Source organism: Delftia sp. PX-1 (assembly GCF_055797465.1).
The window spans coordinates 4,347,994-4,403,917 of sequence record NZ_CP184763.1; the positions used below are offsets into that span (position 1 = coordinate 4,347,994).

The window sequence follows — 55,924 nt, forward strand, 5'->3', positions numbered from 1 at the left end:
GCTGGAGCTTCGGCTCCACGCGCGTGGACTACATCGTTCCCGACGTGATCGTGCGCAGGGGACCGAGCGGCTGGAATGTGCAACTGAACCCCGCCGTCGTGCCGCGCGTGCGACTGAACAGCGTCTACGAGCAGCTGTTCCAGCGCCACCGCTGCACGGGCCAGGCCCAGCTGGCCGACCATCTGCAGGACGCGCGCTGGACCGTGCGCAATGTGGAGCAGCGCTTTTCCACCATCCTGGACGTGGCCCGGGCCATCGTGCGAAAGCAGGAGCTGTTCCTGGAGTTCGGCGCCATGGCCATGAAGCCGCTGGTGCTGCGCGAAATTGCCGAGGAAGTGGGTGTGCACGAATCCACCGTCTCGCGCGTGACCAACAACAAGTACATGGCCACGCCCACGGGCGTGTTCGAGCTCAAGCACTTCTTCTCGCGCCCCATGCTCAGTGCCAGCGGCAGCGCCTGCTCGGCCACGGCCATCCGCGAGCTGATCGGCGACATCATCGCGGCCGAATCCGATGCCCGGCCCCTGTCCGACGTCGATATCGCACGCCAGCTGGGCGCCCAGGGCCTGGTCGTGGCCCGCCGCACCGTCACCAAGTACCGCCAGCTGCTGCGCATAGCGCCGGCCGACCGGCGCAGGCGCCACGGCTGACACGGCACCTGCCGTCGCGGCCGCGGCCTTGCGATGGACCTTGGCGCCGCTGCCCGTGGCGGTGTGTCCTGCCAAGCCCCACTGCCGTGCAGCGGCTTGTCGCTCCCCCAGGTCCTGCCTTGTCCGACAGTTGCAGGCCGCCGTCCGGCCTAAGGTGAAGGCTCATGGATTGAAGGAGACCGCCATGGACACCCCTCCCCGCAGAGTGCACGCCCCCCTCGAACGCCAGCGCAGCGAGAACAACCACATCCGCGATGGCCGCTGGCCGCTGCGCATCGCCGCCCTCACGGCCGCCGTCGCACTGATCCTGGTGCTGATGTTCAACTTCATGGCACCCAGGGGGCGGCTGGATGCGCCCAGCGCCACCGGAACGCCAGCGACAGAACCCACCTCCTCTGCCTCGCCGGCCGCACCTGCCGCACCTGCCGCACCTGCCGCACCTGCCGCGCCGTCCATGACGCCGCCGCAGGCCGATCCGGCCACCGCACCCGCCACCACCGCGCCACGCTGAGCCCGCCTGCGCACTTGTATCAACCCTTCCCCTCAGGACAGCAGCAGCCATGAACCACCCCCTGCCCCACGCACCCAATATTCCCCAGGTGCCGACCACGCCCAACGACCCCGTGGCACCCGACGATCCCAACCGCCAGCCCGGCCGCCCGCGCGGACCCGAGCCGATAGATCCGCCCACCACGGCGCCCCCCATAGAATTGCCGCCCGCGCCCGAGCAGGAACAGACCCGCAAGGGAGAGTGACATGCCCCGAGGAGACCAATCCACCGATACCCATGAGCGAAAACGCCAGGCCCGGCACATAGTGCACAGCCACGAATCGCGCGGCGCAGGCCATGAAGAGGCCGAAAGGCGCCTGTGGGCCACCGTGGACAAGGACAGCGGCGGCGGCAGGCAATCGGGCTGCGGCCGGGGCCGGCAAGCAGCGCATTGCGCTGCCCGCAAGAGCGCCCGCAGGCGAGGCGCCGCACCTGCAGCGCAATCCGCCTCGCGATAGCTGCGCCGCCCCCGCGGCCCCGGCGCCTGGATCAACGACACAGGCCGGCCCGCGAAGTCGGCAATCCCGTGGGAGAACCCGTGAATTCAGAAGACAGTTTTGGATTCCTGCCGCAGCGCGGCGAAATGGCGGCGCGCGTGCGCGCCCACGACTGGGAGGGCACGCCCCTGGGCTCGCCGCAGAGCTGGCCGCAAAGCCTGCGCAACGCCGCCAGCCTGATGCTGGGCTCGCGCTTTCCCATCATCATCTGGTGGGGCGATGACTTCCGGCTGATCTACAACGACGCCTACATTCCCTTCCTGGGCACCAGCAAGCACCCCAAGGCGCTGGGACAGGCCGGCGCGCAATGCTGGAGCGAGATCTGGGACGACATCGGCCCCATGCTGGAGGGCGTGCTGCGCACGGGCCAGGCCACCTGGTCCACCGATGCGCGCTACTTCTTCGACCGCGAGCTGCCGCAGGAAGAGGTCTTCGTCACCTTCACCTACGGCCCCATCCTGGCCGATGACGGCATCACCGTGCAGGGCGTGTTCTGTCCCTGCACCGACACCACCGAGAAAATCGTCAGCCGGCGGCGCCTGGAGACGCTGCACCGCCTGGGCATCCGCACGCTGGACATGCGCAGTGCCAAGGACGCGGGCGAAAAGGTCTGCGCCGTGCTGGATGAAAACCCCTACGACGTGCCCTTCGCCATCATCTACGAATGCCAGGCCGCCCCGGATGCAGGCAGCGCAGACACCGCTCCCCCGGCCTTCCAGCTGCTGTGCTCCACCGGCATGGACACCGACCTGGCGGCCGACCCCGCGCCCTGGCCGCTGGCCCAGGCCGTGCAATCGGGCCAGCCGGCCAACGTGGACCTGGCGCAGTTGGGCCTGACCCTGCCTGGCGGCCCCTGGCCCGAACCCTCGCGCCTGGCGCGCATCGTGCCCGTTCGCTGGTCGGGCGACGGCCAGGCCTCGGGCGTGCTGGTGCTGGGCGTCAGCCCGCGCCGCCCGCTGGATGCGGAGTACTGCGCCTTCCTCGATATGGTGGCAAGCCACACGGGCGGCGTTGTCGCGCACGCCGTGGCCTATGAGCAGGAAGCGCGGCGCGCCCGGGCCCTGGCCGAGGTGGACCGTGCCAAGACCGTGTTCTTCTCCAACGTCAGCCACGAGCTGCGCACGCCGCTGACGCTGATCCTGGGGCCGCTGGACGACGCCCTGCGCGAGCACGGCGGCCACCTGCCGCCCGATCAGGCGCAGATGGTCCACCGCAACGCGCTGCGCCTGCAAAAGCTGGTCAACGCCCTGCTGGACTTCGCGCGCATCGAGGCCGGGCGCATGCAGGCCAGCTACGAGCCCACGGACCTGGCCCGCGCCACGGCCGAGCTGGCCAGCGTGTTCCGCTCGGCCATGGAGCAGGCGGGCCTGCGGGTGCGCGTGGACTGCCCGCCACTGCAAGGGCCGGTCTACGTGGACCAGGACATGTACGAAAAGATCGTGCTCAACCTGCTGTCCAACGCCTTCAAGTTCACCTTGCAGGGCGAGATCGCCGTGGCGCTGCACGACGCGGGCCCTGCGGTGGAGCTGTCCGTCAGCGACACCGGCTCGGGGATCGCACCCCAGCACCTGCCCCATCTTTTCCAGCGCTTTCACCGCATTCCGGGCAAGCCCGCCCGCACGCACGAGGGCACGGGCATCGGCCTGGCCCTGGTGCAGGAACTGGTGCGGCTGCATGGCGGCACCATCACGGTCACCAGCACGGAGGGCGAGGGCAGCCGCTTCACCGTGCGGCTGCCCAAGGGCAGCGCGCACCTGCCGGCCGAACAGGTGAACCCCATCGCGGCACCGTCAACCCCGCCGCCGCCGCCGGGGCACGGCGCGGGCGCCCCGGCCGCACGCCAGCTCGTGGACGAGACGCGGCAGTGGGTGCCGGGCGAATCGCCCACGCACGCCCCGCACGCCCCGCACGGCGTGCCGGCTGGGGCCGAACCGCAAGGCCCCCGGCCGCGCATCGTCTGCGCCGACGACAACGCCGACATGCGCGGCTACATCGGCCAGTTGCTGCGTCCGCTGTACGAGGTGGAGGTGGCCGGCGACGGCCGGGCCGCGCTGGACTGCATCCGGCGCCAGCGGCCCGATCTCGTGATTGCCGACGTGATGATGCCCGTGCTCGACGGCTTCGAGCTGCTGCATGCGCTGCGCAGCGACGAGGCCACGCGCTCCATCCCCGTCATCATGCTGTCCGCGCGTGCAGGCCAGGAGGCCCAGGTCGAAGGCCTGCGCGCAGGCGCGGACGACTACCTAGTCAAGCCCTTTTCGGCGCGCGAGCTGCTGGCGCGCGTCGCCTCGCTGCTGCAGCTCGAGCGCGTGCGCGAGCAGGCCCATGCCGCCCTGCGCGCCAACGAGAAAAGGCTGCGCGCCATCATCGACCAGATGCCGGCGGGCGTGGGCGTGTCCGACATGGGCGGCACCATGGTGCTCAGCAATGCGCTCATGGACCGATTCGTCCCGCGCGCCATCCCGTCCACCCTTGCCGACCGCGTGCAGCGCTGGCGCGGCTGGGACGACAAGGGCCGGCCCATACCGCCCGAGAACTGGCCCGGCAGGCGCGCGCTGCGCGGCGAGGTGGTCATGCCGGGGCTGGAGATGCTGCACACCGACGACGAGGGCCGCGAATGGTGGATGCGCGTCAGCGCCGCTCCGCTGCGCGATGACGGCGGGCAGCTCGTGGGCACCTGCTCCGTCATCCAGGACATCACCGAACTCAAACGCGCCGAGCAGCACCTCAGGGAGGCCGACCGGCGCAAGGACGAGTTCCTGGCAACCCTGGCCCACGAGCTGCGCAATCCGCTGGCACCCATCAGCCACGGCCTGCAAATCCTCAAGCGCACCGTCCATGGCGACGACAGCGCGCGCCGCAGCCAGGAGATGCTGGAGCGCCAGGTCAACCACATGGTGCGCATGGTGGACGACCTGCTGGAGGTCTCGCGCATCACCACGGGCAAGGTCCAGCTGCGCAAGGAGGTGGTGGACCTGAACAACGTGCTGCAAGGCGTGGCGGCGGCCAGCCATGCGGTCATGGAATCCGGCGGCCACCAGCTTCGGCTGGAGCTGCCCGCCGAGACCCTGCTGCTGCCGGCCGACCCCGTGCGGCTGGCGCAAATGGTCACCAACCTTCTCAACAATGCCGCCAAGTACACCGATCCCGGCGGCCACATCGTGCTGGCGGCCTGGGCAGAGGGTGCGCAGGCCGTGATCTCCGTGCGTGACGACGGCATAGGCATCCCCGCCGCGCTGCTGGACAGGATCTTCGACATGTTCATGCAGGTGGACCGCGGCGGCCGCCGGGGCCAGGGGGGCCTGGGCATCGGCCTGACCCTGGTGCGCAGCCTGGTGGAGATGCACGGCGGCAGCGTGCAGGCGCTCAGCGAAGGTCCGGGCCAGGGCAGCGAATTGCGGCTGCGCCTGCCCTTGCCGGCCCATGCACCTGCCGATGCATCCGCCCATGCACCCGCCGATGTGCCCTCCCTGCCCGGACCGGCCGCAGGCGCGCAGTCCGGGGACGCGCCAGCCTTCGGCCGCATCCTGGTGGTCGATGACAACGCGGACGCGGCCGACACCCTGTCCATGCTGCTAGGGCTGCTGGGAGCCGAGGTCGAGATCGCCCGCGACGGCCCCGGCGCGCTGGCCATGCACGACGCCTTCAGGCCCGACGTCGTGCTGCTGGACATCGGCCTGCCCGGCATGGACGGCCTGGAAGTTGCGCGCCGCATCCGCGCCCGGCAGGGCCGCGACCAGGTCCTGCTGATCGCCCTCACGGGCTGGGGGCAGGAGGATGACCTGAGACGATCGCGCGAGGCCGGCATGGACCACCACCTGGTCAAGCCCGTGAGCTTCGACACGCTGGAGCGGTTGCTCAGGAGCCTGCGCACGTCTGCATGAGCACCGCCTTTGCGCGCGACAATCCCCGCTTCGCCCAGCCTGCCTGCGCGGCTCGCGCGCCTGCCGCAGAACTCACCGAGACCCATGACCGCCCTGCCCCCCATCAATGCCGAGCGCCTTTGGCGCCGTGTCCAGACCCTGTCCACCTTCACCCTGCCCGACCGGCCCTGGACCCGCCGCGCCTTCTCGCCCGAGTTCGACCAGGCCCGCGCCTGGCTGCGCGCCGAGTTCGCGGCCGCGGGCATGCAGGTGCATCTGGATGAAGGCGGCAATCTGGTCGGCCGCCTGCCGGCTGCCCAGGCCGCTGCGGGCGGCGCAGAACGCGCCCCCATCTCCACCGGCTCGCACTGCGACACCGTGATGATGGGCGGGCGCTTCGACGGCATCATCGGCGTGCTGGCCGGCATCGAGGTGGCGCACTGCCTGCATGAAAACGGCATCGCCCTGCAGCACCCGTTCGAGGTGATCGACTTCCTGTCCGAGGAGCCCAGCGACTACGGCATCTCCTGCATAGGCAGCCGCGCGCTGTCGGGCAAGCTGGACGCCACCATGCTGGCGGCACGCAACCCGCAAGGCGAAACCCTGGCCGAAGGCATGCGGCGCATCGGCGCACGGCCCGAGGCGCTGCACCGCCCGCTGCGCAGCGCCGGCGGCACGGCCGCCTTCGTGGAGCTGCACATAGAGCAGGGCCCGGTGCTGGAGCAGCGCGGCCTGCCCATTGGCGTTGTGACGAACATCGTGGGCATACGCCGCGTGGGCTTCACCGTGCACGGCCAGGCCGACCACGCAGGCACCACGCCCATGGACATCCGACAGGACGCGCTGGTGGGCGCGGCGCGCATCATCGATGCGGCCAACCGCAAGGCCGCTGCGCTCAATGGCCAGCCCCACTATGTGGTGGCCACCGTGGGCCGGCTCTCGCTCACGCCCAATGCCTCCAATGCCGTGCCCGGCCTGGTCGAGATGATGATGGAAGTGCGCAGCGACCACGCCGGCGTGCTGGAGAGCTTCCCCGAGGAACTGCTGGCCGAAGTCCTGCCCGGCCTGGCCGCCCTGCGCGTGCGTGCCGAGATGGCCGACGTGAGCCGCTCCCAGCCCACGGACTGCGCTGGCCTGGTCATGCAGGGCGTGGAGCAGGCCTGCGACAACCTGGGCTACGCCCACATGCGCATGCCCAGCGGCGCCGGCCATGACGCCGTCTACATGGCGCCCACCGGCCCCATGGGCATGATCTTCATCCCCTGCCTCCACGGCCGCAGCCACGCGCCCGAGGAATGGATAGAGCCGTCCCAGCTGCTGGACGGCACCCGGGTTCTGTACGAGACGGTGCGCGTGCTGGACAGGCAGTTGGCGCAGGGCTGAGCGCCTGGCCTGCGGCCAGGCACCAAGGCGGCATAAAATAGCCCGCTTCCCTCTGGAGCAGGCACAAGCTGCTCCTTGGTGGAAGCCCCTGTGGCACAGATTGCGGAAATCCGCCCAAATAGCGGGTTTCCCAATGCAAGATGGCGGAACCACCCTCCCCGATCATCGACAACCCACCGCATGGGCGGCCCGGCACTGCCGGTCCGCTGCGAGAAGGTTGCACCGCCCCATCAGACCCTGGAGTTTCTTCTTTCATGTTCCGCCAACTGATCACCTGCACCGCCGTGGCCGCCGCCATGGGCCTGAGCTTTTCCGCAGCCGCCCAAGGTGCGGCTGCCGACTATCCGAACAAGCCCGTGCGCATGATCGTGCCCTTCCCGCCCGGCGGCGGCACCGACATCCTCGCGCGCGTGGTGTCCAACAAGCTCACCGAAGTCAGCAAGTGGACCGTGGTGCCCGACAACCGCGCGGGCGCAGGCGGCACCATCGGCATCACCGAGGCCGCCAAGGCAGCGCCCACGGGCTACGACATGGTCATGGGCCAGAAGGACAACGTGGTCCTGGGCCCCTACCTCTACAAGAACCTGCCCTGGAACCCCGTCAAGGACCTGGCGCCCGTGGCCCACGTGGCCTACACGCCCATCGTGATCGCCACCAGCGTGAACTCGCCCTACAAGACCCTGGCCGACATCGTGGCCGCTGCCAAGCAGCACCCGGGCAAGGTGACCTACGGCTCGCCGGGCAATGGCACCAGCATCCACCTCTCGGGCGTGCTGCTGGAGAAGGCGGCGGGCATCCAGCTGGTGCACGTGCCCTACAAGGGCTCCAATCCGGCCCTGATGGATGCGCTGGCCGGCAACGTGGACCTGCTGGTGTCCTCCGTGCCCTCGGCCATCGGCCAGATCAAGGCCGGCAAGCTGCGCGCCATCGCCGTGACCTCGGCCAAGCGCTCGTCCTCGCTGCCCGACACGCCCACGCTGGCCGAATCGGGCCTCAAGGGCTTTGACGTGAGCACCTGGTACGGCCTGTTCATGCCCAAGGGCACGCCCACGGCCATCGTGACCAAGGTCAACGCCGAAGTGAACAAGCTGCTGGCCATGCCCGAAGTGCGCGACGCCATCCAGACCCAGGGCGCCGAGCCCCAGTCCATGACCGTGGCCGACTTCGACAAGATGTTCCAGGCCGACTTCAGGCAGTCCAAGCAGATCGTCGAGTCCTCGGGCGCCAAGATCGAGTGACGCCGCGTCTCCTTGATGCAGATCAGACTGATCTGCATCAAGGGGCGATGTGACAGTCCCGTGAATACTTCTCCGGAAATCACCGAATTCCTGGAGAACGCCATGGCATTGCTGGTCTGGGTCCCCGAGCTGGACACCGGAATTGCAGAGATCGACAGGCAGCACCGCCGCATCGTCGACTACATCAACAAGCTCTACGAGCTGCGCTCCTCGCCCGACCGCGAGGCCCTGGGCGATGTCATCGGCGAGATGATCGACTACACCGTCTCGCACTTCGTGTTCGAGGAAAGCCTGATCGAGAGCGCCGGCTACATGTTCGCCGGCCCGCACAAGAAGGTGCACGAGCTGTTCACCCGCCGCGTGATCGAGATGCAGACCCGCTTCGATGCCGGCGAGGACGTGGCCGCCGAGCTGCACGGCATGCTCTCGCGCTGGCTGTTCAACCACATCCGCAACGAAGACACCGGCTACGTGGACTCGGCCAAGGCCTATCTGCGCATGGCGCGCGAGTCCAGTCCTGCCGCCGAGAAGGAAATGCTCAAGAACGAAGTGCTGCAGGAGCTGGAACTTCAGCGCAAGAAAAAGGGCTGGCTGGCACGGCTGCTCAATCGCTGATCGCCCTCTCCCCCTGCAGCGCACCAATAAAAACGGCTCCCGAAGGAGCCGTTGACGTTTCACCCGGCGAAGGGCCGAGCGGTCCGGTGATTACTCGCGCACCACCAGCACCGGCACGCGCACGGCGCCCAGCACGCGCTGGGTCACGCTGCCCAGCATCAGCTTTTCCAGGCCACGGCGGCCTTGCGAGCCCATGATGATCAGGTCGGCGCCCGTGCTCTCGAGCACGCGCACGATGCCTTCGTGCACCGCATGGCCTTCGCCCACCACGGTGGTGGCGGTGATGCCGGCCTCGTCGGTGATCTTCTTGACGGCGTCCAGCGTGGTGTTGGCCTCGGCCGTGGCCGCGCTCAGGTACTGCGACTGGCCGTAGGCGAAGTCGGCGCCCACGCCCGTGAACGGATAGGGGTCCACCACGTAGACCGCCGTCAGCGTGCTGCCAAAGACCTTGGCCAGCTCCACGCCCTTGTGGACCGCCAGCATCGAGCTGTTGGAGCCGTCCACGGGAACCAGGATGTGCTTGAACATGCGTTTTCTCCTTTGTGCTTGGCCGCCCTCAGGAATCGGGGGCGGCCGGGTCGATGAACCAAAGTGTGCGCCCATCATGCGCCAGCGTCTTGAGCTGCATCAATCCTTGCGGCGACGCGTCAGCTCCGAGCCCTGGAACCCCTGGCGGCGATAGGTCAGCACCAGGGTATCGCGCACACCGCCCGGCTGCTCGGGCTGTATGGGCGTGGTCTCGTGGATCATGCGGGCATCGTCCAGCAGCATCACCGACCAGGGCTCGGTCAGCGTGAAGCGCTGGCCGCTGGGGCCCGTGGCCTCGAAGATGCGCGTCTCGCCGCCCTTCACGCCCTCGCGCCCGACCAGGATCACGGCCACCAGGTCCACGCCGTCGCGATGCGCGCCTTCGGGCGTGGGCCGGCCAATGCCGTCCGTGGTGTCGATGCGGAACTGGTGGGACTCGATGAACCAGCGCTCGTGCTGCACATCATCGCCCTGGGCGCAGAACACCTGGTCGGACAGGCCGGCCAGCGCCAGCAGCAGCCGGCTCCAGGTGGCGCTTTGCGCCGTGGCGTCGCGCATGGGATCGAACATGCGCAGCATGCCGCCATGCAGGGCGTTGTACTCCACCGGCTGCCAGTGCGCGCGGTGCTCCACCTGCTGCAGCCCGTCCTGCCCCGCGATGAAGCAGGAATGGCGGCGGCGCCGGTAGCGGCCCCCGTCCTTGAGAAAGGCATCGGGCGGCAGCTGGGCCCAGTCGGCATCGAGCGCATGCAGCTCGGTCAAGGACACGCTCGCCCAGGCCGCGAATTCATCGGGGCGCAGCACCGCATAGCCTGCGTCGCGCAGCGACTGCGCTGCATTCTGGGGAGCGATATAGGGAGGGGGAAACGTGATGTGCGCCATAACCTGCCAAGCTTACTCCTCGCCCGTGCCCGTCCGGGCGAGGCGGCCTGCAAATTTGCGCAATGCTGTGGCGACAGGCGCGCATCAATGCGGGCGCAGCCTCGGCGGCGCCCGGGGCCTCACGCCGGCCCTCACACCAACGGCAACCCCACATAGTTCTCCGCCAGCGAGGTCGAGCCTGCCCGGGAGTTGACGATGTAGTCCAGCTCCGCCTCCTGCACCTTGGTGTCGAAGCCGCCCGCGTCGGGGAAGCGGTGCATGAGCGAGGTCATCCACCACGAAAAGCGCTCGGCCTTCCAGACGCGGCGCAGGCATTGCTCGGAGTAGCCGTCGATGCCTTCGGGCGCCTTGTCGCGGTAGTACTGCGCGAAGGCGCTGGACAGGTAGCCCACGTCCGAGGCGGCCAGGTTCAGGCCCTTGGCGCCCGTGGGCGGCACGATGTGGGCCGCGTCGCCGGCCAGGAACAGGCGGCCGAAGCGCATGGGCTCGGTCACGAAGCTGCGCAGCGGGGCAATGCTCTTTTCCAGCGAGGGGCCGGTCACCAGGCGCTCGCGTGCCTCGGGGTCCAGGCGCAGGCGCAGTTCGTTCCAGAAGGCCTCGTCGCTCCAGTCCTCGACCTTTTCGGTCAGCGGCACCTGCAGGTAGTAGCGGCTGCGCGTGGCGCTGCGCTGGCTGCACAGTGCGAAGCCGCGCTCGGTCTGGGCGTAGATCAGTTCGTGCGAGACGGGCGGCGTGTCCGACAGCAGGCCCAGCCAGCCGAAGGGGTAGACCTTCTCGAAGGTGCGCACCTTGTCCTGGGGCACGCTGGCGCGGCAGATGCCGTGAAAGCCGTCGCAGCCGGCGATGAAGTCGCATTGCAGCTCATGGACCTGGCCGTCCTTCTCATAGCGCACGACGGGGCTGTCGCCATCGAAGCCCACGGGCTGCACGTTGCTGGCCTCGTAGACCGTGGTCAGGCCCTCGGCGGCGCGCACTTCCATCAGGTCGCGCGTGACCTCGGTCTGGCCGTAGACCATGACGCGCTTGCCGCCGGTCAGGCCGTGCAGGTCGATGCGGTGACGCTGGCCGCCGAACAGCAGCTCGATGCCGTCGTGCGGCAGGCCTTCGGCGCGCATGCGGGCATCGGCGCCGGCCTGCTCCAGCAGGTCCACGGTGACCTGTTCCAGCACGCCGGCGCGGATGCGTCCCAGCACGTAGTCGGCGCTGCGCTGCTCGATGATGACGTTGTCTATGCCCGCGCGGTACAGCAGCTGGCCGAGAAGCAGGCCGGCAGGGCCTGCGCCGATGATGGCGACTTGGGTACGCATTGATCTGTCTCCGTTGCGTTGTTCGATGTCATGGCCGGTTCATGCCATGGCCTGGTCCCAAGACTAGTTTTGAGGCAGCGCAAAGACGAGGGGCTGACATATGAGTTGCGCGGTGATCGCGCAATCTGCGCGACAATCGCGCACTACCTGCATGCCCGCCCTCCCCGCCCATGAACCAGCCCTTTCCCATCGACCCCGATGACTTCATCGCCGGACTGGCCAAGGGCCTGGCCGTGCTGGAGAGCTTCGACACCGAGCGCCAGCGCCTGAACGCCACCATGGCGGCCGAGCGCTCGGGCATCACGCGCACGGCCGCGCGCCGCCATCTGCTGACGCTGGCGCACCTGGGCTACCTGGAGACGGACGGCAGCCATTTCTGGCTGGCGCCCAAGGTGCTGCGGCTGTCGGGCAGCTACCTGGCCTCGGCGCGGCTGCCGCGCATCGTCCAGCCCGTGCTGTACCGGCTGGCGGCGCAGACCCAGCTGTCGTTTTCCTGCGTGGTGCGCGATGGCCACGAGGTGGTCATCGTGGCGCGCAGCGCCCTGCACGAGCGCGGCCAGCGCCTCATGGCCCACGGCCTGCACCTGGGCAGCCGCCTGCCCGCCCACGCCACCTCCACCGGCCGCGTGCTGCTGGCCGCCCTGCCTGCGGCCGAGCTCAGGCAATGGCTGGCCTCGCACGATCTGCGGCGCCTGACCGCCCACACGGTCACCGACAGCGCAGCGCTCGAAGGCGTGCTGGACGAAGTGCGCCGACAGGACTTCTGCCTGGCCCTGGAAGAGCATGAGCTGGCCGTGCAGGCCCTGGCCGTGCCGCTGCGCAACATGGAGGGGCGCACGGTGGCCGCGCTCAACATCGTGACCTCGCCCCAGCGCATGGCGCCGGCCGACATGGTGGCCGAGCTGCTGCCGCTGCTGCAGGAGGCGGCGCGGGAGCTGCGGCCGTTGCTCTGAGGCCTGGCTGAACTGCCGCCGTCGCTGCAACCGCTCAGAGCGGCGCGCACACCTGCTGGCTCAGTTCGCGCAGGGCCAGAGAAGTCTTGCGGATCAGCGGCGTGGCCTTTTTCTTGGCCGACTGCGCCAGGCACAGCGTGCTCACCACATGGGGCGACTCGATGGGAATGCCCACCAGCTCGGCATCGGTCAGGTGGCTGCGCATGGCGCTGTCGGTCAACGCGGCGTAGCCGTAGCCGCCGCGCACCAGGTCCAGGATGGCCGGCACGCTGGACACTTCCCAGACCACGTTGAGCTTGACCTGGGACAGCGTGGCCTGGGCCTCCATCAGCTTGCGGAAGATCTGGCCGTGCTGCGGCATGATCAACGGAAACTGCGACAGCTCTTCAAAGCGCACGCTGCTGCGCCCGCCCAGCGTGCGCGTCGGGCCGATCAGGCACAGGCGCTCTTCCAGCACGGGCGTGACCTCGATGTGCGGATGCGGCTCGGGCGTATAGACCAGGCCCAGGTCCATGCGGCCCGAGGTCAGCCATTCGGCGATATTCATGGAAAAGCCCTCGACCACGGCCAGCCGGGCCTTGGGCATGTCCTTGCTGAACAGATCGATCAGCGGCAGCGTCAGGCGCCGCGCCAGGCTGGGCGGCAGGCCCACCACGATGCGGCCCACGGGCTCGTCGCGCTGGCTGCCCAGATCCTCCTTGGCCAGCGCCACGCGCTGCATGATGGCGTGGCCGTGCTCCAGCAGGCGGCGGCCGGCGTCGGTCAGGGTCACGCCGCGGCCGGTGCGGATCAGCAGGGTTTCGCGCAGCTCGGTCTCCAGCGCCCGCACCTGGCGGCTCAGTGCGGGCTGGGCCGTCTCCAGCAGCACGGCCGCCTTGCTGAAGCTGCCGGTCTCGGCCACATGCACGAACGTCTCTATCTGCTGCAAATTCATGTTCTCTCGCCTCCTCACTTATGCCATTTTGCTATAGCTGCTAGCGCCAGCCACGGCTAGGTGCTTTGCAACGAACTGACACAATGCGGCGACTGGATGATCCAGCCGCTCCCGCAAGAGAGCGTAAAAACAAGAGCAGCCTGTGCCTTGCCGGCATAGGACCAAGCCCCCCAGCAAGCCCAACAGCGACTCGGAGACAAACCATGAAAGACAGCGCCTTCCGCATCAATCGCCGCCAGGCGGGCCTCGCCCTTGGCGCCCTGGCCATGGGCGCCCTGGCACCCGCGCGCGCCCAGTCGGGTGCCGCCGCCAACTGGCCCACCAAGCAGGTGCGCATCATCAACCCCTTCCCCGTGGGCGGCGGGCCGGACGGCACCTCGCGCCTGGTGACCGACAAGCTGGCGCGCCTGTGGAACCAGCCCGTCATCGTGGAAAACCGCCCGGGGGGCAACGGCTTCATCGCCATCGAGGCCTTCAAGCGGGGCGCCACCGACGGCACGGACATCATCCAGCTGGACAACGTCCACCTGGCCGCCTATCCCCACCTGTTCAAGAAACTGCCCTACAGCATCGACAAGGACTTCGAGGTCGTCCTGCCGCTGTTTCGCACCTTCTTCTTCGTCTGCGTGCCGGTCAACAGCCCCTACAAGACCGTGGCCGACCTGATTGCCGACGCCAAGGCGCGCCCCGGCAAGCTCAACTACGGCTCGTGGTCCGTGGGCAACCCGGTGCACCTGGGCTCGGCCCTGCTGGAGTCGCTGACGGGCACCAAGATGGAACACGTCATCTACAAGGAAACCAGCCAGCTGTACACCAGCGTGGCCACGGGCGAGCTGGCCTTTGCGCTGGGCTCCTCGGGCACGGCCGGCCCGCTGATGCGCTCGGGCAAGCTGCGCTTTCTGGCCGTGCTGGCGCCCCACCGCCTCAAGGGCTATGAAGACGTGCCCACCGTGGCCGAGTCCGGCGGCCCGGCCGATGCCGTGGTCACCGGCTGGAATGCCTTTGCCGTCTCCAAGTCCACGCCGCCCGCCGTGGTCGAGAAGATCCGCCAGGACACCATGAAAGTCCTGCGCGAGCCCGACATCCAGCCCAAGTTCCAGACCTTCGGCTACGAGAACTACTTCCCCACGCCCGAAGAGTTCAAGGCCTTCATCGTCGAAGAGAACAAGCGCTTTGGCGACGTGATCCGCCGCGCCAAGATCGAGCTGTAAGCCACAGGCCACAGCAGGCGCAGACGCAAAAAAGCCGCCGCGCCGCAAGGCCGGCGGCTTCTTTCATGCCGTCTTCAGCGCGACATCCCGCGCGCCGCAATCGGCCACAGCGCGTGCACCGTGCCGCCCTGCAGCACCACCAGCTCGTCGTGCAGGTTGAATGTCGGGTCCACGTGCGAGGGCAGCAGCTGCAGCACGCTGCCCAGGGCGGGCGCCTGGGCGCCAGGCTCCACGCATACCACGCTGTGCTCGTCATTGATGGCCACGCAGCGCAGACCCGGCGTGCCGTAGACGGCGGGCGGGCCGCATTCGGCCGAGGTGGATTTCAGGCCCACGTCCAGGATGACGCGGTCCGGCGCGGGCGTGCTCATCACCGTGGACAGCAGGAACAGGCTGCGGCGAAAGGCCAGCGCCCCGCCCCATTCGTTGGCGCCGTAGTCGCCATCCATGAAGGCATAGGAGCCCGGCTGCAGCTCGGTGTAGACGCCGCTGGCCGCATCGAACTCCACGCTGCCCGTGCCGCCGCCCGTGATGGTGTGGCACGCCAGGCCGTTGTCGCGCAGCAGCTGCGCGCAGGCCGCCGCCCGGCTCGCAGCCTCCTGGCAGGCCTGCGCACGCTCTTCGCGGCTGCGCCGGTGCTGCACCGCGCCGTGGTAGGCCTGCAGGCCCGCGAAATTCAGGCCCGGCAGATCACGCGCCTGCCGCGCCAGGGCCAGCACGGCCTCGGGGCCCGTGACGCCGCAGCGGCCCTGACCCACGTCCACCTCGACCAGCACGTCGATCTCCACGCCCGCCTGCGCCATGGCCTCGGACAACTGCACCAGGTTGGCCGCGTTGTCCACGCACACGGCCATGCGCGCACTGCGCGCCAGCCGGGCCAGCAGCGCGTGCTTGGCCGGCCCCACGACCTCGTTGCTGATCAGGATGTCGCGCACGCCGGCCGCCACAAAGGGCAGCGCTTCGCTCACCTTCTGGCAGCAGATGCCACGTGCGCCCAGCGCCAGCTGGCGCAGCGCGATCTGGGGGCACTTGTGCGCCTTGGCATGCGGGCGCAGCGCCACGCCATGGCGGTCGGCCCAGTCCTGCATGGTGCGCAGGTTGGCATCGAAGGCCGTCAGGTCCAGCGCCAGGCTGGGTGTGTCGATGCGATCGAGCGGATCGCCGGGCCGTGCGGCAGGCTCCAGTGCCAGGCCGCTGGCGTCATCGTGCAAGGGCATGGTGCTGTGCCTCATTCCTGCGGGGGCGCGTACTGGGCGATGACCTCGGCCTCGGTCATGGTCGGCGTCTGGTTGGCGAAGTCGTAGTAGCCGGGCTTTCTGTCGATGTAGATCTGCGTGGCCAGCTCGAAGTCCTGCGACTCGAAGGCGCCGGCCGGCACAAAGTACTCGCCCGTGGCGTGCAGCCGGTAGTACAGGTGCGTGCCGCACTGCCTGCAGAAGGCGCGCTCGGCCCATTCGGAGGAGGCATAGGTGCCTATGTGCTCGCCGCCCTCGAACTTCACATTGGGCCCGCAATGCACCGCCAGCATGGGGCCACCGCCCCAGCGCCGGCAGTACCCACAGTGGCAGGCCCCGATTTCCCGGGCCTGGGGAGAGAAAAAGCTGACAGCGCCGCAAAGACAGTGACCGTTCATGGTGCGTGGACCTTTCCGTGGGTTGCGAGTACCTGGGATTATTCACAGGTGTCGCGCATCATAGGGGATGGCGGGCCGCCTGCAAATCGCCGCGCCCTACACTGCGCGCCATGCGACTTTTTCATTTCAGCGAAGACGGGGACATCCGGCAGTTCCAACCCCGCCCGGTCCTGAAGGCGGCCCCCCGCCGCCAGGGACAGGAGTGGCTCAACGGCCCCCTGGTGTGGGCCATCGCACAGACGCATCAGCGGCTGTACCTGTTTCCGCGCGAATGCCCGCGCATCGTCATATGGCCGCACGAGCACAGCACCAGCGAAGACAGGGCGCAATGGCTGAACGACCTGCCCGCCGCAGCACAGGCCGTGGCCTATGTGGAGACCGCCTGGGCCGCGCGCCTGCATGCAGCCCGGATACACCGGTATGAGCTTCCAGTCGAGCCGTTCGAAAGCCTGGAGGATGCCGGCATGTACGTGAGCCGGCAGACCGTGCAGCCCCTGCGCCGGGACCTGCTGGTCGATCTGCCGCAAGCAATAGCGGAATGCGGCACCGAGCTGCGCATCGTCGATTCCCTGCAGCCGCTGCGCGGCGTCTGGGACAGCTCGCTGCATGCCAGCGGCATACGGCTGCGCAATGCGGCCAGCTGGGCCTGAGCACCGGACGCCACAGCGATGGCGGCGGCGACGGCAACCATGGGCAAGCACGTAGGCAAAAACAGGCAATTGCATTCGGACGTACGCTATAGTAACGAACGGTATCAAAAGCACGGTCTGCCGTATGACAAATGGACGACTGGATACCCTCCAGGAGGATACCCAACCGAGGCTGAAATGCACGATGCCATCACCAACCCCACGCAAGCTGCGGTGACCCCGGTGGCGCCAGCCCCCCTGGAAATACCCGATTACGAACTGCTGGAAACCTTGGGATCGGGTGGCTACGGCACCGTCTACCGTGCGCGACACCGGCGCACGGGTGCATCGGTGGCCATCAAGGTCGTCAGGCTGCAGGAAGGCGGCCGCCAGGTGGAGCGCTTCCACCGCGAGACCATGCTGTGCGCGTCCCTGCACCATCCGCACATCGTCCAGTTGCTGGACAAGGGCGAGCAAGGCGACTGCGTCTACGGCGTCTTCGAATATGTGCCCGGCGAGACCCTCAAGAGCCTGATCCGCCGCCAGGGCGTGCTGACTGCCGCCGAGGCCGGCCGCCTCATGGCCGAGGTGCTCGATGCGCTGGACTGCGCGCATGCCGCCGGTATCGTGCACCGCGACCTCAAGCCCGACAACGTGATGGTCACCTCCACGGGCGCCGTGCGGCACGCCATGGTGCTGGACTTCGGCATCGGCACCGTCATTCCGCAGTTTGCCGGCCCGCAGGTCTCGCAGCTCACCATGGGCGACGAATGCCTGGGCACGCCGGCCTACAGCGCCCCCGAGCAGCTGCGCGGCGAGCCGCCCAGCGCCCGCACCGACCTGTATGCCTGGGGACTGATGTTCCTCGAATGCCTGACGGGCACGCCCGCCGTGCAGGGCGCCTCGGTGGCCGAGATCGTGCACCGCCAGCTCAGCCCGCAGGAAGTGCAGCTGCCGCCGGCCATCTCCACCCACCCCATCGCCACCTTGCTGCGCAAGGCGCTCAAGAAGAGGCCCGCGGAGCGCAGCGACTCGGCGGCGGCCCTGCTCAGGGACCTCATGCGCGTGCGGCTGGACGATCTGGTGGGCCAGTTGCCCGCCGCCGCCCAGGTGCAGCAGGCGGACCTGACACGCACCGTGGCCACCACGCGCGTTTTCTCGGAAGTGCGGCAGCTGACCGTGCTGTGCTGCAGCGTGTCGCTGTGGCCCGGCAGCGATGCCGACGTCATGGACAGCGCGGCACGCACCGTAGGCCAGCCCTCGCAGGCCCTGAACATCGAGGACATCGAGCTGCTGCAGCGCGAGGAACTCACGCTGTTCTCCGACGTTGCCACCCGGCGCGGAGGCATGCTGGCGGGCACGCTGGGCGACCGCATGCTGGTGCTCTTCGGCTACCCGCACACCAGCGACACCGATGCCCGCCAGGCCGGCATGACGGCGCAGGAGCTGCTGACGCTCAGCCGCAGCCGCGCGGCCGCCATCGAGCAGGTCCACGGACTGCACCTGGGAATCCGCATGGGCCTGCACACCGGCATGGCCGTGGTGGTCGGCGGCGAAGCGCCCTCGGGCCATGCCGTCAACGTGGCCATGCGGCTGGAGGCCATCGCCGATGCGGGCACCCTGCTGGCCAGCGAAAGCAGCCACCGCCTGCTGTCGCGTCATGCGCGCTTCGAGAAGGCCGGCAGCCTGCGCCTGCCCGGCCAGCCTGCGGGCATGCAGACCTATCGCCTGGAGCTGGAGCAGCCAGCCGAGCTACTGCAGGGACCTGTGTCCGATGCAGCCTTGCAGTGCATAGGCCGCGAACCCGAACTGCAGCGCCTGCACGACGCATGGGCGCGGGCCCGCGAAGCCGGGGGCAATGCGCTGTGGATTCGCGGCGAGCCGGGCATCGGCAAATCCTGCCTGGCCGACATGCTGCTCGTCCACGCCAGGACACAGGGCGCGAACACCGTGGTGCTGCAATGCCAGCCCGAGCACCGCAACACCGCGCTGACCCCTTTCCTGGGCCTGATACGGCAGCGGCTGGAGGCGGCCGATCCCCCGCAGGACCACCGCGAGCAGATGCGCGAAGCCCTGCGCGCCGCAGGCTGCGATGCCGAGGCCGCCCTGCCCATTCTGTGCGCCTGGCTCTCGCTGCCCCTGGGCGACTGCGAGCCCAGCCGCATCTCGGCCGTCATGCAAAGGGCGCTGCTGCTGCAGTCCACCGCGCAATGGCTGCTGCACATGTCCGAAGCCGAGCCCTTGCTGCTGGTCGTCGAGGACGTGCACTGGGCCGATCCCACCAGCATCGAACTGCTGGAGCAACTGGTAGCGCGCCTGCCCGGGCGGCGCGTGCTGCTGGTGCTCACGGCGCGTCCGCAGTGGCAACCGCCCGAAGGCCTGCAGGCCGACTGCGTGGACGTGCGGCGCCTGGAAGACGCCCAGGCCACCGAACTGGCCCGCCAGACGCTGGCACCGCGCCGGCTCAGCCCTGCCGTGATCCGCCACGTGGTGGAACGCACGGACGGCGTGCCGCTGTTCATCCAGGAAATGGCGCGCATGCTGCTGGATGCCCACCTGGTGGAGGAAGACGGCGTCTGGGACTTTCGCCATGCCGAGCTGCCGGCCGCCATTCCGCTCACGCTGCGCGACTCGCTGGTCAGCCGCTTTGACCGCATCGGCCCGCTCAAGCCCCTGCTGCAGCTGGCCGCCACCATGGGCCGGCACTTCGACTTCGACCTGCTGTGCGCCTGCCTGGAACGCCCGCAGGGCGAAGTCGGCCAGGAACTGGCCGCCCTGGGCCAGGCCGGCCTGGTGATTACCGACGAACGCGCGGGCCCGGGCGCCTACATGTTCCGCCACGCGCTGATCCGCGACACGGCCTACGAATGCATGCTGGTATCGCAGCGCCGGCTGCTGCACCGCGACGTGGCCCTGGCCCTGATGCAGCACCAGCCCCAGCGCGTTGCCGCAGAACCCGCAGGCGTGGCCCAGCACTGGGCAGACGCGGGCGACCATGCGCAGGCCGTGGCGCTTGCGGTGCGGCAGTTGCGCATCACCCAGCTGCGCTCGCTCAACGATGAAACCATTGCCTACGCGCGCCACATCGACGACTGGCTGCAACAGCTCCAGGGCGTGGCCCAGCGCGAGGCGCGGCTGGATGTCAACAGCTACGTGACCCAGGCGCTGATGAACAAGCACGGCTGGGCCCATGCCCAGGTGGTGGAACGCATCGCGCTGTCGCAGGAGCTGCTGGCCGGCCCGGGCGCCAACGCCGTGGCCGACTACAAGCAGGTGCAGCACCTGTGGATGCTGATCACCTACCACCACGTGGCCAGCAACCGCGAGGAAGTGCGCCAGCTCAGCCACCGGCTGCTGGAGCAGGCCGTGCGCCAGCAGGACACGGGCGTGCTGGTGGCCGCCCAGACCTACCTGGGACTGGCCCACTACTCCGACGGCCGATTCGAGCAGGCCGAAGAAGCGCTGACCGACGCCATCACCCGCTACGACCCCGTGGCCCATGCCCACCATGCGGCCGAGTTCGGCTTCGACACCCGTGTCTGGGCCACCTGCGGGCGCGCCCTGGTGCGCTGGTTCGCCGGCTTCGACCAGGCCGCGCTGGCCGATGCGAACGACGCCGTGCGCCTGGCGCACGAGGTCTCGCACATCCCATCCCTGAGCATGGCCCTGCTCTACCAGGGCCTGGTCCACCAGGCGCGCGGCGACCGGGCCAGCGCGCTGGCCACCACGGGCGAGCTGCTGGACATCACGGCCCGCTACGGCCTGCCCGCGTTCTCGGGCTATGCGGACATCATCCGCTGCTGGGCCCTGGGCGAGGGCACGGCAAGCGAAGACAGCGAAGGCATAGCGCGCGCCAGCGCAACGGCGCAGGTGCTCTGGGACATGGGCTGCCGCTACTGCCAGACCTACTACCGCTCCTTCGTCGCCGAAATGCTGGCGGCCAGTGGGCGCTGGACCGAGGCCCTGGACAAGATCGACGAATGCCTGCGCCTGGCCGACGTGCTGGACGAACGGCTGCACAGCAGCGAGCTGCACCTGAAGAAGGCCCGCTTCCTGCTGGCCATGGGCGCCGACCACGCGGCCGTGCAGGACAGCCTGGCCCAGGCCGCCGGGACTGCGCGCACTGCCGGCAAGTACCGCACCGAAACCGAGGCACTGGCCCTGTCGCAGGCCCTGGCACCCGCCAGGCCGGACGTGGCCGCGCGCCTGAGTGAGCTGGCCGCGCTGCGGCCTGAACTGTCCGTGCACCTGTCCGGGCCCCTGCCCGGCCAGGCGCATTTTTCTTGAACCGAGGATGAAGTCACATGACCACCCAGCTGCAGAATACTGAACCGTTGCTCGCATTCCGCCTTGCCTACCTGCGGGCCATCGCCCGCTCCTGGCAGGATGACGCCTACCGCCGTGACCTGCTGGGGCAGCGCGACATCCAGCCCATGCTGCACCGCGACTTCAACCTGCCGACCCAGTGGCCCCAGGTCGATGTGTCGCTGCGCCTGAGCGACGACCCCACCCAGCGCGCCGAATGGAAGCCCGTGCTCACGGCCGGCTGGATCGGTCCCGACGATGAATTCGTCATCGTCCTGCCCCAGGCGCCCCAGACCCATGCCTCCGAGGCCCTGGCCGCCTACTACCAGCTGTTCCCCAACTTCATGGGCGTGAGCACCTCGTTCGAGGAGCCGAACAACGGCATGCTCAGGGCTGCCCTGCCCACGGGCCTGGGCATCCCCGGCGGCGGCCCCGACTCGCTGCTGGCCTTCGGCGGCGTGGTGCTGCGCGCCATCGCCCTGGCCTGGCAGTCGCCCGAGTTCCACGCGGAGCTGACGCGCGACGACGGCAAGGACAAGGCCCCCGTGCTGAGCCAATGGCTGGGCTACAACAACCCGTTCAACTTCCAGGTCCGCTTCGAGACCGAACAGGCCTTCACCTGGGACGCCGCGCGCGGCGAGTGGAACCTGCAGCGCGCAGACGGCACGGCCATCAAGAACGGCATCGTGCTGAACTACCCGGTGGCACCCGCCGAGCAGGACCTGTGGGCCATCGCCCTCACCTCCTACAACAACACCGGTGACGCCTATCCCTTCACCTGCTGATACGGCCCCGGCGCAGCTGCAAGGGGCCACGGCCACCTTGCTGCTGACGCTGGCGGCACGTGCCCGCGCTGCAGGTGCGGCAGCTCCCCCGGAGCTGCACGACCTGCCGCCCTTTGCCGACCCCGAGGCGTGCCGCATCGCGGCGGCGCTGCCCCAGGCCAGCGAGGCGCACGCCGCCGACCCCGCCTTTGTGCGCAGCGTGGTGCTGCGCACGCAGCTGTTCGACCGGCTCACCACGCAATTCCTGAGCGCGCATCCGTCCGGCCTGTGCATTGCGCTGGGCGCGGGCCTGTGCACGCGGCGCAGCCGCCTGGCGGCCCTGGCCGGCACCGCACGCTGGCTGAACGTGGACCTGCCCGACGCCATTGCGCTGCGCGATCAATACATGGACGGCGACGAAACCCGCCTTGCCTGCTCCATCCTCGACACCTCCTGGCTGGACGCCGCCGCCCTGCCCGGCAACCAGCCCGTTCTGGTGCTGCTCGAAGGCGTCTGCCCCTACCTTCCCCAGGCGCCGCTGGAGGCCATGCTGCAGCAGCTGGCCCAGCGTTTTGCCGCGCCCGGCAGCCCGCCGTGTACCGTGGTGCTCGACCATGTGCACCCGGCCCTTGCACGGCTGCCCATGCAGGTGGGCGGCATGCGGCTGCCCGTCGTCTCCGGCTTTGCGGACGGCGCCCAGATGGAGCGCATCCACCCCGCCATCCGCATCAGCCTGCAGGAGCACCTGTATGCCCGGTTCTCGCAGCAGCACCAGCTGTTCGAGACCGCCTTCCACGCCACCACCGGCCAGCACCCGTATGCCGTCGTCCGCCTTGAACTGGGAGCCCCGTCCCTTGCCTGAGCCTGCGGCCCCGGACCTGTTTGCCGACGCCTTCCGCTGGCACGAGAAATTCCTGCCCCCCGTGCAGCAGGGCGACCGCCTTTTGCTGGCCAGCGAACGCGACACCCTGGCCCTGGGCTCCGCCGCCGTGCTGGCGCTCAACGCCCCGCTGCAGGCCGGCACCAGCCTCATGCAGCACTGCGCCACAGCGCCCGATGCACCGCTTGCGCAGATGCTGCACGCCCTGGGCGCCCTGCTGCGCCAGGGCCTGGTCCAGCCGGTGCTGCACAGCGACTTGAACGGCCACGGTTATCTGCAACCGGATTTCTCGGCCCCGCCCGTGCGCCTGCAGGCATCGGAGCAGATCGACATCGTCCTGCTGACTGCAGCGCTGGACAGCACAGCCGCCTGCCACTGGGCTGCGGCCGTGGCCACGCAGGCACCCGCCCCCGCCCCCCTCACCATCGTTTTCTGCGACGACTACCTGGACCCGCGCCTGGGCGCCATCGACGCCGGCCAGCGTGCCGCAGGCCGGCCCTGGCTGCTGGTCCGGCCCGCGGGCGAGCAGGCCATGGCCGGGCCCTTGTTCACGCCCCATGCCGGCACCGCATCGGCCTGCTGGCATTGCCTGGCGCACCGCTGGCAACGCAACCATCCCGCACGCGCCGCGCAAGGCGGCCCGCCGCACGACAGCGGCCGCTGCCCGCCCGTGCGCGCCGGCGCCGACCTCATCGCCACGCGGCTGCAGGCCCTGCTGCCCATGGTGCAGCGCCTGCTGGCGCACACCGATGCGGCGCAAAACGTGTGGACGCTGGAGCCCCTCCAGGCCCACCCCGTGGCCGCCCGCCCGCAATGCCCGCACTGCGGCACACCGGGGCTGATGGCACTGCGCCAACGCGAACCCATTGCGCCAGTTCCCGGCACGCATGCCGCGCGCGCCGACGGCGGCTGGCGCAGCGTTCCGGCCGAGACCACGGTGCAGCGCCTGTCCCGGCACGTCAGCCCGCTGACCGGCGTGATTGCCCGGGTCACGCCGCTGACGGCCGAGACCGACGAAGCGCTCACCGTCTACCGCAGCGAAATCTTCAGAACGCCCGCGCCTGGCAGCGGCTTCCTGGCAGCCCCCCCGACACAGCTGTGCCTGGGCAAGGGCCTGTCGGCCATGCAGGCCCGCGCCAGCGCCATGTGCGAAGCCGTGGAGCGCTACGCCGCCTTCCACCAGGGCGATGAAGCCGTGGTCGTCGCCCCCGCCGCCGAGCTGGATGCGCCCTGCATTCCTCCCACAGCGCTGGCCCGCTTCAGCGACCGGCAGACCGCCCGCTTTGCCGCCGACAGGCCACCGCATGCCGTGGCCCCCGGCGCCGGCCAGGGCGAACCCCTGTGGTGGGCGCCCGCCTGGTCCCTGACCGCCGATGCGCGCCGCTACCTGCCGCTGGGCTTTTGCCTGGCCCATGCGCCCGCGCAAAGCCAGCACCACGTGGGCTGGACCTCCAACGGCTGCGCCGCAGGCAACACACGGGAAGAGGCCATCCTCCAAGGCTTCATGGAACTGGTGGAACGCGACGCCGCCGCCATCTGGTGGTACGGCCAGATCCGCAGGCCCGCCATCGCGCTGGACGGCATCGCCGCAGCCACGCGCCAGCGCCTGGCGCGCAGCTGCGGCCCGCAATGGTCGTACTGGCTGCTGGACATCACCCATGACTTCGGCATACCGGTCGTGGTCTGCGTGGGCCGCCACGCGGATACCGGCCATTGGGCCGTGGGCTTTGGCTGCAGCCTGGACCGCGCCCTGGCCTGCGAACGCGCCCTCACCGAAATCAGCCAGCTGATCGCGGCGGGCAAGGGCTTTGCCGTGCCGCAGCAGGTGCAGGCCTTTCTGCATCCGCTGGACGGCACCGATGCGCCGCCGCAACAGCCTGCGCAGCAGGCGGACACCGCGCCGCCGGACATTGCCCGGGCCATTGCGCGCTGCGTGGACATCGCACGGGGCCTGGGCCTGGAAACCATCGTCTACGACCACTCGCGCCCCGACATCCCTCTGTACACCGTCAAGGTCGTGGTTCCGGGCCTGTGCCATATCTGGCCGGAACTGGGCAATCCACGGCTGCGCGACGTGCCCGTGGCCCTGGGCTGGCGCAGCCGGCCGCTGCAGGAATCCGAGTTCAATCCGCAGGCGCTGTACGTTTGACAAACTGAAACGCGCAGCGGGCATGTACTCTCTCGGCTTGGCAACAGGCTGCCGGCTCCGGGCCAATGCGCCCCCAGCCTACCCCCTGTTCACACAAGCCCCAAGGAGAATTCGAGGCGATGGCCCTCTTTCGTAACCAACTCGACGGCAGCATCGTCGTGCTGCGGCCCCTGCATACCTTCGGCCGCCACCCCTCGGTCTGCCAGACCGTCATGAAGGCGCCCGACGTCTCCCAGGTCCACGCCCTGTCCCGCTGGAACCGGCAGACCTGGGAAATCGTGGACCAGAGCCGCAACGGCACCATGCTCAACGGCGTGCGCCTGGTCGCCGGCCGCTGGACCGTACTGACCGTGGGCGCCAGGCTCAGCATGGGCGAAGGCGCAGAAGCGGCCTGGACCGTGCAAGACCTGGGACCGCCCGTCACCTGCCTGAGCCCCGGCCCGGGCCTGCCCCAGGACGCCCCCCTGGCCCTGAACCCGCGCGGCACCCTGCTGCCCGACGCCCAGGAGCCCGAAGCCAACGTCTTCTTCGAAGACGGCCGCTGGCTGCTGGAGTCCGGCGACGGCACCGAGCCCCTGGTGGACGGCGCCATGGTCCACACCTCCGCAGGCAGCTGGGAATTCGTGCAATGCGACGACCTGGAATCCACGCGGGAAAGCAGCTTCGACCCGCATGCGCCCAAGCCGCCGGACGTGTCCTTTCGCTTCCACGTCAGCCAGAACGAGGAGCACGCCAGCCTGACCGTCATGAGCGACGGCAAGCCCATCGCGCTGGGTGAACGCATACACCACTACACCCTGGTCACCCTGGCCCGCGTGCGCCAGCAGGACGCCCACAAGGGCCTGGCCCCCGCAAGCCAGGGCTGGATAGAGCTCGACGCGCTCTCGCGCATGCTGGGCGTGGATTCGTCGTACGTGAACATCCAGATCTTCCGAGCCAAGCACCAGATCCTCAGCGCCCTGCCCGAATGCGCGGCCTTGCCGGCCCTGGTGGAGCGACGGCGCGGCAGCCTGCGCTTCGGGGACTTTGCGTTCGAGATCGAGGGCGGGGCGCGCAGCGCCTGAACGGCGAACTGCAACGGAGAACGGCAGGCACACGGCGCATCGCTCGCCGTATGTAATCAGCTGTAATTTTCTTGTTGTGCACACGTCAATAAAGTGGGAACCGGTTCCTGCCGCCTGCGGCAAGGACCTCTCACCCTCCTCCCGGACCGGGTTGCCCGAGTCCACTGGCGCACCTGGAAACCGCAAATGAGCATGGACATGCGACGTGTACTGTTGATCCCCGCCAGCGCGCGGCCCGTTGACCCTGGCCTGGCCAGCCTTTCCATGGACGCACAGGTCTGGGAAAACGGCTATCCCCTGGTCGTCGGCAAGGCCCGCCACGGCCTGCTGCAGGACTTCTGGCGGCACTACTACGGCGAATCCGCCGCCATGTTCGTGGCCTCGGACCAGTTGCTGGAACTGCACAACGACATCATGGCCGCCATCCCCGCCTGCGTGGGCGAGATGCCGGTGCTGCGTTTTCTCAACGACCTCGGAAGAATGTGCCTGCAGGCGCATGGGGACGGCAGCGGGCTGCAGGTCATCGGCGACTGACGAAACGGATGACTCCTGGGGTTGCCGCGCATCCCTGTCGCGGCATTGGGGCGCATGCACAATGGCATGCGCCTTTTTTCGTGCCCGCCCGACCATGAGCAACGCCCCGAATAGCCCCCCTCTTGCCCTGACCGGCAGCTGCCTGTGCGGCGCCATCGCCTATGCACTGCGCTCCACGCCCCAGGCCGTCTCGCACTGCCACTGCCGCATCTGCCAGAAGGCTCACGGTGCCGCATTCGCCACCTACGGCAGCGTGCCGGCAAAGGACCTTGTCTTCACCCGGGGCCAGGAGCAATTGCGCTCCTTTGCCTCATCGCCCGGCATCACGCGCTGCTTTTGCCAGCAATGCGGCTCATCGCTGTCATGGCACAGCCAGCATTACGAAGAAGGCGCATGGATCTCCGTCGCACTGGCCACGCTGGATTCGGAGTTTGTCGTGGGCAGGCAGCGGCATGTGAACCGGGGGGCGGGGATGGCGTGGGTGGATGGTGGGACAAGGTGATCGGGCGGATGGGGTCGGCCAAAAGCGGCCGGATGCCAAGGCCTGCCCGGCCGGTCGGCCGGTGGACGACTTGTCCAGTGGCGGCCCTGGGGCGGCACCTATGATGCAGGGCGCGCCAGACGAGCCTGTGCTGGTGGTCTTCTCGGACAAGCAGAACCAGGGCAATCCGGACCGGCCCTTCCAGTACTTATGAACGACAACCCAAGCCAGGCACTCGCAGAGCAGCTGCAGAGCTCCACAAAAAACGTCGATGTGTTCTTGGCGCTGCAAGCGCTGTCCTGCGCTGCCCCCGCAGTGGCTTTCGAGGCCATCACGACATTCATGAGGTCCGCGCCGGCAAATCAGCTGCCCCTGGCCCGAAATGCACTGCTGGAGCTGGCGGACCGCGCTCCCGCGCTCCTGGTGAGCGCGACGCTGGACGAAGACGCAAAGGTGGCTGACGCGGCCAGGCAGGCCTTGTTGATCCGTCCCTCCAATGAGGGCCTGCCCCTGTACCTGCGCATGGCCAAGTCCAAGAGCGTTGACGAAGCCTGCTCGGGCTGCATGTACCTGGGCCGTATCTCCTCGCCACAGGCCCGGGCGCCTTTGTTCAAGGCCTTGGGCCACCGCAGCGCAGCGGTGCGCGAGTATGCGGCGACATCCATTCACAGCCACGCCGACGAACACTGGATTGCCGACCTGCTGGAGGCCATCCGCACGCTGCGGCGTGAGGAGACCGACAAAAAGAAAGACTTTGGCGAGGTGATCAGCACGCTGTGCAGCGCGGTGGTCCAGAAATCCACACACGCCTGCCTGGACCTGCTGATGGAAGGACTCCACGATACGGACGCCAGAGTCCGCGGGACCTGCATCAGCGCACTGGGGCGCCTGGGCGATACGGCAGCCGTGGTCCCGCTGATCGAGACGTTTGAACACCCGCGCCGCGGGATGCCGCGGGAGCTGAGGACGGCACTGGTCAAGGTGCTTGGCGAGTTGGGCGACGCGCGTGCGATCGCGCCACTGCTGCGTGCCGGAGTGACCGTTGCAGCACCGGCGCTGGGCCCGCTGAAGGCGCAGGAAGCCGTGCCTGAACTGATGGCCGCGCTGGAGCAGGCAAGGACACCGCGCGATGCCGACGAGCTGGCCGAGGTGTTGGCCCAGCTGCAAGGGCCTGGCGAGTCGCAGTGGCCCCGTGCAGGGTTGCGCACGGCGTCGCTGCAGGTACGGCGAGCCGCCGCGCTGCAGCTGGCGCGCACCGCGCCCCAGGAAGCGGCCCAGCATCTGCGCGCCATGCTGCCCCAGCTGTGCGGCGGCGACGCCGTGGGCGTGGCCGAAGCGCTGGCCTTGATGGGCTCAGCAGAGGGTTTCGAAGGCTTCGCGAAGGCATTGGCGGACGACCCCCACCACTGGAATGCCAGCGCCGTGGCGTACGCCTGCCAGAATCTTCGCGGCCCCCAGGTGCAGGCCCTGCTCCTGGGGCTGATACCCGGCATCCGCAACGAATACGTCCACCACGTCTGCAAAGCGCTGGCAGCGCAAGGGGCTGACGTATTGCCTGCGCTGATCGCTGCAGCCCAGGCAGCCGGCGACAGCTTGCGACACCGCTACGTGATGGCGCTTGCCGAGTTCCGCGACCCCCAGGGGGCCGGTTTGCTGGCGCCTCTGATGGTCCGCCGCAACCCGTTGCGGGACGCCGCCATGCTGTCGCTGTCAGCCACGCCCAGCGCCGAGGCCAGCGCGGCGCTGGCTGCGGCATTGCTGCAAGCCGAATCGCCGGCTGATGCCCGGCTGATCACCGAAACGCTGGCGAAGGCAGCCACGCGCGAGGCGATTCCCGACCTGATACGGGCGCTGCAGGCCGACCTCGCCACCGAAGAGATATTGGAAGCCTTGGGCCGTCTGGGCAGACTGGGCGACCGGACGGTTGTGCCTGCACTGATCGATCAACTGAGCAGCCCCAACGCGCGCCGCCGCCAGGCAGCAGCCATGGCGCTGGGGCAGATCGCAGACCCTGCGGCGGGGGCACCGCTTGTCCGCCTGCTGCTGAAAGAGTTTCATCTGGAGGTGGCGCAGGCCGCAATGCAAGCCTGGCTGGCCATGGGCGCGCAAGATGGTGGCGCACTCGATGGGCTGGGCGCGCCGGGCACGCGCGCATTCCTGTTGGCCAGTGCCAGACAGCTGCGCAGGGAACGCTGACACGCACATCCCCGCACGGATTGCGGTGCGCCCGGTCAGGATCTGCCATCGCTGTAGAGCCGGCATTTGGTGCGGCTGCTTGAGGCTGAGAGCTGCCCGGCCCCTTGACGAAGATTCACCGTGCCTTCAGGCAAAATCCAGACGATCGGGAAAGCTTGGCGTCAGGTCTGCCGGGAAGCCGAACTTGAAGAAGGGAACAGTATCAATGGCACTGACGAAGAAGGGCGAGTTCTGGTACGGGACAACGTCCGGCGACACCCAAGCCGAGCTGCGCAGCTACAGCGTTGCGAATCGCCATGAGGCCGTCCGGTTTGCCTCGTCCAAATGCGATTGCGGCTGCCGGACTTTTGCGCTGCAGACGGATGAAGAAGCCGGCGTGGCCATCCGCACCTGCACCGACTGCGGGCAGGAACACCTGATGGGCGACAGCGCGGAACATGTTGAAGAGGCCGCCCCCGAGGCACACGAGTGCGTGTGCGAGAACGAGACGTTCGAACTGATGTCCGGCGTCTCCGTGTACGAAGGCACACACGACGTGCGCTGGTACTACATCGCTTGCCGCTGCGTGGAGTGCAATCTGGTTGGGGTCTTCGCAGACTGGAAGTGTGAAGCGGGTGATGCAGCGGCCTTCCTCGCCAAGGTATGAGCGCGCGGGATCAAGACGCGCTGCTCAAAGATCTGGTCAAGCGGGTTTGCCGGGTGCATGCAGGCGATAGCGCAAAAAGCGAGTCCCCTCGATATCCAGTGCGCCATCTGGCCGAAATCCCAGCTTGAGAATCCCTTTTATTCTGGTTCTTGAAGGTGGCAGCAAAATTGTGATGGAGCTCAGCCCCAAGCCAGTGAATGCACGTTTCACTATCTCTTGATAGATGGCTTTGCCACTTCCCCAGAATTTGGGGTGAAGCACCAAAGCGAGGTCGGCATCACCTTCCTCGTACTGCAAACCGCCCCAGCCGGCAAATTGCTGATCAATTTCAAACGCCCATGGCCCATAGCCGTATTGCTGCCACTGGGCATCCTTTTGCCGAGCCCATTCATTTGCTTTCGCCAGGTCGAAATTCGCACTTCCAAGCGGCATTTGTCGCAGCACATCTGGATTGTTGTTCAGCGAAACAATGTGAGCCGGATCAACTTCAGTGAGTCGCTTAAATTTCAAATTCATGCCTGTATCTGGTTGTCTATCCATCAAATTCAAAGCCTACCAAAACGGTGGTTGCCGACCGTCTATCTGAGCGTCAACCAAGGGGCAGCAGTCCACAGTGCGGGGTTGCTGCCGCTGCAAGCCAAGGCTTCACTTTCTGATCGGCGGTGCGCAACCACTGCTCGACGCTCGGCAACGCACCGCCACCAGACCCGCTGCCAGCAGCGAAAGCAACGCCAGCGCCCAGGGGCCGAGCGCGGGTATGGCCTGCGGGGCCAGCAGCACGGGCAGGCCGGGGTCGGTGATCTGGTTGGGCACGGAATCGCTGTCACCCACGCCGCCATCGGCCAGGGTGAAGGTCACGCTCAGGCCGTCGGGCGCAAACTGCGCGCCGGGCAGCGCATACCAGTGCGGCTGCGCGCAGGCAGCGCCGGTGCAGCCCAGCCCGTCGGGGCTGGGGCCGTATTTGTAATAAACGGCCCCCTGCGGCACTGGTGTGGTGAAGTGCACGGTCACCTGTGCATCTGCATTGCCAGCGACACGCCCCAGCACCAGGCCCAGCGGCGCGTGCACCGCACGCACATGGGACGGCAAGGGCGCGGGCAAGGTGGAGGCAAAGGCGGCGCTGCTGATCTCCCAGCCGTTCGCTCCATCCACCTCCACCGCCCCCAGATTGCCGTTGCCGCCCGCACCCTGCCACGGTGCGCTGCACTGCTGCGCTGCGCCGCCATATTCACCGCTGCACTGCCATTTGTATTGGCCGCCAGCGGATAGCACGGTCCCTGGCGTGCCCGTGGCGCACAGATTCGCGCTGGGCTTGAAGGCCACAGCGCCGTTGGCCGCTGAGCCGCAGGTGGCATCAACCGGGTCGTGGGTGAACGTGGCCGAAACGCTGCGCGGACTGGTCACGTTGGTGAGCTGGCATGCTCCCGTGCCCGCGCAATCGCCCGACCAACTGGTGAAGTGATAGCCCGTACCAGGCGTGGCAGTGCAGCTTGCGTCCTGGCCGTGGGTGACGGGGTTGGGCGTGCAGGTGACTGTGCCGTTGGTGGTCGCGGGGGTGATGCTGATGGGGTATGTGTGCAGCGCGAAGGTGGCACTCACGCTGCGCGGGCTGGTCACGTTGGTGAGCTGGCATGCACCCGCCCCTGCGCAATCGCCCGACCAACTGGTGAAGTGGTAACCCGCATCGGGCATGGCGGTGCAGCTTGCGTCCTGGCCGTGGGTGACGGGGTTGGGCGTGCAGGTGACCGTGCCGTTGGCCGGGGCGGGGACGATGCCGATGGAATAGGTGTTGAGCGCGAAGGTGGCACCCACGCTGCGCGGGCTGGTCACGTTGGTGAGCTGGCATGCACCCGCCCCCGCGCAATCGCCTGACCAACTGGTGAAGTGATAGCCCGTATCGGGCGTAGCGGTGCAGCTTGCGTCCTGGCCGTGGGTCACGGGGTTGGGCGTGCAGGTGACCGTGCCGTTGGTGGTGGCGGGGGCGATGCTGATGGAATAGGTGTTCAGCGCGAAGGTGGCACCCACGCTGCGCGGGCTGGTCACGTTGGTGAGCTGGCATGCCCCCGTGCCCGTGCAATCGCCTGACCAACTGGTGAAGTGATAGCCCGCATTGGGCGTGGCGGTGCAGCTTGCGTCCTGGCCGTGGGTGACGGGGTTGGGCGTGCAGGTGACCGTGCCGTTGACGGCGGCGGGGGTGGCGATGGAGTGGGTGTTGGGCGTGAAGGTGGCCGAGACGGTGCGCGACGCGGTCACGCTGGTGAACTGGCATGCACCCGTGCCCGTGCAATCGCCCGACCAACTGGTGAAGTGGTAGCCTGCATCGGGCGTGGCGGTGCAGCTTGCATCCTGGCCGTGGGTGACGGGGTTGGGCGTGCAGGTGACCGTGCCGTTGGCCGGGGCGGGGACGATGCCGATGGAATAGGTGTTGAGTACAAAAGTGGCACCCACGCTGCGCGGGCTGGTCACGTTGTAGAGAATGCACGCGCTGGCAGTGCCCGCGCAATCGCCCGACCAATGGGTGAAGTGGTAGCCCATCGCGGGCGAGGCGACGCAGATGGTGTCTTGCCCATGGGGCACGGGGTTGGCCGTGCAGTTCACGCTGCCGCCGGTGACGGCAGGGGTGGCGATGGCGTAGGTAATCGGCGCGAAGGTGGCTCCCACGCTGTGCGCGCTGGTCACGTTGGTGAACTGGCATGCACCCGTGCCCGCGCAATCGCCCGTCCAGCCGGTAAACTGAAAGCCCGTTTGCGGCGTGGCAGTGCAGCCAGCGGCCTGGCCGTGGGGCACGGGGTTGGGCGTGCAAGACATGCTCCCGCCCGTGGTGGCAGTGGTAGTGATGGCGTAGGTGATGAGCGTCGTGTTGGCAGAGACGGTGGTAGCCCCGAGAACCACGGGCTGGCAAGCCCCCGTGCCGCTGCAGGCGCCGCCCCAGCCGCTGAAGGGGCGGGCGACAGGGTCGTGCACCGTGGCCGTGCAGCTGGCGCTGGAGCCATGGGTCACGGGGTTCGGGGTGCACTGTGCGCTGGCAATGCCCGCATCCGTGTTGACTGTCACCATGTACTGGCGCGGTGCCAGGCAAGCGGCCGTGGTGCCGCCGCTGATGCCCGAGCAATTCCAGCGGAAGGCATCGGACGCGGCAGACTGGTTGGTGGCCGAACCGGCGCTGCACAAGAGGGTTGGCAAGGTGAGCGAAGGCGCAGTGCTGCCACACGCGCCATTGGTGGGCGGCGGGGCGAAGGTGGCGCTGATGGTGCAATTGCCGGTAATGGTCGCAGTGGTGTAGGTGTTGCCCGCAAGCGATCCGCCGCAGCCGCTGACCTGCACCGTATAGCCCGGTGGCGTGGTGAGCGTGAAGCTGGCCTGCTCCCCCGCCGCTACATCGCGCCCCGCCTCGATGCTGCCGCCGCCCGTGGCCTGGGAGGTAACGAGGTAGGCGCGAGGCACGGAGCATTGCGGCGAAGGGTTGCCGCCGTAGCTGCTCTGGCACACCCAGGAGAAGGAGTAGGTTTCACCCATCACGCCGCTGGTCGTGCCCACGCTGCACAGCAAGGCGTCTGGCGGATAACGGCGAGGCGTGGTGCTGCTGGCACTGCCGCACACGCCATCGAGCTGCACGGAGCCGGCCTCGACCGTCATGCCGATGGAGGTCTGCGGCTCGGCCACCCAGGCCGGGTTGTGGCTCGCGCCTGAATACCAGGTCAGCCCGTCGTTGGTGGCCGTGGTGATCTGGCGGCGGATCATGGTCTGGCCGATGCTGCGCACCACCACCCAGGCAAAGTCGCCCGCCGCCACGATGCGGTCGCCCGTGAACACGCGCAAGCCCGGCGTGGCCGCATCGGCGGTGAAGGGGGCACAGGCCGTCATGTCCACGAACGGCGTGGCGGCGCTGGCGTCGGTTGCGCACACTTGCAGCTCGAACTGGTCGATCTGGGTGAGATTCATCTTCACCTGCGTGATGCGCAGCGACTGGCTGCCAATCGGGATGCGGTTGGCCACCCACAGTTTGGTGTGGTAGCTGGAGTTGTGCTGGATGAGCCACGGGTCATTGGCGGCTGCCAGGTTGTCGAATACCGTGACTGCACCAGCAGACACTGAAGCCGCCACCGTCAGCAGCAGCATGGCAATTCGAAGGGCAAGGGTTTTCATGGCGATGGGGTGGGTGGGTGGAGCGGTGTTCCACCCAGCCGCGATCAGCCATGAAAAATGCTTTCAGCGCTTATGTATCAAGCGCTGAAAGCCATGTTGATGCAAGCATGTGGCACGGGTGGATGCGCACTGCCGGCCATCTTGCGGGCGCGCAGCCCTGGCGGCTTGACTGTGCGTTCGTACCGCGCTTGACTGGACGTTTCGCAAGCCTCACCCCCCCAAAAAAAGGGGCGTTCCCCTCCCCTCCCGCGCTATCATCCGCCCCGGCCCCCTGTCCCGGGGCTGATGCTTCAAAACATCCGTCGTATAGCGGCACAGCCTCTCCGAAAGCGAGGCTTGGTACACCGAATCCATCAGTCAATGCAGATGCAATGGCCTGTGGATTCGATCCGCAATGGAGCACGGAACAATGAACGCCGTTTCTCTCGCCTGCGCGCCGTCTTTTGGCGCAGCCCCTCTCTCATGCCAGCCCTTTGTGCTTGGCCAACTGCGGAGGGACATGGCATGAACCCCGCCCAGCCCTCCCCCACCACGGACAGCCACAGCACCCGGCAGCTGTCCAACGCCCTCACCCAGGTGGACCATCTCGTGCAGCAAGGCTGTGCAGAAATCTCCGCCATCGCCCAGCTCGCCCTGGCATGGCTGGAGACCCCCAAGGGCCATCGCCACCTGGACGTGGTGGCCCGTGCCCTGCAAAGCATCCGCGACAGCGCCGACACGCTGGCCGACTACGCCGGTACCGAGGCCCAGACCATGGGCTGCGGATCTGCCATGGCGCGCACTTCATGGCCCGGCCTGTGTTGATGGTCCGGCCACGGGCTGCGGCGGTCATCCAGGCTCAGGCGCCCTGCGGCAGATAGCTTGGCCGGGCCGCCGTCATGCCGCGCTTGACCTGCTGGGTGAGCTCGTCGGCCAGCACTTCATCGAGCCCGGCCTCCAGTCCGTCCAGCGCGCGGCTGACGATGTCCTCGGGGCTGGACTTCGGTGCGTCAAGCCCGCGTGTGAGGTCGGTATCGACATAGGCCATGTGCAGGCCCAGCACCTGTGTCTTCTGCCCTGCAAGCTCGCTGCGCAGGGCGTTAGTGAGCGACCAGGCGGCCGACTTGCTGGCCGAGTAGGCGGCCAGTTCGCCGCCATTGACCCAAGAGGCCACCGACAGCACATTGAGCAAGGCCCCGCCGCCGTTGGCCTTGAGAACCGGCGCAAAGGCCTGGCTCATGCGCAGCACGGCGAAGAAGTTGGTCTCGAAGATGCGCCTGGCGACCTCTTCGCTGTCGGGCGCCAGAAAGCCGCCGGGCTGCGCGATGCCGGCGTTGTTGATCACCAGCGTGACGTCCGACGCCTGCGCTGCGGCGGCGGCCACGTCCTGCGGGCGGTTCACGTCCAGCTGCAGGGCATGCACGCCGGGCTGGGTGACGGTGGCGGGGTCGCGCGCGCCGGCGTAGACCTTGCGGGCGCCACGGGCAAGCAGCTCGCGTGCGAAGGCCAGGCCGATGCCGCGATTGGCACCGGTGACGAGGACAACAGCGTTTTCAATTTTCATGGAGCACTTCAGGGGTGGGGGGAAACAGATTCAACGGATCTTGATGACGACCTTGCCCTTTGCGTGGCCGGCTTCGGCATAGGCAAGGGCCTCGTTGGTGGATTCGAATGCGAAGACCTTGTCCACGACCGGGCGGATGGCGCCCGCCTCGATGAGGCGGGTGATCTCGCGCAGCTGGCCACCGTCGGCCTTCATGAAGACAAAGGAGTAGTCGATGCCACGGCTTCGCGCCCGGCGCCTGATGCCGGAGCTGAGCAGCCGCATCACCAGCCGCACGAATGCGGGCGCCGTGATGTTTCTGCCAAACGCGGGATCGGGCGGGCCGGAGATGGAGACCAGCTTCGCGCCGCCCTTGAGCACGCGCAGGGATTTGCCAAGCGCCTTGCCGTCCTGGCTGTTGAGCACCACGTCGTAGTCGTGCAGGACGTCCTCGAAGTCCTGCGTGCGGTAGTCGATGACGACATCCGCGCCCAGGCCCCTGACCAGTTCGAAGTTGGCAGCGCTTGTGGTGGTGGCAACGGTGGCGCCCAGGTGCCTGGCCAGCTGGATGGCGAACGTGCCCACGCCCCCGGAGCCGGCCTGGATGAAGACCCTTTGCCCCTTCGTCAGCTTCGCTGTCTCCACCAGTGCCTGCCAGGCCGTCAGGCCCACCAGGGGGATGGAGGCGGCCTCTTCCATCGTGAGCCCCTTGGGTTTTGGCGCCAGCGACGACTCCTTGACCGGCACGAACTCCGCGAACGTGCCGATCCGGAAATCGTCCGTGCGTGCATAGACCTCGTCACCGGGCTTGAACTGCCGCACGCGCGGGCCGGCCTTGACCACCACGCCGGCCACGTCGTGGCCCAGGATCAGGGGCAGGCGATAGGGCAGGATGAGCTTGAATTGCCCATCCTTGATCTTGGAGTCCAGCTGGTTCACGCCTGCGGCATGGACCTGGACCAGGACTTCGTCGTCACGCAGCTGCGGCTCGGGTACGTCTGCCAGCTGCAAGGCGCGGTTCGCTCCATAGCTTTCCAGAACAAATGCCTTCATGGTCTTCCTTTATATGATGATCATCATATGTAACGGCAAAAAAAATCCTGGCACATGCACTGGGCATGCGCCATCACTGGTTGGCTGGCGCCAGGTGCTTGAGTGCTGCCTCGCGCAGGCTGTCGGACAGGGCCGGATCATCCACCGCCCGAGCCAGCAGCAGGCTGCCGACCATGGTGGACAAGGTGACGAGAGCGCGCTCGTGGGCACCGGGCTGTCCCCAGTCCGGTGATTGGCGGGCGATGAGATCGACCATTTCCTTGATGTGGCCCGTGGCCACGCGGCGCACCTCCGGCGCCTGGCGCGAGGTCTCGGAACCCAGGGCCGCCAGGGGGCAGCCCAACTCGGCGCGCTGGACATGTTCCTTGGAAAGATAGGCGGCCAGCATGGCCTGCAGCGCCATGCCGGGCGGCGCCTTGGCCACCACGTCGGCGACGGCGGCACAGGACTCCGCGCAGGCCGTGCCCGCCGCTTCCGCCAGCATGGCATCGCGCGAGGCGAAGTGGGCGTAGAAGGCGCCATGCGTCAGGCCCGCCTCCTTCATGATGTCAGCCACCCCGGTGCCGCCATAGCCGCTGCGGCGGATGGCACGCGCCGCCACGGAGACGATGCGCTCATGCGTGGCCTCCTTGGCGGAAGCCCGGGCGCTGGAATTTGTGTTTCGCATGATGATCATCATACATTGTTTGCGCCATGCACGCGCCGCAGATGGGACATCCGCCCGCAGCCATTGCATGGACAATCCCGGCATGTCTGCTGCTGCTTCACACCACAATCCATCCCGCCCCGTGCTCATTGCCGGCGGCGGCATCGGTGGCATGGCCACTGCCCTCACGCTGCACCAGATCGGCGTGCCCTGCATCGTGTTCGAGTCGGTGGCGCAGCTGCAGCCGCTGGGCGTGGGCATCAACCTGCAGCCGAACGCGGTGCGGGAGCTGCATGACCTGGGTTTCGGCAACGATGTGCTGGACACCATCGGCCTGCAGGCCCGGGAATGGGCGCTGGTCGGGCGCAACGGCAACGAGGTGTATGCCGAGCCGCGCGGGCTGCAGGCCGGCTACCGCTGGCCGCAGTACGCGGTGCACCGCGGGCAGCTGCAGATGATGCTGTTCAACGCCGTCAGGCAGCGCCTGGGCGACGACGCCGTGCAGCTGGGCCGGCGCGTGGTGGGCTACCGGCAGGATGCCGAGGGCGTGACCGCCCTCATCGACACCCGCGATGGCCAGCGGCTGGAGGTGCAGGGCTCGCTGCTGGTGGCGGCCGATGGCCTGCACTCGGCCGTGCGCGCGCAGATGCACCCCACGCAGCCGCCCATACAGTGGGGCGGCGCCATCATGTGGCGCGGCACCACGCCCGGGGTGCCGGTGCGCACCGGCGCGTCCTTCGTGGGCGTGGGCTCGCTGCGCCATCGCGTGGTGCTGTACCCCATCACGCCGCCGGACCCCGTCACGGGCCTGGCCACCATCAACTGGATCGCCGAGATCACGGTGGACAACCAGGGCGGCTGGCGGCAGGGCGACTGGAACCGGCGCGTGGCGCTGGAGGAATTCATCCACCACTTCGACGGCTGGGACTACGGCTGGCTGGACGTGCCGGCCATGCTGCGCGGCGCCACGGATGTCTTCGAGTACCCCATGATCGACCGCGACCCCGTGCCCACCTGGGTGGACGGCCGCGTGGCCTTGCTGGGCGATGCGGCGCATGTGATGTACCCGGTGGGCTCCAACGGCGCCAGCCAGGCCATCGTGGACGCGCGCGTGCTGGGTGCACAGTTCCTTGCCCACGGCGTGGGCCCGCAGGCGCTGCGCGCCTATGAGGACAGGCTGTGCAAGGACCTCTCGGCGCTGGTGCTGCGCAACCGGGGGGCCGGCCCCTTCGGCCTGCTGGGACTGGTGGACGAGCGCTGCGGCGGCGTCTTCGACCATATCGACGAGGTGCTGCCACGCGAGGAGCGCGAGGGCTTCATGGCCCGCTACAAGGCCGCTGCCGGCTTTGCGATCGAGACGCTCAACGCAGCGCCCCCCACCATTGCGCCGGGACAGCGCGTGGCCGGGGCCTGAGCCCTTGTGCGGCGGCAAGGGCCGCGAGTCGCCATAATCGGCCCTTGCCCCTGGCAGCCATCCCCAGATTTACATCACAGACCCAGCAGGAAGACCCCATGCCGATCCAATCCATTCTGAAATCCACCGTGGTGGCACTGGCGATCGTGGGCAGCGGTTCGCTCTTTGCGCAGGGCGCGCCCCTGAACACAGCGGCGTTCGACGCCCTGATTGCGCAAGGCCCCGTCGCCGACGCCGCGACCATCGCATCGAGCACCTGGGCCAGCAAGATCAAGCAGGCCGGCACGCTGCGCCTGGGCAGCACCCAGACCTCCAATCTGTTTTCCCTGCTCAACGAGAAGGACGGCAAGATCCGCGGCTTCGACGCAGGCCTGGCCCAGCTGCTCACGCGCTACATCCTGGGCGATGCCTCCAAGTACCAGTTCGCGCAGGTCACCTCGTCCACGCGCGAGCAGGTGCTGATCAACAACCAGGCGGACATGGTGATTGCCACCTACTCCATCACCCCTGCCCGTGCCGAGAAGATCTCGTTTGCCGGCCCCTACTACACCTCGCAGGCCGGGGTGCTGGTCAAGGCAAGCAACAAGACCGTGCAGTCGTACAGCGATCTGGGCGGCAAGAAGGTCGCCACGCAGGCCGGCTCCACGGGGCCCGCCATCCTGGCGCAGCACGCGCCCAAGGCGGTCGTGCAGGAGTTCCAGACGCACCAGGAAGCGCTGGACTCCCTGCGCCAGGGCCGCGTGGACGCCTATGTGACCGACTACACCCTGCTGCTCAACACCCTGAGCCTGGGCACCGGCGACGCGCGGCTGGCGGGCGCGCCCTTCGGCACGCAGGATTCCTATGGCATCGGCCTGCCCAAGGGCTCGGACGGCGTGGCCTTCATCAATGCCTTCCTGAAGAAAATCGAAGCCGACGGCACCTGGGCCAAGCTGTGGACCATCTCCATCGGCCAGCGCACCGGCAGCACGGCCGTTCCCACGCCGCCCGCCCTGCCCTGAGCGATGGGTGACGTCTCCAGACTCCTCGCCGACCACGGGCCTGCCTTCTGGCAGGCCCTCTTGCTGACCTGGAAGCTCACCGCGTTCTCGTTCCTGCCCGGCTTCCTGCTGGGCGTGGTCGTCACGGTGCTCAGGTTGCTTCCGCTGCCGCCGCTGCGCTTCGTGCTGACCGCCTACGTCGAGATCTTCCGCAACATCCCCAGCGTGGCGCTGCTGATCTTCATCGTGTTCGCGCTGCCCGATCTCAACGTCGTGATCGACTATGAGCCCAGCGTGGTCCTGGCCCTGGCGCTGGTGTGTTCCGCGTTCACGGCGGACTATCTGCGCGCGGGCATCAACACCATCGCCGGCAGCCAGATCGAGGCGGCACTGAGCCTGGGCATGCGGCCCCTGCAAATCATCACCTCGGTGGTCTTGCCGCAGGCGCTGCGCTCGGTGGTGCAGCCGATGACGTCGCTGCTCATTGCGCTGATGCTGTCCACCTCGCTGGCATCCCAGGTGCCGCTGGCGGGCCGGGAACTCACCTCGCTCGTGTCCAAGATCGCCAACGACTCCGCTGCCGGCATGGCCGCCTTCGCCGTGGCCGCCGCGATGTACGTGGCCACCGGATTGCTGATCGCCTGGGCGGGCGCCATCCTGGAAAAGAAGCTGCGGATACTGCGATGAGCCGTTCTCTGGAAGACATTCTGTTTGGCGCACCCAGCCCGCAGGCCCGGCGGGTCACGCAGGTGGCCAGCCTGATCGCGGCGGCCCTGCTGCTGGCGCTGGCCGCGGGCATCGCGCTGCGCTTTCATTCGGCAGGCCAGCTCGAGGCCCGGTTCTGGGAATTCTTCGCCTGGCCCACCACCTGGGCCTTTCTGGCCAAGGGCCTGCTCGGCACGCTGGCATCGTCGGCCATGGCCGCCGTGATTGCGCTGGCCCTGGGGCTGGTGCTGCTGGCGGGGCGCCTGGCGCGGCCCCGCATCGTGCGCTGGCCCAGCGTCGCCGTCATCGAATTCCTGCGCGGCACGCCCACGCTGCTGCTGATCTATGTGTGCTTTCTGGTGCTGCCCGCCGCCGGCATCAAGCTGAGCACCTACTGGATGCTGACCCTGCCCATAGGCCTGAGCACCGCCGCCGTGGTGGCCGAGGTCTACCGCGCGGGCGTGCTTGCCGTGCCACGCGGCCAGACCGATGCCGCGCGAAGCCTGGGACTGACCGAGGTACAGGTCTTCCGGTTCGTCGTCTTCCCCCAGGCGGTGCGCTTCATCGTGCCGGCGCTGGTCGCGCAACTGGTCATCGTGGTCAAGGACACCACCTTCGGCTACATCGTCACCTACGGCGAGCTCATGCAGAACGCCAAGGTGCTCATTGCCAACTACCACGCGCTGGTGCCCGTGTACCTGGTGGTGGCGGTGCTCTACTGCCTTGTGAACTACGCGATATCCAGGGCGAGCAGGCGGCTGAACCGGCCCGTGCACTGAGGCCCGCCAGTGCCTGCCCTCAGGGAAGGCTCAGATCCATGCCGAGTATCCTGGCAAGGCCGAAGGTGAAGGCCAGCACGCACAGCAGCAGCAGCGTGAAGACGGCAGCGATCTTGCCGCCCGCAATGAGCAGCTCGCGCCTGTCCGCCCCCTTCTTCTTGCCTTGGTCGTAATGCCACTTGATGGCGAAGAACATGGCCGTGCCGAACACGAGTGCCTTGAACGTGACGAAGACTACGGGGATCCAATCGATCATTTTGAGAACTTCCAGCCAATGACTTGGCACTGTCCACGGTGGGGAGCCCCCTCCCGGACATGAGAGGCAGAGCGTCAGCGACGGCCATGCAAGCACGGTGCTGCCACACCTTGTGGCGCATACTACCCAAAAGCAATTTCCATACATGGACCCAAACATCGCTGCTGAAAACCATGCAAGATGACTCTTTGCCAAGCTGGCTGCCGCGCCTGGCCGTGCAGCGCGGCCCCCGTTTTCTGCAGATTGCGGATGCCTTGCAGGCAGCGGTGGCGGACGGATCGCTGAAACCGGGTGACCGCCTGCCTCCGCAGCGCCTGCTGGCAGCGCAGCTGGATGTGGACCTGACGACCATCACCCGCGCCTACGACGAGGCCCGGCGGCGCCACCTGCTGGAGGGACGCGGCGCGCGAGGCACCTATGTCGCGGCGCCGAAGGTCGAATGGAGCTCGGTGCTCGACCTGAGCATGAACACCCCGCCGCCGCCCGAGGGCGTGGACTTCGACGACATGCTCAAACAGGGCTTGTCGCAGGTATTGATGAGGGCCGATGCCCAGCTGCTGATGACCTACCACCTGGGCGGGGGCAGCGATTCCGACCGCAAGGCCGCAGCCCAATGGCTGGAGCCGATGTTTGGAAGTCTGGATGACCGGCAGATCGTTGTCTGCCCCGGGGCGCAGGCGGCGATCGCCGCCCTGATTCTTGCGCTGACCGCGCCGGGCGACGTGATCCTGGCGGAGCCCGCCAGCTATCCCGGCCTGCGTGCCGCAGCGGCCCAGTTCGGCCGGCGCATCCTGGCGGTGCAGGCGGACAGGCAGGGGATGGTGCCGGAGATGCTGGAGCAGGCCTGCCGCGAGCACAGGCCGGCGCTGGTCTATCTCAATCCGACATTGCAGAACCCCACCGCAATCACCATGTCGGAAGACCGGCGCAAGCAGCTGGCCAGCGTGGCCAGGCGCTGCCAGGTGCGCATCGTCGAGGACGACCCCTACTGGCTGCTGGCCGACGCCCCGCCGCCGCCCATTGCCGCATTCGCCCCGCAGCAGGTGTACTACATCTCGACCCTGTCCAAATGCCTGACGCCCGGCCTGCGCGTGGCCTTCGTGCTCATGCGCGACCCGCATGAACGCCAGCGCTTCCTGGTGGCGCTCAGGTCCTTTGCGCTGATGGCCACCCCCGTGACGGCCGCGCTGGCCACGCAGTGGATCCTCGATGGTTCGGCCAGGCAATTGATGGACGGCGTGCGCAAGGAGGCGCGCCTGCGCCACCGGATGGCCAGGGACATCCTGGCGGGGCGGTACAGCGGCGCCGGAGACGGCCTGCATGTATGGCTGGAGCTGCCGGGGTACTGGACTAGCGCCCAGCTGGCACGTGCCGCCGACAGCGAGGGCATCGCCGTCACGCCCGCGCAGGCATTCGCCACCGGCAGCGAATCCGTGAATGCCATCCGCATCTCCCTGGGCAGCATCAAGGACCGTGGACGCCTGCACGCCGGTCTTCAACGGCTGTCCCATCTGCTTGCACGGCTGCCGGAGTCGTTCAGCGCTGCCGTGGTGTAGCCGCGCCGGTCGCGGGAGCGCGGCTTGCGGCCGCAGCCGCAATCGCAGCCGCAATCGCAATCGCGAGCGCAGCCACGACCAGCACTGCCGCGACTGCGAACGTGATCCGCATCGCGTGGGCAATGGCCCCGGGATGCGCCGCGGCGATGTCGGCCGTCCCTGACGCGAACGCGAACACCATCCCCATCACGGATGCCCCGGTGACGAGCCCGAGGTTGCGCGACAGCCCGAGCATGCCCGACATCACGCCACGCTGGTCCGCAGCGACATCGGCCATGACGGCCGTGTTGTTGGCGGCCTGGAACAGCTGGTAGCCAGGGGTCAGGACGGCGATGGCGGCAACGTAGCCCGCAACACCGAACATCGCCGCAAGCACGGACAGGGCGAATGCGCCCGCCGCCATGGCGATGAGTCCGGCGATGACCATGGGGGCAGCGCCCAGGCGATCGACGACACGGCCGGCCGGGACACCGCTCAGGATGGCGATGAATGGGCCCACCGACATCACGAGCCCTACCGTGGTTTCGTCAAGCCCGAGCCCGCGAGACAGATAGAACGGCCCGACCACCAGCGTCGCCATCATCACCGTCGAGACGAGCGCATTCATGGCCAGGCTCGCGCTGAAGCCCGGATCGCGGAACCGCTCCAATCGGATCAATGGCGATGCGGCTGCCGCCTGGGCCCTCGCGAAGAGCACGACGCCGAAGGCCGCGGCCGACAGCAAAGCCCCGTTGAGCGAACCGAAGCTTGCGCGCCCCAGCGTCATGGCGAGTGCATAGGCCACAAGCGTCAGAGCGAGCAGCAAGGTGCCCAGGTGGTCGAAGCGCGCCCGATCCGCCTGCGCCCCTTGGCGATGCACGGGCAGGTATCGATGCGCGAGAAGGAATGTCAGGACGCCCAGCGGCAGGTTGATGAGGAAGATGGCCCGCCAGCCGGGTCCGGCGATCAGATATCCGCCGAGTGCTGGACCGAGGGTGGTGCCCATCGCGGACATCGTTCCGAGCAGGCCCATCGCGCTACCGGTCCTCGCCTTCGGAACCGTCTCGGCGACCAGCGCCATGGAGAGGGCCATCATGATGGCCGCGCCCAGGCCCTGCACCGCCCGGGCGGCAATCAGCAGCCAGAGATTGGGAGCCAGGCCGCAAAGGACCGAGGCCAGCGTGAACAGGACGATGCCGGCCAGCAGCAGCCGTCGGCGGCCCAGGACATCGCCAAGCCGGCCGGCGCTGACGGTCAGGGCGGTGATGGCCAGCAGATAGGCCAGGACGATCCACTGGACCTGCTGGAAGGACGCGTTGAACGCCTGCGCGAAGGTGGGCAATCCCACGTTGGCGATGCTGGTGCCCAGCGAGGACAGCAGCATGGACAGCGAAAGGCTGGCCAGCACCCACCGGACCGGCGGCCCCTGTTGCGCACTGCCGGCCCCTGCCCCACCTGTTCCGGCACCGATCGGTTTCGACGTGGACTTCATCTTTGGCGACTCCCATATTCAAGTTCTCAGGAGCCTAGTGCCGCGCCTGGCATGGCGGAAGGCGCACTGCTCTCACTTTATTCATGCGTTTGACGCCATGTCGCTACCCGCTGTGCTACGGTCAATCCATGCCGAAGCCCGATCTCAACCTGCTTGTCACCCTGGATGTGCTCCTTGCGGAGGGAAACGTTGCGCGCGCGGCCCAGCGGTTGCGGCTGAGCCCGTCGGCAATGAGCCGGGCGCTGGCGCGGCTGCGTGAGACCACCGGCGATCCGCTGCTGGTCAGGGCCGGGCGGGGTCTCGTTCCCACACCGCGAGCGCTTGAGCTGCGCGAGCGGGTCAGCCAGCTGGTGCAGGACACGGAAGCTGTTCTGCGCCCTGCCGGGCAGCCCGACCTCGGACAACTGGTGCGCACGTTCACGCTGCGCACCAGCGAAGGCTTCGTGGAGAATTTCGGACCGGACCTCATTGCCCGCGTGGGCCAGCAAGCGCCCGGCGTACGGCTTTGCTTCGTGCAAAAGACCAACAAGGACAGCGGCCCGCTTCGCGACGGGACGGTCGACCTGGAGACCGGCGTTGTCGCAAGCACGATAGGTCCGGAGGTGCGCGCGCAGGCGCTGTTCCGAGACCGTTTCATCGGCGTCGTGCGCCAGGGCCATCCGCTGAGCCAGGGCGAGATCACACCCGCGCGCTATGCGAGCGGCAGGCATATCCTGGTGTCCCGGCGGGGGCAGGAAAAGGGGCCCATTGATGAAGCCTTGAATGCGCTCGGCCTGCAGCGGCAGATCGTTGCGACCGTCGGCGGCTTTTCCAGCGCGCTGGCCCTGGCCCGCGCCAGCGACCTGATCGCCAGCGTTCCCGAACGGCACACCGGCAACCTGCGCGCGCAAATGCACAGCTTCCCCCTTCCGGTCTCCATGCCGCAGATCACGGTTTCATTGCTCTGGCATCCCAGGCTGCATGCCGATGCTGCGCACCGCTGGCTGCGCGGGTGCGTACGGGAGATTTGCGCAAAGGCTGATTCGCCATGAGCGCCCGCAGCCAGCGGGCTGCCATCGCCGCTCCCATGCACCCATGCAGATACCCATGCAGATGGGCCAGCCCATCAGCAGACCAAGGCTGACCAGCGCCAGATGCAGCAGGCGCTGGAGGCCGGGATGGTTACATATGCAACAACGGGTTGCACACCTACGTGGACCGTCCCGCGCAGGCCATACCATCGCCGGCCTACAACACAGAAAGGCGCGAGGTTATGCAGGAGAGTTCTCTGGAGTGCTTCCTCTATCACAGTCAGTTGGCACCAGGGGCCGACACCACCTGCATCGCGGGCATCATCAAGACCGCACGCTCGTTCAACGGGTCGGCCGGGATCACGGGCATGCTGGTTTTCGACGGGGAACGTTTCTTTCAGTATGTCGAAGGGCCGGCACGGCAATTGGGTTTGCTGGTGGAGTCCATCTCGCGCGACGAAAGACATATCAACTTCACGCCGATGTTCCCGCAAACGCGCATTGATCAAAGGCGTTTCGCCAAGTGGTCCATGGCCTATGTGATTGTGGAAGATACAGAACATCTGGGCACGATTTCCAAGCTTGAAGGCCCTGGTGCGCTCGCCAAATTGCAGGAGCTGTTGCCGCTGCTGGATGTTCAGTAATTCCTTGGGCCAAAGCGGAGCGGGATTTTCATGATGTGGGTTCACTGAGGCAGGAAATCGATGCTCACCCGTTGGACTACCGAATCCGAGAAAGAGCAACTGCTCGGACTTCAGACCGCTGAAATCCTGGACATGACCGCCAGACGGGAATTTCAGCGCATCACCCAGCTGACCAGCCAGATGTTCATGGTGCCGATTGCCATCATCACGGTTCTGGACGAGCACAGGCAATGGTTCAAGGCGCCCGTAGGTGTGGACATGGACGGCAGCCTGCGCACGGACGCCTTCTGCGACCACACCATCAGAAACGAAGGAATCATGGTGATTCCTGACACGCACCTTGACCGCAGGTTCTCAGGCAATGCGCTGGTAACCGGCCAACCGAACATCAGGTTCTATGCCGGCGTTCCCCTGATCATGAAATCCGGCCATGCCATCGGCAGCCTGTGCATCATCGATACCCGACCCAGAACCTTCTCTGAAGAGCAAGGCCGGCAACTGGCCGCCATGGCTGCGATAGTGCAGGCTCAGATCCAATACCATCACAGCATTGGAAAAGTGGACGAGGTCACGGGCTTGCACAATCGCTCGCAGCTCCAGTGCGACCTGAACAGCCTTTGCATTGTGGCCCCGCAGGAGGCACGCAGCCTGGTATTGATGGAAGCGATCAACCATTGCAGCCTGCTGGAAATGAGCAATGCGCTGGGCTTGAATTATGTCGAGCAGCTCCTGCGTGACATTGCGAAGGCCGTCACGGACATGACGGGACCGCACGCAACCGTGTACCACGTGGGCCTGGCCAGGTTTGCATGGATCATCAGCGCAGGCAGGCAAGAAGATGAAGAGGCCCTGGTCAGGCAATTGCTGAAACACCTGCAAAAGCCCATCACCAGTGCCGATCTCCGGTTCGAACTTCAGCCCCGGGCAGGCGTGGTGCGGTTCCGCCTAGTCCAGGCCGAGGTCGATGATGTCATTCGCAAGGCCATGGTGTCCGTGCAGCAGGCTGGCCACGACCATCGGTCACTTCACCGCTATGAGGAGAACGAGGACAGCCGCCAGCGAAGATCCTATCGGCTATTGCGGGACTTTGGGCATGCGCTGGACAAGGGGCAGCTGCGGCTGGTGTACCAGCCCAAATTCGACAACCGCAGTTTCAGCTGCAAGGGGCTGGAGGCGCTCATCCGCTGGAAGCACCCGGAAATGGGGGAAATCCCGCCCAGCGAATTCATCCCCCTGGTGGAAGCCACGCCGTTGATCCATGGCCTGACGCGGTTCGTGATCAAAACGGCGCTGGCGCAGGTTGCGGCCTGGAAAGCGGAAAGTCTCGACCTCCAGGTCTCCATCAATGTCTCGCCGCGCAATCTGGACGAGGTCGATTTTCCGGACTACCTCAACGCCATGTGCAGTCAATATGGCGTTGCCCTGGAAAATATCGTGATCGAGTGCACCGAAAGCGATGTGCTGACAGGCCATGGCACGGTCCAGGCGCTTCAGCACATCAGAAAACTCGGAATCCAGGTCGCACTGGATGATTTTGGTGCCGCCTACTCCAATCTTGCGTCACTCAAGAATCTGCCTGCCGAGATATTGAAGATAGACCGCTCCATGGTCTGCGACGTCGATACCAATGAGCGGGCGCTGGCCGTGCTCAAATCCATCATGACCATGGCCTCGGACCTTGGCTACCGCCTTGTGGCAGAAGGCGTTGACAGCGCCGAAGTCTTCGATCTGCTGGTTTCGCTGGGGTTCGATGAGATACAGGGCTACTATTTCAGCAGGCCCATGGAGGCATCGGAAATCAGGAAATTCGTCGAAGAGCGCAATCGATACGCACAGGGGAAATGAAGGGCCTTGGCCATGGCATGCCGGGCGCAGGCGCAGGCAATTGGCGGGACGACTGTAGGCAGTCTCCTCACCGTGGCGCTGGATCGGCTGACATGGCTTTGCTTGGTTTTCCGATCTCGCCGCTGCCGGGCTGCGCTCCTAATGAGGGCTTCAAATTTTGTTTTCCAGGAGTTCTCTATGACAGGTCTCAAGACGCTGAAGATGGGTTTGATCGCAACCGCGCTGATCGCAGCCACGGCCTCGACCAGCTGGGCACAGCCCGTGGCGGGCACCACCACCTTGGGCGTGGCGGCCACCGAAGTCCAGGCCGTGGCCACGGGCTGGAGCCTGAAGAAGTCCGTGCTGGGCAAGAGCGTCTACAACGAGGAAGGCAAGGCCGTGGGCAAGATCGACGACGTGATCGTCGCACCCGACAAGGCGGTCTCCTACGCCATCGTCGGCGCCGGCGGCTTCCTGGGCATGGGCAAGCATGACGTGGCCATTCCGGTGAACCAGTTCCGCGTGGAAAACAACAAGATCACGCTGCCCGGCGCCACCAAGGACGCGCTGAAGGCGCTGCCCAAATTCGAGTACGCCAAGAAGTAAGCCAGGCGCGCGCACTGCTTCTTTGACAAGCCCTGCGTTGCAGGGCTTTTTCGTGGGCGGCCGTGCAGGACCATATGATCGCGGCGGATCAGATTCATACCAAAAAATATCCGCGAGTCAATGAAAACAATCGTCGCCGTATCCTTGGGAATATCGCTGTGCATTCAGGCATTGCCCTGCCTTGCAGACAACAGCAATGGAAAGCAGCTCTACCTGTCCAGATGCGCCATGTGCCACGGGGCAGACGCCAAGGGTACGGGCCCGCTGGCCAACAAGAGCAATCCACCCACCCCCGACCTGGCGACCGCCGCGTTCAGAAAAAGGCTCCATGACTATCCGGGCGTGATCGTCTCGTCCGTCATTCTTCGCCCCAATAGCGACCTGATTCCCAGGACCTTGCGGGAAAACGGGGTGAAGGTGCCGCCCCATGCCTGGACCGTGAAGGATTTCCGCGACCTCAATGAATACTTCAGTGGCCTGGTTGCGAAGAAGTAGCCCTATATATCGAGTTTCTGCGCGCGCATATGCTCGCGCACCGCATCGACCAGGATGCTGGCCAGCCGGTCCACGGGCGCTGGCGCATCGAGCGTGGCACGGCCCAGGATCAGATCCATGGACGGCAGGGCCGGCAGGCCCAGGGCCTGCGCATCCAGCGGCTTGACGTGCGCGGGCAGGCCGAACGGCGTGCGCACGGACAGGCCCAGGCCTGCAGCCGTGGCGGCCCAGACGGCGGACAGGCTGGCACTGTTGAAGGCATGGCGCCAGGCTATGCCCTTCTTGTCCAGCGCAGCCGTCACGATGTCCCGCAAGGGGCAAGGCGCATCGAGCATGGCCAGGGGCAGCACGTCGTCGTCCTGCGCTGCACCACTGCGCCAGCGTGCCCAGCCGGCGTCGGCCGCGTCCATGGATGCCGGGCCAATCCACTGGAGCGGCAGCCGCATGATGTGCTCCCCATGCACGCACGCGTGGTTCACGCCCGCATCCCATAGCAGGGCCAGGTCGAATTGCCCGAGGGCGATGCGCTCGCGCAGTTCATCGCTGCGGGCCACGCTGGCTTCGATGCGCACATGGGGATGGGCGCGCGCGAACTGCCCCAGCACATGGGGCAGCACGCTTTCGCCCAGGTCTTCCTGCAGGCCCAGGCGCACCAGGCCGCGCAGTTCGCTGCCGCGCACGGCCGCCACGGCGCGGTCGTTGAGTTCGAGCAGGCGCAGCGCGTAGCCGCGCAGGGTTTCTCCGGCCTCCGTCAGCACCAGCCCCCGGCCGGACTTGCGCAGCAAGGGCGTGCCGCATTGGGATTCCAGCTTCTTGAGCTGGGCGCTGACGGCCGAGGTGGAGCGGCCGAGCTTGTCCGCGGCGCGGGCAAAACTGCCCAGTTCGACGCCGGTGCAAAACGTGCGCAGCACATCCAGGTCATAGAGCACACGTGTCATTGCCAAGCCTTCATCGTGCTGAAAAACTGGATTGTAGATACGAAATTATGTGATTTTCAGGATGGTTGGGACTGACCATACTGCCGGCCATGACCTCTTCTTCCGCCGGCCGCAGCGCCAATCCCAGCCCCTTGGCTTCCCCCCACCCGCCCCGCCACCGATGGAAGGTGCTGGCCGCTGGCGTCATCGCCAACGCCGCGTTTTCCGTGGCTTTCAGCGGCATCCCCATGACGGCCATCCTCATGCGTTCGGGCTACCAGCTGGACACGCAGACGCTGGGCCTGGCGCTGGGGCTGATGGGCCTGGGCATTGCGCTCAGCGAACTGCCCTGGGGCCTGCTGACGGACCGCTGGGGCGACCGGCCAGTGCTGCTGCTGGGCCTGTGCGGCACGGCCTTGGCCCTGGCGGCGATGGCGCTCTGGGCCTCGCCATCGCCGGACCATAACCCTTCGTTCGGCCTGCTGGCCGGCGGGCTGGTGCTGGTGGGGCTGCTGGGCGGCAGCGTCAACGGCGCCAGTGGCCGGGCCGTCATGGGCTGGTTTGCCGAAGGCGAGCGCGGCCTGGCCATGAGCATCCGCCAGACCGCGGTGCCCTTGGGCGGCGCCATTGGCGCCCCCTTGCTGACCGGCCTGGCCACGCATGCAGGCTTTGCCGCCGTCTATGGCGTGCTGGCGGCGCTGTGCCTGGCGGCGGCGGTGTTTGCAGCGCTGTGGATTCAGGAGCCATCGCATGCACCGGCCTCAGGCAAGGCCGCTGCGCCAGGCCGGGCCGGGCCATCCGCGCCAGGACCCCTGCGCGATCGGCAAGCCTGGCGCATGGCCGCCGGCATCGGCATCCTGTGCGCCCCGCAGTTCGCCGTGCTCTCGTTCGGAACGGTGTTTCTGCATGACCATGCCCACCTGGGGCTGGGCGTGGCGGCGGCTGTCATGTCGGCCGTGCAGCTCGCCTCCATAGCCCTGCGCATCTGCAGCGGCCGCTGGACCGACAGGCGCCAGAACCGCCCGGCCTTTCTGCGGGCCTGCTGCCAGCTCACCCTGGCGTTGTTCGCAGGCATGGCGGCCCTGAGCTGGAGCAGCCATCCGGGCGCATCGGCAGTGTCGCCCGCCATGGGCCTGGTGCTGATGGTGATGCTGGGCGTGTGCGGTATCTGCGTGTCCGCCTGGCACGGCGTTGCCTACACGCAGCTGGCCGGGCTGGCCGGCGCGGCCCGCGCGGGCACGGCGCTGGGCATGGCCAATACCTCGGTGTTCGCGGTGTGCTTCCTGGTGCCGCTGGCCATTCCGCACTTGCTGTCGGCCCAGGGCTGGGGGCTGGTCTGGGCCTGCGCGGCGGCCTGCGCGGGCTGGGCCATGCATCTGTTTGCACGGGCCGGGGTGGCCGGCAACCCCGGGGCCACGCAGGGGGCGTTATTGAACGAGAATACCGGCTGTCTTCCCACGGCCTCCTCGCACCGACCATGACCATCGCCCACTGGCTTGTTTTCTGCGGCGTCTCGCTGCTGATGTGCTTCACTCCCGGCCCGGCAGTGCTGCTGGCCATCTCCAACTCGGTGGACGTGGGCGCCAGGCGAACGGCCCTGAGTTCGCTGGGCAGCTCGGTGGGCATCTTCGTGGTCTCCGGGCTGGCCATGATCGGCATGGGCACCATTCTCAGCATGTCGGCCCACGCATTTCTGGTCATGAAGGTGGCAGGCGCCATGTACCTGATCTGGCTGGGCGTCAAGCGCTGGCGCAGCAAGGACGCGCTGCTGGGCAGCGACGCCGGCCTGGCGCCTGCCCACCGGCGTGAACGCGGGAACTGGCAGTTGGTGGCGCAGGGCCTGGGCGTGTCGCTGACCAATCCCAAGGCCATCCTGTTCTTCTCCGCGCTGTTCCCGCAATTCGTCATCCCGGGCGAGCCACTGCTCACGCAGTACCTGGTGCTGACCACCACGTTCGCGGTCTGCGCCCTGATCTCGCACGCCTGCTATGTGCTGCTGATCTCCATGATCAAGGGCCACGTGCTGGCGCACGCCAGGCTGTTCAACCGCATCGTGGGCGGCACCTTCATCGCGCTGGGCCTGGGATTGCTCAGGACGCGGCACAAGCTGGGCTGAGTGCGGGCCAGGGCTTCGCACTGGCCGTTCAACAGCTGTCGGATCAACCCGGCAAGCCCAGCCGCTCGCTCACCACCCGCTTGATCAGCTGCTCTGCAAAGCGCGTGACGCGGGTGGACGGGCGTGCGCGCGGAATGGCCAGCACCAGGCGGTTGCGCACGACGGGCGAGATGATCTGCGCGATCGACAGCTGCGACGGCGAGGCCGTGCCCTGGATGGCGCTCAGCGGCAGCACGGAGTCGCCCATGCCCCGGGCCACCAGCGAGAGCACGGTGTGCACGGAGTCGACCTCGGCCAGCATGTGCAGCGGCACGCCGCGCGGCACGGTGTAGCTCTCCAGCAGCTTGCGCAGCGCGTTGGGGCCGCGCGCCATGACGAGCTTGCGCTGGGACAGCGCTGCCATGCGGACCTTGGCGGGCAGCGCATGCCTGCTGACCAGCACCAGCGGCTCGCGCAGCAGGGTCTCCGTGGTGATCTGCGGCGAGTGCGGGGGATCGAACAGCAGGGCCATGTCCACGCGCCCGGCGATCAGCCATTCGCGCAGGCTGATGCTCAGGTTCTCCTCGATGGAGATGGTGACGTCGGGGTACTGCTGCAAAAAGCCCTGCACCAGGTCTGCGGCGATGGAGCGCGCCACCCAGGGCGGCAGGCCGATGCTGATGCGCCCGCGCGGACTGCGCAGCCGGTCCTGCATGTCCGATTCGGCCTGCGCGGCCAGCGCAAAGATGCCGGCCGCATGCTGCAGCAGCGCCTGGCCCGGCTCGGTCAGCACCACGCCGCGCCCGGTGCGCTCCAGCAGCCGCTGTCCCAGCTCCCCCTCCAGCAACAGCACCTGTCGGCTGAGGGCCGGTTGCGACAAATGCAGGGCGGCGGCGGCGCGGCTGAAGCTGCCGGCCTCGGCCACCGCAGCGAAATAGCTCAGGCGCGTCAGGTCCATGGTTCTCCTTGGCAAGGGCTTTCAGCATGCTTTTGGCTGATAGCAGGTATCAGCCAAGTCTATGCCTCATTCGCGGCAAGCCCGCCCACAATCGCCACAAGCCTTCGCTGTCGCTGCCTTGTTGCAAAGCCCCATGCCTGAACTCACCTACGCCCTGTCCCCCTCCAAGCCCGCGCTGCAGCTGCCTGCGGGCGCCTGCGATACCCATGTGCATGTGTTCGGTCCCGGCACCCAGTTTCCCTATGCGGCCGGGCGCAGCTTCACCCCGGCGGACGCGGGCAAGCACACGCTGTTTGCACTGCACCGCCACCTGGGCGTGTCGCGCTGCGTGATCGTGCAGTCCGCCTGCCACGGCCTGGACAACAGTGCGGTGCAGGACGCGATTGCCGCCGGTGGCGGCAACTACCTGGGCGTGGCGCTGGTGGCCGCCGATGTGTCCGATGGCGAGCTGGCGCGGCTGGCGGGTGCGGGGTTCCGGGGCGTGCGCTTCAACTTCATGCGGCACCTGGCCGGCGCCCGCATTGAAGACGTTCTGGCGCTGACCCCGCGCCTGGCCGCGGCCGGCCTGCATCTGCAGGTGCATTTCGAAAGCAGCCTGGTGCATACGGTGGGCCGGCAGTTGCAGGCCAGTGCCGTGCCCGTGGTGATCGACCACATGGGGCGCGTGGATGCGCGCCTGGGCGCAGGGCATGCAGATTTCCAGGCGCTGATGCAGCTGCTGGCCGACCAGCCGCAGTTCCACGTCAAGGTCAGCGGCGTGGACCGCATCGACAGCCAGCCGCCCTATGCCCAGGGCAAGCCGCTGGCGCGCCTGCTGGTGGAGCGCTTTCCCACGCAATGCCTGTGGGGCACGGACTGGCCCCACCCCAACCACACGCATGTGCCCGACGACGGCCTGCTGGTCGATGCGCTGGCCGACATCGCGCCCACGCCAGCGCTGCGGCAGGCCCTGCTGGTGGACAACCCGCAGCGGCTGTACCGGTTCTGAGGACCGCACAAGGCGCCTGTCGCCTGTGGCTCATCGCCCGTCGCCCTGCCCACAGATACCCATAAAAGGAGACATCCATGACAAGCATCCCTTCCACCCGCCGCAGGCGCTGCCTGTCCATGGCGCTGGCGGCCCTGGCGCCCCTCGCTGCCCTGGTTTGCGCCGCATGGCCCGCGCTTGCGCCCGCGCAGCCGCAGATGACGCGCATCGTCGTGGCCTTTCCGCCGGGCGGCCCGGTGGACTTCGTGGCGCGCACGCTGGCCGAGCAGTTGGGCAAGGAGCTGGGCAGCATCGTCGTGGTCGAGAACAAGGCCGGTGCCAACGGCGCCATTGCGGCCGAATACGTATCGCGCGCACAGCCGGACACGCGCACGCTGTGGCTGACCAGCGTGGGCGCCGTGGCCATCAACCCGGCGCTGTACCCCAAGCTCGGCTACAAGCCGGCCACCGACCTCGCACCGGTGTCGCTGGTGGTCAGCAACGTGGAGATGCTGGTGGTCAACGCCAAGGCGCCCTACGGCAACGGCGCGCAGTTCGTGGCAGCCGCACGCCAGGCCCGTACACCGCTGACCATGGCCTCGTCCGGCACGGGCAGCGTGCCGCACCTGGCCATGGAATTGCTCAAAGAGCATGCGGGCATCCAGCTCGCCCACATTCCCTACAAGGGCGCCGCGCCCGCCATCACGGATGTGGTGGCGGGCCATGTCGATGGTTTCTTTGGCGACATTCCCGGGCTGATCGGACAGATCTCCGCCGGCAAGCTCAAGCCCGTTGCCATTGCCGCCAGCCGGCGCCACCCGCGCTTTCCCGAGGTCAGGACCTTTGCCGAGATCGGCATCACCGGCGTGGATTCGGACAACTGGTACGCCCTGTTCGCCCCCAAGGGCACGCCAGCGGCCGAGACCGAAAAAATGAGCCAGGCCGTGCAGCGGGCGCTGAACACGCCCTCGGTCAAAAGCCGCCTGGAAGCCTCTGGCACTGAAGTCGTGGGCAGCACGCCGGCCGAGCTGGCCAGGGCGCTGCAGGCCGACACCCTCAAATGGAGCCGCGTGGTACGCGCCAACGGCATCACCCCCGACTGAAGCGAGCCCCCATGAGAATCCAACCCGTACTCCCCGGAACCCGCCCCGAACTGGCGGCTGTGGAATCGCGCATCCTGGCCGAACGCGGCCGCATTTCCGAGCTGTACCAGGTGCTGCTCAACAGCCCACCCATCGCCCACGGATGGGAGCAGATGCTGTCGGCCGTACGCAATCGCAGCAGCCTGGATGCAGGGCTGCGCGAGCTGGTCATCCTGCGCGTGGCCGTGCTCAACGGCGCGCCCTATGAATTCAATGCCCATGTACCCCATGCCCACAAGGCGGGCAAGAGCGATGCGGCCATCGAGGCGACCCGCAGCATCCCCTGCGCCGCGGATGCGCCGTGGACCGAGCAAGAGCACCTTGCCATCCGCCTGACCGATGCCATGACGCGCGACATCACCGTCGCCGACGCGCTGTTCGCCCAGGTGCAGGCCCGCTTCAGCGCGCAGGAACAGGTGGACCTGGTGGCCACCATCGCGGCCTACAACATGGTCTCGCGCTTTCTCACCGCATTCCATATCGGGCACTGAAGGCATGGCTGATTCCCGCATACCTGCCGACTGCCTGCTGCTGCAATGGACGATGGCAGCGCCCTGCCTGGCAAGCGCCAAGGCATTCGCAAGAAGCGCCTACGGTCCTGCGTTTGGCGACGCCCTCACCCAGGCGGCAGGCCTGGGCGTGCGCCTGACCGTCCAGCGATTCGCCTGGTCGGCCAGCACGGGGCGCATCTACGTCTATGTGGAGCTGCCGGGCCGCATGGGCGTCTCGCGGCCTGCAGTGCTTGCCGTGCAGGCGGCGGCGCAGGCCATGCTGCCGGCCGCATCAAACCTTGCGGCGTCCAGGCTGACGCTGGCCTTCGACCGGCCCGGCGCCTCGCACGGGCAG

Annotated in this window: 52 protein-coding genes (2 of these 52 running past the window's edge); 37 read left to right on the forward strand and 15 right to left on the reverse strand. The window is 67.7% G+C overall.

The annotated features are described in order from the left end of the window. The 8 genes from rpoN to ACN20X_RS19970 form a co-directional block, all read left to right on the forward strand. Nucleotides 1-650, forward strand: the 3' portion of a protein-coding gene (gene rpoN / locus ACN20X_RS19935; protein WP_126312568.1) for an RNA polymerase factor sigma-54. It extends 685 nt beyond the left edge of the window; 650 of the gene's 1,335 nt are visible here — the last part of the coding sequence; its start codon lies off the left edge, out of view; it ends in the stop codon at nt 648-650. Nucleotides 651-834: 184 nt separating this feature from the next. After that, complete coding sequence (locus ACN20X_RS19940; RefSeq protein WP_061287946.1) at nt 835-1,161, forward strand: hypothetical protein; 327 nt, start codon at nt 835-837, stop codon at nt 1,159-1,161. 49 nt (nt 1,162-1,210) lie between these two features. After that, nucleotides 1,211-1,405 (forward strand): hypothetical protein, encoded by a 195-nt coding sequence (locus tag ACN20X_RS19945; RefSeq protein WP_016446355.1) that lies wholly within the window; start codon nt 1,211-1,213, stop codon nt 1,403-1,405. Between the two features lies 1 nt (nt 1,406). Continuing rightward, the gene (locus ACN20X_RS19950) at nt 1,407-1,658 is read left to right on the forward strand and encodes a plasmid stabilization protein (RefSeq protein WP_212645303.1); all 252 of its coding nucleotides are present in this window, start codon (nt 1,407-1,409) and stop codon (nt 1,656-1,658) included. Nucleotides 1,659-1,738: 80 nt separating this feature from the next. Next, the gene (locus ACN20X_RS19955; RefSeq protein ID WP_473209787.1) at nt 1,739-5,581 is read left to right on the forward strand and encodes an ATP-binding protein; all 3,843 of its coding nucleotides are present in this window, start codon (nt 1,739-1,741) and stop codon (nt 5,579-5,581) included. A gap of 84 nt (nt 5,582-5,665) precedes the next feature. Beyond that, complete coding sequence (locus ACN20X_RS19960; RefSeq protein WP_473209788.1) at nt 5,666-6,943, forward strand: hydantoinase/carbamoylase family amidase; 1,278 nt, start codon at nt 5,666-5,668, stop codon at nt 6,941-6,943. 254 nt (nt 6,944-7,197) lie between these two features. Next, nucleotides 7,198-8,181: a Bug family tripartite tricarboxylate transporter substrate binding protein gene (locus ACN20X_RS19965; protein ID WP_473209789.1), complete on the forward strand. Its 984-nt coding sequence runs from the start codon at nt 7,198-7,200 to the stop codon at nt 8,179-8,181. Between the two features lie 60 nt (nt 8,182-8,241). Beyond that, nucleotides 8,242-8,796: a bacteriohemerythrin gene (locus tag ACN20X_RS19970; RefSeq protein ID WP_473209790.1), complete on the forward strand. Its 555-nt coding sequence runs from the start codon at nt 8,242-8,244 to the stop codon at nt 8,794-8,796. A gap of 90 nt (nt 8,797-8,886) precedes the next feature. Here ACN20X_RS19970 and ACN20X_RS19975 read toward each other — a convergent pair whose 3' ends face one another. From ACN20X_RS19975 to pobA, 3 genes are all read right to left on the reverse strand, one after another. Continuing rightward, nucleotides 8,887-9,324, reverse strand: a complete 438-nt coding sequence (locus ACN20X_RS19975) for a universal stress protein (RefSeq protein ID WP_016446360.1) — start codon at nt 9,322-9,324, stop codon at nt 8,887-8,889. A 99-nt stretch (nt 9,325-9,423) separates the two neighbouring features. After that, entirely contained in the window at nt 9,424-10,206 is a 783-nt protein-coding gene (locus tag ACN20X_RS19980) for a 2OG-Fe dioxygenase family protein (protein ID WP_473209791.1), read from the reverse strand. Between the two features lie 131 nt (nt 10,207-10,337). Next, a complete protein-coding gene (gene pobA / locus ACN20X_RS19985; RefSeq protein WP_013801914.1) occupies nt 10,338-11,513 on the reverse strand; it encodes a 4-hydroxybenzoate 3-monooxygenase in 1,176 nt (391 codons plus the stop codon). 170 nt (nt 11,514-11,683) lie between these two features. Between pobA and ACN20X_RS19990 the strand changes: the two genes are divergently transcribed. After that, nucleotides 11,684-12,466 (forward strand): IclR family transcriptional regulator domain-containing protein, encoded by a 783-nt coding sequence (locus ACN20X_RS19990; RefSeq protein ID WP_016446366.1) that lies wholly within the window; start codon nt 11,684-11,686, stop codon nt 12,464-12,466. Between the two features lie 34 nt (nt 12,467-12,500). Here ACN20X_RS19990 and ACN20X_RS19995 read toward each other — a convergent pair whose 3' ends face one another. Then, on the reverse strand, nt 12,501-13,400 hold the full coding sequence (locus tag ACN20X_RS19995; RefSeq protein ID WP_312841185.1) for a LysR family transcriptional regulator: 900 nt from the start codon (nt 13,398-13,400) through the stop codon (nt 12,501-12,503). Between the two features lie 203 nt (nt 13,401-13,603). Between ACN20X_RS19995 and ACN20X_RS20000 the strand changes: the two genes are divergently transcribed. Then, a complete protein-coding gene (locus tag ACN20X_RS20000; RefSeq protein WP_473209792.1) occupies nt 13,604-14,611 on the forward strand; it encodes a Bug family tripartite tricarboxylate transporter substrate binding protein in 1,008 nt (335 codons plus the stop codon). A 74-nt stretch (nt 14,612-14,685) separates the two neighbouring features. Here ACN20X_RS20000 and ACN20X_RS20005 read toward each other — a convergent pair whose 3' ends face one another. Continuing rightward, nucleotides 14,686-15,828, reverse strand: a complete 1,143-nt coding sequence (locus tag ACN20X_RS20005; RefSeq protein WP_473209793.1) for a DSD1 family PLP-dependent enzyme — start codon at nt 15,826-15,828, stop codon at nt 14,686-14,688. A gap of 11 nt (nt 15,829-15,839) precedes the next feature. Continuing rightward, nucleotides 15,840-16,244, reverse strand: coding sequence for a GFA family protein (locus tag ACN20X_RS20010; RefSeq protein WP_473209794.1), 405 nt, complete (start codon nt 16,242-16,244; stop codon nt 15,840-15,842). 110 nt (nt 16,245-16,354) lie between these two features. Here ACN20X_RS20010 and ACN20X_RS20015 point away from each other — a divergent pair, with 110 nt between their 5' ends. The 10 genes from ACN20X_RS20015 (at nt 16,355) to ACN20X_RS20060 (ending at nt 29,892) form a co-directional block, all read left to right on the forward strand. Continuing rightward, nucleotides 16,355-16,894 (forward strand): DUF6886 family protein, encoded by a 540-nt coding sequence (locus ACN20X_RS20015; protein ID WP_046985991.1) that lies wholly within the window; start codon nt 16,355-16,357, stop codon nt 16,892-16,894. A gap of 177 nt (nt 16,895-17,071) precedes the next feature. Next, the gene (locus ACN20X_RS20020; RefSeq protein WP_473209795.1) at nt 17,072-21,160 is read left to right on the forward strand and encodes a TOMM system kinase/cyclase fusion protein; all 4,089 of its coding nucleotides are present in this window, start codon (nt 17,072-17,074) and stop codon (nt 21,158-21,160) included. 17 nt (nt 21,161-21,177) lie between these two features. Further along, nucleotides 21,178-21,963, forward strand: coding sequence for a BMA_0021/BMA_0022 family TOMM bacteriocin (locus tag ACN20X_RS20025; protein ID WP_016446373.1), 786 nt, complete (start codon nt 21,178-21,180; stop codon nt 21,961-21,963). After that, nucleotides 21,938-22,804, forward strand: coding sequence for a class I SAM-dependent methyltransferase (locus ACN20X_RS20030; protein ID WP_223275345.1), 867 nt, complete (start codon nt 21,938-21,940; stop codon nt 22,802-22,804). The genes ACN20X_RS20025 and ACN20X_RS20030 overlap by 26 nt, the downstream gene beginning before the upstream one ends. Continuing rightward, on the forward strand, nt 22,761-24,971 hold the full coding sequence (locus ACN20X_RS20035; protein WP_473209796.1) for a TOMM precursor leader peptide-binding protein: 2,211 nt from the start codon (nt 22,761-22,763) through the stop codon (nt 24,969-24,971). The genes ACN20X_RS20030 and ACN20X_RS20035 overlap by 44 nt, the downstream gene beginning before the upstream one ends. Before the next feature lie 119 nt (nt 24,972-25,090). Next, nucleotides 25,091-26,035 carry an FHA domain-containing protein gene (locus ACN20X_RS20040; RefSeq protein WP_473209797.1) on the forward strand — a complete coding sequence of 315 codons (945 nt, stop codon included), beginning with the start codon at nt 25,091-25,093 and terminating at the stop codon, nt 26,033-26,035. Nucleotides 26,036-26,233: 198 nt separating this feature from the next. Beyond that, the gene (locus ACN20X_RS20045) at nt 26,234-26,569 is read left to right on the forward strand and encodes a hypothetical protein (RefSeq protein WP_223275358.1); all 336 of its coding nucleotides are present in this window, start codon (nt 26,234-26,236) and stop codon (nt 26,567-26,569) included. A 94-nt stretch (nt 26,570-26,663) separates the two neighbouring features. Then, a complete protein-coding gene (locus tag ACN20X_RS20050; protein WP_473209798.1) occupies nt 26,664-27,071 on the forward strand; it encodes a GFA family protein in 408 nt (135 codons plus the stop codon). A 189-nt stretch (nt 27,072-27,260) separates the two neighbouring features. Beyond that, the gene (locus ACN20X_RS20055; protein WP_473209799.1) at nt 27,261-29,246 is read left to right on the forward strand and encodes a HEAT repeat domain-containing protein; all 1,986 of its coding nucleotides are present in this window, start codon (nt 27,261-27,263) and stop codon (nt 29,244-29,246) included. Between the two features lie 205 nt (nt 29,247-29,451). Next, complete coding sequence (locus ACN20X_RS20060; RefSeq protein ID WP_034366122.1) at nt 29,452-29,892, forward strand: hypothetical protein; 441 nt, start codon at nt 29,452-29,454, stop codon at nt 29,890-29,892. A gap of 36 nt (nt 29,893-29,928) precedes the next feature. Here ACN20X_RS20060 and ACN20X_RS20065 read toward each other — a convergent pair whose 3' ends face one another. Together ACN20X_RS20065 and ACN20X_RS20070 are read right to left on the reverse strand one after the other, a co-directional pair. Continuing rightward, a complete protein-coding gene (locus tag ACN20X_RS20065; RefSeq protein ID WP_074931903.1) occupies nt 29,929-30,408 on the reverse strand; it encodes a GNAT family N-acetyltransferase in 480 nt (159 codons plus the stop codon). A gap of 129 nt (nt 30,409-30,537) precedes the next feature. Further along, entirely contained in the window at nt 30,538-34,038 is a 3,501-nt protein-coding gene (locus ACN20X_RS20070) for an IPTL-CTERM sorting domain-containing protein (RefSeq protein WP_473209800.1), read from the reverse strand. 504 nt (nt 34,039-34,542) lie between these two features. Between ACN20X_RS20070 and ACN20X_RS20075 the strand changes: the two genes are divergently transcribed. Then, the gene (locus tag ACN20X_RS20075; RefSeq protein ID WP_016446382.1) at nt 34,543-34,842 is read left to right on the forward strand and encodes a hypothetical protein; all 300 of its coding nucleotides are present in this window, start codon (nt 34,543-34,545) and stop codon (nt 34,840-34,842) included. A gap of 34 nt (nt 34,843-34,876) precedes the next feature. On the opposite strand, the gene ACN20X_RS20080 is transcribed toward ACN20X_RS20075, so the two are convergent. From ACN20X_RS20080 to ACN20X_RS20090, 3 genes are all read right to left on the reverse strand, one after another. After that, nucleotides 34,877-35,581 carry an SDR family oxidoreductase gene (locus tag ACN20X_RS20080; RefSeq protein WP_016446383.1) on the reverse strand — a complete coding sequence of 235 codons (705 nt, stop codon included), beginning with the start codon at nt 35,579-35,581 and terminating at the stop codon, nt 34,877-34,879. A gap of 30 nt (nt 35,582-35,611) precedes the next feature. Next, nucleotides 35,612-36,613 (reverse strand): NADP-dependent oxidoreductase, encoded by a 1,002-nt coding sequence (locus ACN20X_RS20085; protein WP_473209801.1) that lies wholly within the window; start codon nt 36,611-36,613, stop codon nt 35,612-35,614. Nucleotides 36,614-36,686: 73 nt separating this feature from the next. Beyond that, a complete protein-coding gene (locus ACN20X_RS20090; protein WP_473209802.1) occupies nt 36,687-37,292 on the reverse strand; it encodes a TetR/AcrR family transcriptional regulator in 606 nt (201 codons plus the stop codon). Between the two features lie 70 nt (nt 37,293-37,362). On the opposite strand from ACN20X_RS20090, the gene ACN20X_RS20095 reads away from it, so the two are divergent. From ACN20X_RS20095 to ACN20X_RS20110, 4 genes are all read left to right on the forward strand, one after another. Continuing rightward, a complete protein-coding gene (locus ACN20X_RS20095) occupies nt 37,363-38,673 on the forward strand; it encodes a flavin-dependent oxidoreductase (RefSeq protein WP_473209803.1) in 1,311 nt (436 codons plus the stop codon). Nucleotides 38,674-38,771: 98 nt separating this feature from the next. Beyond that, nucleotides 38,772-39,674 carry a glutamate ABC transporter substrate-binding protein gene (locus ACN20X_RS20100; RefSeq protein ID WP_016446387.1) on the forward strand — a complete coding sequence of 301 codons (903 nt, stop codon included), beginning with the start codon at nt 38,772-38,774 and terminating at the stop codon, nt 39,672-39,674. Nucleotides 39,675-39,677: 3 nt separating this feature from the next. After that, complete coding sequence (locus tag ACN20X_RS20105) at nt 39,678-40,340, forward strand: amino acid ABC transporter permease (protein WP_473209804.1); 663 nt, start codon at nt 39,678-39,680, stop codon at nt 40,338-40,340. Beyond that, nucleotides 40,337-41,137 carry an amino acid ABC transporter permease gene (locus tag ACN20X_RS20110; RefSeq protein WP_133074060.1) on the forward strand — a complete coding sequence of 267 codons (801 nt, stop codon included), beginning with the start codon at nt 40,337-40,339 and terminating at the stop codon, nt 41,135-41,137. Before ACN20X_RS20105 ends, ACN20X_RS20110 begins: the two co-directional genes overlap by 4 nt. A gap of 19 nt (nt 41,138-41,156) precedes the next feature. Here ACN20X_RS20110 and ACN20X_RS20115 read toward each other — a convergent pair whose 3' ends face one another. After that, nucleotides 41,157-41,393 (reverse strand): hypothetical protein, encoded by a 237-nt coding sequence (locus tag ACN20X_RS20115; RefSeq protein WP_473209805.1) that lies wholly within the window; start codon nt 41,391-41,393, stop codon nt 41,157-41,159. Between the two features lie 173 nt (nt 41,394-41,566). On the opposite strand from ACN20X_RS20115, the gene ACN20X_RS20120 reads away from it, so the two are divergent. Then, nucleotides 41,567-42,949, forward strand: a complete 1,383-nt coding sequence (locus ACN20X_RS20120) for an aminotransferase-like domain-containing protein (protein ID WP_464186228.1) — start codon at nt 41,567-41,569, stop codon at nt 42,947-42,949. Here the strand turns inward: ACN20X_RS20120 and ACN20X_RS20125 are convergent. Continuing rightward, on the reverse strand, nt 42,930-44,420 hold the full coding sequence (locus ACN20X_RS20125) for an MFS transporter (protein ID WP_473209806.1): 1,491 nt from the start codon (nt 44,418-44,420) through the stop codon (nt 42,930-42,932). The two genes, ACN20X_RS20120 and ACN20X_RS20125, sit on opposite strands and share 20 nt — an antisense overlap. A gap of 128 nt (nt 44,421-44,548) precedes the next feature. Here ACN20X_RS20125 and ACN20X_RS20130 point away from each other — a divergent pair, with 128 nt between their 5' ends. The 5 genes from ACN20X_RS20130 to ACN20X_RS20150 all read left to right on the forward strand — a co-directional run bounded on the left by ACN20X_RS20130 (nt 44,549) and on the right by ACN20X_RS20150 (nt 48,999). Further along, entirely contained in the window at nt 44,549-45,451 is a 903-nt protein-coding gene (locus ACN20X_RS20130; protein WP_126312957.1) for a LysR family transcriptional regulator, read from the forward strand. 149 nt (nt 45,452-45,600) lie between these two features. Continuing rightward, nucleotides 45,601-46,074: a BLUF domain-containing protein gene (locus tag ACN20X_RS20135; RefSeq protein ID WP_223275322.1), complete on the forward strand. Its 474-nt coding sequence runs from the start codon at nt 45,601-45,603 to the stop codon at nt 46,072-46,074. A 60-nt stretch (nt 46,075-46,134) separates the two neighbouring features. Beyond that, nucleotides 46,135-47,919: a putative bifunctional diguanylate cyclase/phosphodiesterase gene (locus ACN20X_RS20140; protein WP_473209807.1), complete on the forward strand. Its 1,785-nt coding sequence runs from the start codon at nt 46,135-46,137 to the stop codon at nt 47,917-47,919. A 177-nt stretch (nt 47,920-48,096) separates the two neighbouring features. Next, nucleotides 48,097-48,504 carry a PRC-barrel domain-containing protein gene (locus tag ACN20X_RS20145; RefSeq protein ID WP_016446396.1) on the forward strand — a complete coding sequence of 136 codons (408 nt, stop codon included), beginning with the start codon at nt 48,097-48,099 and terminating at the stop codon, nt 48,502-48,504. A 120-nt stretch (nt 48,505-48,624) separates the two neighbouring features. Then, the gene (locus ACN20X_RS20150) at nt 48,625-48,999 is read left to right on the forward strand and encodes a c-type cytochrome (RefSeq protein ID WP_473209808.1); all 375 of its coding nucleotides are present in this window, start codon (nt 48,625-48,627) and stop codon (nt 48,997-48,999) included. A 2-nt stretch (nt 49,000-49,001) separates the two neighbouring features. On the opposite strand, the gene ACN20X_RS20155 is transcribed toward ACN20X_RS20150, so the two are convergent. Further along, on the reverse strand, nt 49,002-49,937 hold the full coding sequence (locus ACN20X_RS20155; protein WP_473210823.1) for a LysR substrate-binding domain-containing protein: 936 nt from the start codon (nt 49,935-49,937) through the stop codon (nt 49,002-49,004). 89 nt (nt 49,938-50,026) lie between these two features. Between ACN20X_RS20155 and ACN20X_RS20160 the strand changes: the two genes are divergently transcribed. Then, entirely contained in the window at nt 50,027-51,397 is a 1,371-nt protein-coding gene (locus tag ACN20X_RS20160) for an MFS transporter (protein ID WP_473209809.1), read from the forward strand. Then, nucleotides 51,394-52,032 carry a LysE family translocator gene (locus tag ACN20X_RS20165; RefSeq protein ID WP_016451462.1) on the forward strand — a complete coding sequence of 213 codons (639 nt, stop codon included), beginning with the start codon at nt 51,394-51,396 and terminating at the stop codon, nt 52,030-52,032. The genes ACN20X_RS20160 and ACN20X_RS20165 overlap by 4 nt, the downstream gene beginning before the upstream one ends. Nucleotides 52,033-52,075: 43 nt before the next feature. Here ACN20X_RS20165 and ACN20X_RS20170 read toward each other — a convergent pair whose 3' ends face one another. Next, the gene (locus ACN20X_RS20170) at nt 52,076-52,969 is read right to left on the reverse strand and encodes a LysR family transcriptional regulator (RefSeq protein WP_016446401.1); all 894 of its coding nucleotides are present in this window, start codon (nt 52,967-52,969) and stop codon (nt 52,076-52,078) included. A 133-nt stretch (nt 52,970-53,102) separates the two neighbouring features. Here ACN20X_RS20170 and ACN20X_RS20175 point away from each other — a divergent pair, with 133 nt between their 5' ends. From ACN20X_RS20175 to ACN20X_RS20190, 4 genes are all read left to right on the forward strand, one after another. Next, complete coding sequence (locus tag ACN20X_RS20175) at nt 53,103-53,957, forward strand: amidohydrolase family protein (RefSeq protein WP_061289477.1); 855 nt, start codon at nt 53,103-53,105, stop codon at nt 53,955-53,957. Nucleotides 53,958-54,034: 77 nt separating this feature from the next. Further along, on the forward strand, nt 54,035-55,039 hold the full coding sequence (locus ACN20X_RS20180) for a Bug family tripartite tricarboxylate transporter substrate binding protein (protein ID WP_046238354.1): 1,005 nt from the start codon (nt 54,035-54,037) through the stop codon (nt 55,037-55,039). Nucleotides 55,040-55,050: 11 nt separating this feature from the next. Then, on the forward strand, nt 55,051-55,569 hold the full coding sequence (locus ACN20X_RS20185) for a carboxymuconolactone decarboxylase family protein (RefSeq protein WP_016451460.1): 519 nt from the start codon (nt 55,051-55,053) through the stop codon (nt 55,567-55,569). A gap of 4 nt (nt 55,570-55,573) precedes the next feature. Beyond that, nucleotides 55,574-55,924: the 5' portion of a hypothetical protein gene (locus ACN20X_RS20190; RefSeq protein WP_151019190.1), read on the forward strand. The gene runs 324 nt beyond the window's last position; the window shows 351 of its 675 coding nt (coding positions 1-351); the start codon lies at nt 55,574-55,576; the stop codon falls past the right edge of the window.

What these genes read in the sequence shown, in the direction of transcription:
- ACN20X_RS20045 (WP_223275358.1), top strand. Translation starts at nt 26,234, where the DNA reads ATGCGACGTGTACTGTTGATCCCCGCCAGCGCGCGGCCCGTTGACCCT.
- ACN20X_RS20160 (WP_473209809.1), top strand. Translation starts at nt 50,027, where the DNA reads ATGACCTCTTCTTCCGCCGGCCGCAGCGCCAATCCCAGCCCCTTGGCT.
- ACN20X_RS20140 (WP_473209807.1), top strand. Translation starts at nt 46,135, where the DNA reads ATGCTCACCCGTTGGACTACCGAATCCGAGAAAGAGCAACTGCTCGGA.
- ACN20X_RS20095 (WP_473209803.1), top strand. Translation starts at nt 37,363, where the DNA reads ATGTCTGCTGCTGCTTCACACCACAATCCATCCCGCCCCGTGCTCATT.
- ACN20X_RS20085 (WP_473209801.1), bottom strand. Translation starts at nt 36,613, where the DNA reads ATGAAGGCATTTGTTCTGGAAAGCTATGGAGCGAACCGCGCCTTGCAG.
- ACN20X_RS19995 (WP_312841185.1), bottom strand. Translation starts at nt 13,400, where the DNA reads ATGAATTTGCAGCAGATAGAGACGTTCGTGCATGTGGCCGAGACCGGC.
- ACN20X_RS19940 (WP_061287946.1), top strand. Translation starts at nt 835, where the DNA reads ATGGACACCCCTCCCCGCAGAGTGCACGCCCCCCTCGAACGCCAGCGC.
- ACN20X_RS20100 (WP_016446387.1), top strand. Translation starts at nt 38,772, where the DNA reads ATGCCGATCCAATCCATTCTGAAATCCACCGTGGTGGCACTGGCGATC.
- ACN20X_RS20060 (WP_034366122.1), top strand. Translation starts at nt 29,452, where the DNA reads ATGGCACTGACGAAGAAGGGCGAGTTCTGGTACGGGACAACGTCCGGC.
- ACN20X_RS20065 (WP_074931903.1), bottom strand. Translation starts at nt 30,408, where the DNA reads ATGAATTTGAAATTTAAGCGACTCACTGAAGTTGATCCGGCTCACATT.
- ACN20X_RS20120 (WP_464186228.1), top strand. Translation starts at nt 41,567, where the DNA reads ATGCAAGATGACTCTTTGCCAAGCTGGCTGCCGCGCCTGGCCGTGCAG.
- ACN20X_RS20170 (WP_016446401.1), bottom strand. Translation starts at nt 52,969, where the DNA reads ATGGACCTGACGCGCCTGAGCTATTTCGCTGCGGTGGCCGAGGCCGGC.
- ACN20X_RS20035 (WP_473209796.1), top strand. Translation starts at nt 22,761, where the DNA reads ATGCCGTCGTCCGCCTTGAACTGGGAGCCCCGTCCCTTGCCTGAGCCT.
- ACN20X_RS20010 (WP_473209794.1), bottom strand. Translation starts at nt 16,244, where the DNA reads ATGAACGGTCACTGTCTTTGCGGCGCTGTCAGCTTTTTCTCTCCCCAG.
- ACN20X_RS19965 (WP_473209789.1), top strand. Translation starts at nt 7,198, where the DNA reads ATGTTCCGCCAACTGATCACCTGCACCGCCGTGGCCGCCGCCATGGGC.
- ACN20X_RS20125 (WP_473209806.1), bottom strand. Translation starts at nt 44,420, where the DNA reads ATGAAGTCCACGTCGAAACCGATCGGTGCCGGAACAGGTGGGGCAGGG.
- ACN20X_RS20055 (WP_473209799.1), top strand. Translation starts at nt 27,261, where the DNA reads ATGAACGACAACCCAAGCCAGGCACTCGCAGAGCAGCTGCAGAGCTCC.
- ACN20X_RS20110 (WP_133074060.1), top strand. Translation starts at nt 40,337, where the DNA reads ATGAGCCGTTCTCTGGAAGACATTCTGTTTGGCGCACCCAGCCCGCAG.
- ACN20X_RS20080 (WP_016446383.1), bottom strand. Translation starts at nt 35,581, where the DNA reads ATGAAAATTGAAAACGCTGTTGTCCTCGTCACCGGTGCCAATCGCGGC.
- ACN20X_RS20180 (WP_046238354.1), top strand. Translation starts at nt 54,035, where the DNA reads ATGACAAGCATCCCTTCCACCCGCCGCAGGCGCTGCCTGTCCATGGCG.
- ACN20X_RS20155 (WP_473210823.1), bottom strand. Translation starts at nt 49,937, where the DNA reads ATGACACGTGTGCTCTATGACCTGGATGTGCTGCGCACGTTTTGCACC.
- ACN20X_RS20145 (WP_016446396.1), top strand. Translation starts at nt 48,097, where the DNA reads ATGACAGGTCTCAAGACGCTGAAGATGGGTTTGATCGCAACCGCGCTG.
- ACN20X_RS20005 (WP_473209793.1), bottom strand. Translation starts at nt 15,828, where the DNA reads ATGCCCTTGCACGATGACGCCAGCGGCCTGGCACTGGAGCCTGCCGCA.
- ACN20X_RS20185 (WP_016451460.1), top strand. Translation starts at nt 55,051, where the DNA reads ATGAGAATCCAACCCGTACTCCCCGGAACCCGCCCCGAACTGGCGGCT.
- ACN20X_RS19975 (WP_016446360.1), bottom strand. Translation starts at nt 9,324, where the DNA reads ATGTTCAAGCACATCCTGGTTCCCGTGGACGGCTCCAACAGCTCGATG.
- ACN20X_RS20015 (WP_046985991.1), top strand. Translation starts at nt 16,355, where the DNA reads ATGCGACTTTTTCATTTCAGCGAAGACGGGGACATCCGGCAGTTCCAA.
- ACN20X_RS20150 (WP_473209808.1), top strand. Translation starts at nt 48,625, where the DNA reads ATGAAAACAATCGTCGCCGTATCCTTGGGAATATCGCTGTGCATTCAG.
- ACN20X_RS20070 (WP_473209800.1), bottom strand. Translation starts at nt 34,038, where the DNA reads ATGAAAACCCTTGCCCTTCGAATTGCCATGCTGCTGCTGACGGTGGCG.
- ACN20X_RS20105 (WP_473209804.1), top strand. Translation starts at nt 39,678, where the DNA reads ATGGGTGACGTCTCCAGACTCCTCGCCGACCACGGGCCTGCCTTCTGG.
- ACN20X_RS19950 (WP_212645303.1), top strand. Translation starts at nt 1,407, where the DNA reads ATGCCCCGAGGAGACCAATCCACCGATACCCATGAGCGAAAACGCCAG.
- ACN20X_RS20020 (WP_473209795.1), top strand. Translation starts at nt 17,072, where the DNA reads ATGCACGATGCCATCACCAACCCCACGCAAGCTGCGGTGACCCCGGTG.
- ACN20X_RS20090 (WP_473209802.1), bottom strand. Translation starts at nt 37,292, where the DNA reads ATGATGATCATCATGCGAAACACAAATTCCAGCGCCCGGGCTTCCGCC.
- ACN20X_RS20075 (WP_016446382.1), top strand. Translation starts at nt 34,543, where the DNA reads ATGAACCCCGCCCAGCCCTCCCCCACCACGGACAGCCACAGCACCCGG.
- ACN20X_RS20130 (WP_126312957.1), top strand. Translation starts at nt 44,549, where the DNA reads ATGCCGAAGCCCGATCTCAACCTGCTTGTCACCCTGGATGTGCTCCTT.
- ACN20X_RS20000 (WP_473209792.1), top strand. Translation starts at nt 13,604, where the DNA reads ATGAAAGACAGCGCCTTCCGCATCAATCGCCGCCAGGCGGGCCTCGCC.
- ACN20X_RS20165 (WP_016451462.1), top strand. Translation starts at nt 51,394, where the DNA reads ATGACCATCGCCCACTGGCTTGTTTTCTGCGGCGTCTCGCTGCTGATG.
- ACN20X_RS20175 (WP_061289477.1), top strand. Translation starts at nt 53,103, where the DNA reads ATGCCTGAACTCACCTACGCCCTGTCCCCCTCCAAGCCCGCGCTGCAG.
- ACN20X_RS20050 (WP_473209798.1), top strand. Translation starts at nt 26,664, where the DNA reads ATGAGCAACGCCCCGAATAGCCCCCCTCTTGCCCTGACCGGCAGCTGC.
- ACN20X_RS20115 (WP_473209805.1), bottom strand. Translation starts at nt 41,393, where the DNA reads ATGATCGATTGGATCCCCGTAGTCTTCGTCACGTTCAAGGCACTCGTG.
- ACN20X_RS19960 (WP_473209788.1), top strand. Translation starts at nt 5,666, where the DNA reads ATGACCGCCCTGCCCCCCATCAATGCCGAGCGCCTTTGGCGCCGTGTC.
- ACN20X_RS20040 (WP_473209797.1), top strand. Translation starts at nt 25,091, where the DNA reads ATGGCCCTCTTTCGTAACCAACTCGACGGCAGCATCGTCGTGCTGCGG.
- pobA (WP_013801914.1), bottom strand. Translation starts at nt 11,513, where the DNA reads ATGCGTACCCAAGTCGCCATCATCGGCGCAGGCCCTGCCGGCCTGCTT.
- ACN20X_RS20025 (WP_016446373.1), top strand. Translation starts at nt 21,178, where the DNA reads ATGACCACCCAGCTGCAGAATACTGAACCGTTGCTCGCATTCCGCCTT.
- ACN20X_RS19945 (WP_016446355.1), top strand. Translation starts at nt 1,211, where the DNA reads ATGAACCACCCCCTGCCCCACGCACCCAATATTCCCCAGGTGCCGACC.
- ACN20X_RS19990 (WP_016446366.1), top strand. Translation starts at nt 11,684, where the DNA reads ATGAACCAGCCCTTTCCCATCGACCCCGATGACTTCATCGCCGGACTG.
- ACN20X_RS19980 (WP_473209791.1), bottom strand. Translation starts at nt 10,206, where the DNA reads ATGGCGCACATCACGTTTCCCCCTCCCTATATCGCTCCCCAGAATGCA.